A 55,293-nucleotide genomic window follows, 5' to 3' on the forward strand; every position below is an offset into this window, starting at 1 on the left:
CGGGGCGTTGACCTCCGCGGCAGGGATGTTGTCGGGGTCCGGGCCGGCCGGCAGACCGCACTTCGGGCAGTCCCAGACCTCCGGAACCACGGCCTCGATCGCGAAGCTGGGCTGGCTGTGGTGGCCGTTGCCGCACCAGAACGACGTCGTGACGCGCGGGGCGAGGTCTCCGCGCTCCGGCTCCCCCAGCGGCCCCGAGCCGATACGCGCGCCCCTGATGCCGGTCCGTCCCTGTGCCATGTTCGTTCTCCTCGGCCTGCCTCGATGTCCACGCCTCGGATGTGCATGGGAAGGGCAAGCCTACGGTCATCACCCGGCGAAGGAACATCCGGCCCCCACCGAAGGCGCGGTCGGCCGACGAGTTCGGCTGCCTGAGGCTCTCGCAGCGCACCGCTGATTCGCCGCAGCGCTTCCGGGTAGACGCGGCCTGCGGGTTCCCGACCTTGCGGCTCGGAACCCCGCCCCGCAGGGCCCAGGACCCCCCGCCTGGGCTCTGCGGCCCTGCCCGAAACACCCCAACACCAGGAGCATCAGCATGTCGGACGACGCGGCCCGGACCAACCCCGAGACCAACCCCGATGCGCAGGTGACCGTCAGCCCGGTGCACGACGACGGTTCGGGCGAGCCGACCCGTCGGGTGGACGTGGACGGAGTGCCGGTGGGCAACGCCTACAGCACAGGCGACGTCGCCGAGTTCATGCGCCGAGCCGGCCTCGGCACCGCCTCGCTCGGCGACCCGGCCGTCGTGGAGTGGCGTCACGGCGGGCCCGACGTCTGGGAGTGAGCGCCCAGGTAGTGGTCCCGCGCGCCCGTCAGCGTCCGAGGGCGCTGGCCAGCTGGCGCTTGTTCATCTTCGAGCGCCCGTCGATGTTGCGCCTCTTGGCCTCCTCGTAGAGCTGGTCGTACGTCGGGCCCTGGGCGCCGCTGTGGGAGCGCAGGCCGCCTCGACGCGAGGACGACATGTCCTTGAGCGAGGTGGGGCTGGCGGTCTTGGACTCGCCATGGCGTGCGCGTTCCTTGTTGACGGTCCGGGCCGCGATCTCCTTGGCCCGCTCGGTGCTCTCACCCCTGTCCTCCGCGCTCTGCTTGATGTGCTCGTACTGGCGCTCGCGCTTGGGGGACGATCCTGCGGGCATGACGACCTCCTGACTCCTTGCGGCGGCACCTCCGCCGGCCGGGGTGCGCCTACCCGGATTTCCCGATGTCATCGCGCCGCCGGTTTCGTCCCGAGACAACAGGTCAGACCCGGCGAAGCTCCGCGCGCGACAAGGGGCCCGCCAAGGCTCACCAGGACCGGACCCACGGCGCCGGGCACCGGGCCCTGGGTGCGTGTCGCACGCCGGAACCCGGCGCCCGTGGCGCGCCTGGTCGGTTTCGCTCCCGCTCAGTCCGCCGGTCAGTCCACGCGACCGCGCAGGCCCAGCCAGGCCAGCCCCGCGAGGGCGACTGCCGCGCCGAGCCCGATCAACGCCTTGGTCCGCCCGGACACGTCGTGGCCGGCGGAGAGCGCAGCCCGGTCCGGCATCGCACGGCCGGCTCGGGCGGTGAGCGTGCCGACGGTGCCACGCGCGGTGCCCGTCTGATCGGCGGCCCGACGCGCCAGCCGGGCGGCGTGTTCGCGGACCGCGGCCGCGCCGTCGGTGACCGTGTGGGCCGCGGTGGCGGTCTTCTCCTTCGCCTGCGTGAATGTGCTGCCCATGAGGAAGCCCTCCCTGACGGTGACGATGCACTTGCACAGTGCGCCTACCCGGGAACCCGCGAGTTATCGGATCCCGTGCGCGGGCTCGCCGGTGCGTACTCCGAGGACGTCAGGCAGGCGGCGGTCAGGCACGCGTCACTCGGGCGGGCGTGAGCGCGGGCACGAGGGCCGGGACAGCCGGGACGGCCGGGAGCGGGTCCTCGGCGTCGAGACGCCAGGCGCGGGACGCCGCGGCGGCGGCTGCGGCGTTGCGCTGGGCCTGCCGGTTCCATCCTCGCGGTTCGAGCGCGGCCAGGCCGCGGACCGCGTGTGCGCCGACCGCCCGTAGCACCTCCCATGCACCGGGCAGCGCGAACATGCGGGCATTCCTCTCGAGGTCCCGAAGTGGAGACGAGCGGTCCCGACGCTACCCGCCCTGAGCCGCCCCGCAGCCCGACCCGCCTCACGCTTGCTCCGAACGAGTCAGGTCAGGGCCCCGGCGGCGGCGTTTGCCGGGTGCGTGACCGGGCAGGGGTCTGGACCGGGAGAGGGAGGTGGGTCATGCCTGCCGTCACTGTCCGGGAGGTCGTGGTCGCCGTCGGCGCGGGCGCCGAGGCCCTGCGCGGCGATCTCGCGCTGCCGTCCTCGCCTGCGTCGGTCGTGCTGTTCGCGCACGGCAGCGGAAGCTCCCGGTTCAGCCCGCGCAACCGCGCCGTCGCGGCGACCCTGCGACAGGCCGGGCTCGGCACCCTGCTGCTGGACCTGCTGACCGTGACCGAGGAGCGCATCGACGACGCCACCGGCCGTCTGCGCTTCGACATCCCGCTGCTGGCCCGGCGACTCGTCGCGGCGATCGACTGGCTCGGCGCAGAGCCCGACACGGCGGGCGCGCCCGTCGGGCTGTTCGGGGCGAGCACGGGTGCGGCCGCGGCGCTGCGGGCGGCGGCCGAGCGTCCGGCCCGGGTCCACGCGGTGGTCTCCCGAGGGGGAAGGCCCGATCTCGCGGGCGACGCGCTGCCGCAGGTGCGGGCGCCGGTGCTGCTGCTCGTCGGGGGCCGCGACGAGCAGGTCCTGGACCTCAACCGGGACGCCGCCCGGCGGATGGTCGCTCCCTGCCGGTTGGCGGTGGTCCCGGGAGCGACGCACCTCTTCACCGAGCCGGGCACGCTGGAGCAGGTGGCCGCGGCGGCCCGTGACTGGTTCCTCGGCCCCGGCGACCTGCCGCGGTGACCTGCCGCCCCCCGGTCGGGGTTCGCCTCGGGGCGGCTGAACCTGAGCCGAACTCGGCGGCCAGTGCGGCCCGTTGACTTCCGTCGATCAGGCCGAGGATGGTGCCGCCTGGGCCCGCTTTGTCCCGATCGACACAGATCCCGAACGCGCCCGTGCGGATTTCCGGATAATTGCCCCGTCGACGCGGCGATACAGAAGGGGCAGATGGTGACTGACGACACCTCACGGACGGGCCGAAGCGCCGCCGCGCCCGTGCCGAGCCTGCTGTGCGACGTCCAGGCCCTCGCGGCAGCAGCCCCTGACGCGGGCGCGGCCTCCGGAGCGGTGTGGCGGCTGGCCGAGTCCGGCCGCCAGTTGGACGCCAACCTCGTCCATCTGCCGGCCGCTCGCCGGATCGGCACGCACACCGAGCCCGACCTGGACGTGCTGCTCCTGGTCGTCTCCGGAACCGGCACCCTCGCCTCGTCCGAAGGTGCGCAGTCGCTGACGGCCGGTTCGCTCTGCTGGCTGCCGCACGGCTCCACCCGCGCGCTGACCGCGGGCGACGGCGGGCTCTCCTACCTGACGGTCCACCGACGACGTCCGGGCCTGCAGATCCGGTCCGGCCCGCCGCGGGGAACAGCCTGAAGCCCACACCCGACGCGTCAGCGGCCGGCTTCGCCGTCGCCGCGCTCAGGCGTGGTCGATCTCGAACCAGACGACCTTGCCGCCGTTCCGCGCGTCGCTCCCCCAACGGCGGGCAAGCCGTTGGACCACCCGTAGCCCGTGACCGCCCGGGTAGGCGGGCGCGGTCAGCGGACGCAGCCGGGGGCGGTCCGGGTTGTCGTCGGCCACCTCGACCCGCAGCCGGTCACCCGCCGACGACACGGCGACCTCCTGGGGGCCGCCGGCGTGCAGGCAGGCGTTGGTGACCAGCTCGGACGTCATCAGCAGCACGTCCTCGACGACGGCGCGCTGCTCCTCCGCCGGGTCGTCGAGCCAGCCGCGCGACGCGAGGCTGGCGCTGACGAAGTCACGGCACCGGCCGACCACGCCCCTCGCTCCCCCGAGGCGCAGTCGGTCCACCCCGTCCGCACCCGTCGCACCGCCCGTGCCGTCCACCGTGCGCCTCCGCTCCTCTGCTCCGACTGCTCCGCTCCGGCTGCTCCGCTCCGTCCCGACGTCGGTCAGTTCCCCGGGGCCGCCCCACCGGCCGAGCGCGCCTCGGCGACGGTCGCGTAGCGGGGGAACAGCGTCGCCGCGCCGGTGAGGTCGAAGACCCGGGAGACTCCGCGCCCGAGCCCGACCAGCTCGACGGCCGCGTCGCGCGCCTGGGCGCGGGCGCGGGCCTGCAGCAGCACGTTGAGGCCGGTGGAGTCGCAGAACTGGAGGTCGGAGAAGTCCACCAGGATGCGCGCCGCGCCGGCGGCCTCGCAGCGGTCGAGAGCCGTGCGCAGCGCGGGGGCCGTGTCGTGGTCGAGCTCTCCGGAGAGCCGGAGCACGGCCTCGGACGCGCTGACGTCCTCGGCCACGGAGAAGCGCTTCGCGGCGGTGTCGCCGGTTCCGTCCGTGCTGGACGTCATATACACGCTCCCCGGACTCGAGCCGTCCCCTTCCGGCCATCATCTCCCAGCGGCCGGAAACGGGCAGCTCCTGCGGGGTTTGCCCGCGAGCGGGGAGGTTATCCGGACTCACAGACGCGTCTTTCCGTGGAGGTGGCCGCCATGAGCGAACCGGAGCCGCGCACCGGCGGTCCCGAGCACAGAAGCGTCGGCGTCCGCAGCGTCACCGAGACGGTGAGGTACGCCCGCGAGGAGATGGGCCCGGTCCGCGGACTGCGGACGCTGCTCGCGCTCAACCAGGTCGACGGGTTCGACTGCCCGAGCTGCGCCTGGGCCGACCCGCCGCCAGGTGAGCGCAAGCGCGCGGAGTTCTGCGAGAACGGCGCCAAGGCCGTCGCCTGGGAGGCCACCCGCAGGCGCGTCGACCGTGCCTTCTTCGCCGCCCACTCGGTCGCCGAGCTGCGCGGGCACGACGGCCACTGGCTGGAGTCCCAGGGGCGTCTGGCCGAGCCGATGCACCTGGCCCCGGGAGCGACGCACTACGCCCCGATCCCCTGGGACGAGGCCTTCGCGCTCGCGGCCTCGCGGCTGCGCGCGATGGACGACCCGGACCGGGCCGTCTTCTACACCAGTGGCCGCACCAGCAACGAGGCCGCCTTCGTCTACCAGCTGCTGGCCCGCCGCCTGGGCACCAACAACCTGCCGGACTGCTCGAACATGTGCCACGAGTCCAGCGGCGCCGCACTCGGCGAGACCCTCGGCGTCGGCAAGGGCGAGGTCACGCTGGAGGACATCACCGACCACGCCGCGCTGATCATGGTCGTCGGCCAGAATCCGGGCACCCGCCACCCGCGCATGCTCACCGCGCTGGAACAGGCCAAGCACCGCGGCGCCAAGGTCGTCGCCGTCAATCCGCTGCCCGAGGCCGGTTTCGGGCGCTTCCGCAACCCGCAGAGTCTGCGCGGCCTGGCCGGTCCGGGCACCCCGCTGACCGACCGCCACCTGCCGATCCGCGTCAACGGCGACCTCGCCCTCTTCGCGGGCCTCAACCGCGTCCTGCTGGAGGCCGAGGACGCCGCCCCCGGCAGCGTGCTCGACCACGACTTCATCGACCGGTACTGCGAGGGGTTCGAGGAGGCCGCCGCGGGCTGGCGGGCGCTGGACTGGGCGCGGATCCAGGAGCTGAGCGGTCTGTCCCGGCGCACGATCGAGTACACCGCCGCCGACGTCATGAACGCCGACAGCGTCATCGTCTGCTGGGCGATGGGCCTGACCCAGCACCGCAACGCCGTGCCGACCATCCGGGAGATCGTCAACTTCCTGCTGCTGCGGGGCAACATCGGCCGTCCGGGCGCGGGGCCCGCGCCGATCCGCGGGCACAGCAACGTCCAGGGCGACCGGACCGTGGGCATCTGGGAGAAGATGCCGGACGCCTTCCTGGACCGGCTCCGCGACGAGTTCGGCTTCGAGCCGCCGCGCGCCCACGGTCTCGACACCGTCGACTCCATCCGGGCCATGCGCGACGGCAAGGTCGACGTCTTCTTCGCACTCGGCGGCAACTTCGCCGCGGCGACCCCGGACACCGCCGTCACCGAGGCGGCGCTCGCCTCGTGCGCGCTGACCGTCCATGTGGCCACCAAGCTCAACCGCTCCCACCTGTGCCACGGCGCGGAGGCGCTGCTGCTGCCCTGTCTGGGCCGCACCGAGCGGGACGTCAGGGACGGCGTCGACCAGTTCGTCACCGTCGAGGACTCGATGGCGACGGTCCAGGCCTCACGCGGCAGGCTGCTGCCGGGCTCGCCCGAGCTGCGCAGCGAGGTCGCGATCGTCACCGGCCTCGGCCAGCAGCTGTTCGGCGACGCGCTGGGCTGGAGCGAGATGGGCCGGGACTACTCCGTGATCCGCCGTCACATCGAGCACGTCGTGCCGGGCTTCCACGCCTTCGAGGCGCGGGCGGCGCAGCCGGGCGGCTTCATGCTGCCGCGCGGGCCGCACGACTCGCGCACCTTCCCCACGGCGTCGGGCAGGGCCCGCTTCACGGTCAACCCGGTCTCGGCGGCGGAGGCGCCGGAGGGTCGTCTGCTGCTGACCACGGTGCGCTCGCACGACCAGTTCAACACGACCGTCTACGGTCTCGACGACCGCTACCGGGGTGTGCGCGGCGGCCGTCGCGTGGTCTTCGTCAGCGGCGAGGACCTGCGCGAGCTGGGCCTGCACGACGGCCAGCTGGTCGACCTGGTGAGCGAGTACCCCGACGGCGAGCGCCGGGCTCCGGGGTTCCGCGCCACCCGCTACCCCACGCCGCGCGGGTGCGCCGCTGCGTACTTCCCGGAGGCCAACGTGCTGGTCCCGCTGGACTCGACGGCGGAGACCAGCAACACGCCGAACACGAAGTCCGTGGTCATCCGCCTCGAACCCGCGACCGGACCCGCCACCGCCGGCTGACGGCGGTCGGCCGGGGTTCACGCGCGACCAGTTCACGCCCGACCATGGGTGGTGAGCCGGGCGATCACCAGCACGATCACCGCGCCGAGGATCGACCACAGGATGCCGCTGGCGTGGAAGGTGTGCGACCAGTGGTGCAGCTGGAACTCGTCGCCGAGGAAGCCGCCGAGGAACGATCCCACGACGCCGAGCACGATCGTCCCGAGCACGCCGATGGGATCCCGGCCCGGAACGACCAGACGCGCGACGGCGCCGGCGACGAGACCGATGACGATGAGGTAGATCACATACGCAGCCATACCGAGCGCCTGCCCCGTTTCCGCCGTCTCATGTGAACCGGCGTAAGCTGCCGGGGAACGCCGGGAAGCGAAGACGGGCCAGGGGGCGGGGTTGGACGGGGGTTTCGGCGTCGCGGGCGCGACGCTCGCCGGTCGCCTCGGCCGGCTGCGGCGCTACCGGTGGTGGCTCGCACGGCTCGTGGCGGCGCTGCCCGCCGTGGCGCTGCTGGCCTACGGTATGAGCGCCCCTCCCACGGCGGAGGGGGCGAGCTCCCCCGAATCCGTCTTCTGGCAGGACGACGCGCTCCCGTTCCTGCTGCTCGCCGCCACTCTGACGCTGTGGCGGGCTCCGGAGGAGGGCCTGCCGGACGCGCTGCGCCTGCGGGACCTGCACCGGCGCGTGTGTCGACGCGCCGCGGTGGTGCTGCTGTTCGGGGCCTGCCTCGCGCTCGGCGTCGACCACTGGTACTCCTGGCATCCCGACCCCGCAGCGGCCAGCGCGGCGGCGGGAACCGGTCTGGCCCTCTTCTGGCTCGCGCTCGTCCCCGTGCTGCTGGAACCGGCGCTGTGGCCGCTGTGGCCAGCACCGATCCGCCGCGCGGTGCGGGCCGCGCGGACCGCCGAGGCCCTGTACCGGCCCGCACCGCGCCAACGGCTGGGCGGCGGCCAGTCCGTCTCCTATCCGGCGCCCGGCGCGATCACCGACTTCGACGCGGATCCGGGCGCGTCCGGGCGTCCGCGGCCGTTCCTCCACCAGGCCGCCGGGCCGCGCTCCTCCGGTAGGGCCACCGCCCCGTCCCGCGCCCGGCAGCGCCGGCAGGGGTCCTACCTGCACTGGGACGGCACGAAGCTGATCTTCGACGACGGCAAGGGCGGGCCGCGAGCCGTCGCGCTCGCCGACGCGCGGCACGCCGAGGGCGTCGCCGAGCTGGTCTGGGTCACGCCCCGCGACCTCCTGTTCTTCGTCGACCGGGACGGTTACCGCGTCGGCCGACCCGTCTCCGGTCTCCAGGTCCTGCCCGGATCCGTCGGCCAGGTCGCCGCGGCAGCCGGACTTGCCTTCAACGCCTACGAGTTGAGCTCCCACGCCGGGACGCGCGGGGAGCAGGCAGGTCTGCTCTTCCCGAGGCGTCCGCGCCTCGTCCGCGCGTTCCGCCGCCGCCTCGCGCGGCGCTGACTGCTCGCCCCTCGGGCACCCTGCGAGTCCGCCCGGCCGGGGCCGTTAGGCTCGCCCCGCCGTCGCCGCGCACGCCTCTGTCGCGCCCGCGTCCTGACGTTCGCCGCGCGTTCACATTCGGTTGGCCGGACGCGCCACTTCCGTTTGACCCGTTGCTCCACGGTTCTAACCACTGTTACTTTTCACTTGTGCTGGAGCGAACATGTCTCTTCGAACCGCTGTGGGCGCGCGTAGACGGTCGGTCGGCGTCGTCGCCGCCGCAGGACTGGTGATGGCCGTGCTCTCCGCGTGTGGATCGAGCCAGAGCGCCGGGTCCGGCGGCAACGTCGTCGCCACCGGGGCCCCGGTGCCGCTGGTGGTGTACTCCGCCCAGGGCTACGACCAGGCCATGGTCACCGCGTTCCAGAAGGCCACCGGCATCCCCACCAAGCTCGTCGACGACAGCACCGGCCCGCTGCTGGCCCGCGTCCAGGCCGAGCGCGGAAACCCGCAGTGGGGCGTGCTGTGGGTCGACGGCGACGAGGCCTTCGCCGCGCTCGACCAGGCCGGGATGCTGGTGAAGAACTTCGAGCCGAACGTGCAGCTGAACACGGCCGGCCAGGCCGTCGTGCCCAAGGACAAGAGCTACGTGCCGACGGGCCTGACCGTCACCGCGGCGCTGGTCTACGACGCGAGCAAGACCGCGAACCCGCCGACCAGCTGGCAGGACCTGCTCTCCCCGGCCTGGAAGGGCGCGGTGGGCATGAACGACCCGGCCGTCTCCGGCCCGACCTACCCGTTCGTGGCGGGCATGTTCAACCAGCTCGGCGGCGACAGCCAGGGCGAGGCCTTCTACAGCTCGCTCAAGTCCAACGGGCTGCACGTCTTCCAGACCAACGGGGACACCCTGCACGCGCTGCAGACCGGCCAGATCAAGGTCGCGCTGATCCAGAGCTCCGCGGGCATCGCCGCAGGGATCAAGGACAAGAACATCAAGACCACCTACCTGCCCAAGGTGACCTCGCTGCCCAGCGTCATCGGCATCGACGGCAAGGTCTCCGCGCAGGAGCAGGCCGAGGCCGAGAAGTTCGCCTCCTTCGTGCTCAGCCCGAAGGGCCAGGAGGTCATGCTGACCGGCGACCGCAACGGCGACTCGCTGTACTGGCCCATCGTCCAGGGCGTCACGCCCGACCCGGAGCTGCCCGCACTGGCCTCGGTGCCCACCCAGGCGATCGACCCCTACGTCTGGGGCCCCAAGGAAGGCACCGTCAACACCTGGTTCACCAACACGATCGTCCACTGACCCATGACCGACACCACGCTCACCCCTGGTCCGCGCGCCGACGCGCGCGCGGACCAGGCGTCCGCGGCCGGGCCGCCGCGTCCCGGGCGGCACCTTCGTCCGCGGGCCACCGCGGCCCTGCGGCTGCTGCCCTGGGGGCTGTTCGCCGCGGTGCTGCTGCTCCCCGTCGCCGGGTTCCTGCTGGTCGCCGTCTCGCCGCGGCTGTTCGACCAGGGCGACGCCTGGTTCACCTGGGCCCCGTTCCAGCAGGTGCTCTCCGGGTGGACCGCGCACGCGCTGCTCGACTCCCTCGCCGTGGGCGCGGGCGCGGCGCTGCTGGCCACCGCCGTGGCGCTGGGGCTCGCCTGGCTCACCGAGCGCACCACGCTCGCCGGGCAGGGCCTGTGGCGGCTGCTGCTGTGGGCGCTGCTCCTGGCCCCCTCCTATCTGGAGTCGCTCGGCTGGACCTGGCTGGTGGAGCAACAGGGCGTCCTCGCCCGGCTGCTCGGGCACGACCCGGCCGCGCTGCGCTCGGTGGTCTTCGGGCCGGCCGGGGTGATCTGGGTGCTGGCCTCGCGCGGGGTCCCCTTCGCCTACCTGGCCGTCACCGCGCTGCTGCGGGGCCTGGGCCGGGAGTTCGAGGACGCCGCGCGCACGCACGGCGGCGGACGCCTCGCCACCGCCCGCGTCGTCCTGCCGATGCTGGCGCCCGCGCTGTGGGCCGCGTTCGCGATCGTCTTCGCCGAGTCGATCTCCGACTACGGCGTGGCCGCGACGCTCGCCTCGCAGGGGAACTTCCCGCTGCTGACCGGCGCGATGGAGCAGTCGATCTCCACCTTCCCCGCCGACTTCCCGCTCGCCTCGGCGATGGGCTGGCTGCTGCTGGCCCTGGTGGGCCTCGCCCTGCTGGCCCAGCGCCGCTCGCTGCGCGGGCGCAGCTACCAGGTGCTGTCCGGGCGCACCCGCCCCGCCCGCCGGGCCCGCCTCGGCGCCCTGCGTCAGGCGACGGCGCTCACGGCCGTCGGCGGCTTCTTCCTCGCCGCCGCCGGCGTGCCCGCCTTCGGCGCGGCGACGGCCTCGCTGCTGCCGTCCGGCGGCAAGGTGACCACGGCCTCGCTCAGCCTCGCCAACTTCCGGCACGTGCTGCGCTCGGGCGAGATGATGTCGGCGCTGGGCTACTCGGCGCGCCTCGCGGCGATCACCGCGTGCGCGGCCGTGGTCCTCGGCGCGGTCGCCGGACGGGCGCTGGCCCGTCAGGGCGGCGGCCGGGCCGGACGCCTGCTGGACCTGCTGCTGCTCGCCGCGATCGCGCTGCCGAGCGTGCTGCTGGCCAGCGGCTACATCTTCACCTACAACCTGCCGTTCGCCTCCGGCCTGGGCATCGACCTGTACGGGACGACGACGCTGCTGGTCCTCGGCTATCTGGCGGGCGCGCTGCCGTCGGCGGCCCGGCTGCTGTCCGGACCGCTCGGGCAGGTCAGCGACTCGCTGCTGTGGGCGGCCCGGATCCACGGCCGCCGTGCGCCGGCCGCCTGGGCGGGGGCCGTGCTGCCGCTGGTGGCCGGCTCGCTGGTGTGGACCTGGCTGATCGCCTTCTGCGGCACGCTGCTGGAACTGCCGGTGTCGCAACTGCTCGCCCCGCCCGGCCAGGAGCCGCTGTCGGTGGCGATCACCCGGCAGTTGCAGGGGTACGACCTCGGTGCGGGCGCGGCGATGACCGTCGTGGTCGTGGCCGGAGCACTGGTCCTGATCGGCCTCGTGCTGGGCGCGCTGCGCCTGTTCCTTCCCGCGGCCCGACGTCTGGAGGCCCTCGCATGACCGGCACGCAGCTGACCGCCACGACCCCTCCCGGCACGGGCAACGCCCTGGTGGTGGAGCGGCTCGGCAAGTCCTTCGGCGCGACCCGCGTCCTCGACGAGGTCTCCTTCTCGATCGAGCCCGGCCGGTTCCTGGTCCTGCTGGGCCCGTCCGGCTCCGGCAAGACCACGCTGCTGCGCTGCCTGGCCGGCATCGAGCGGGCCGACGGCGGCTCCATCCGCCTCGGCGACCGGACGCTCGCCGAGGGACGCACCCATCTGCCGCCCGAACGGCGGGAGTTGGCGATGGTCTTCCAGGACTACGCGCTGTGGCCGCACATGACCGCCGCCGAGAACGTCGCCTACGCGCTCAAGCGCAGGCGGCCGACGAAGGAGCGGTCCGCCGCCGAGGTGGCGGCGACGCTCGCGCGCGTCGGCCTCGACGAGCACGCCGAGCGCTACCCGCACCAGCTCTCCGGCGGCCAGCAGCAGCGCGTCGCCCTCGCGCGGGCCCTGGTCGCCCGGCCCGGCCTGCTGCTCTTCGACGAGCCGCTGTCCAACCTCGACGCGGACCTGCGCGAACGGCTGCGCGTGGAGATCGCGGCGCTGACCCGCGAGAGCGGAGCGACGGTCGTCTACATCACCCACGACCAGGCCGAGGCGTTCGCGCTCGCCGACACCGTCGGCGTGCTGGAGCAGGGCCGACTGGTCCAGCTCGCCGCGCCCGAGGAGGTCTACCAGCGTCCGGCCAGCCCGTTCGTCGCCCGCTTCACCGGCCTCGCGGGCGAGCTCACCGGACGCGCCGACGGCACCCCGCATCTCGGCCGGGTCCTGTGTGCCACGCCCGCCGGCCCCCTGGTCGCCACCGGCATGGGCGCGCTCGACGACGGCGCGCCGGTCCACGTCCTGGTCCGCCCGGCCGCGGTCACGATCGCGGAGAACCCGGGCGAGGCGGCCGACGGCTCGCACAACCTGTCGGGCACCGTCGCCGACACCGCCTACCGCGGGCGCGGCTACGACCACGTCGTGGAACTCGCCGACGGCTCCCGCCTGACCGGCGTCTTCGACCGGCGGGCCTGCCCGCGCGGCACGCCCGTCCGGGTCACCCTCGACCCCGACGGCTGCTTCGCCTACCCCTCGTCCTCGTCCTCGCCCTCGTCCTTTTCCCGGTCCGCCGGGTCCGGGCAGGACGCCGCCCCACTGTCCGAGCGCACCCCCGTGGAGGTCCCATGACCGTCCGTCGCCACTCCTGCCCGCGCCCTGGAGGTGACCGATGACGACCTTCGTGCTCTTCCTCACCGTCCTGCTCGCCTGCGCGGTGGAGGCCGTCGAGGCGCTCACGATCGTGCTGGCGGCCGGAACCAGCCGCCACTGGGGCTCCGCCTGGCAGGGGACCGTCGCCGCGCTGCTGTCGCTGGCGGTGACCGTCGCCGTGCTCGGCCCCGCGGTCGGTCAGATCCCCCTCGGGGCGCTGCGCCTGCTCGTCGGCGCGCTGCTGCTGGTCTTCGGCCTCCAGTGGCTGCGCAAGGCCGTCATGCGCGGCTCGGGCTACAAGGCCCTGCACGACGAGACGCAGGCCTACGCCGACGAGGTCGCCGCCGCGTCCGGCGCCGCGCAGGGCGGCCGGGGCCGCGTCAAGGACTGGTACGCCTTCACGCTGTCCTTCAAGGGCGTCTTCCTCGAGGGCCTGGAGGTCGCGTTCATCGTCGTCACCTTCGGCGACAACCAGCACGACATCCCCGTCGCGGTGCTGGGCGCCGTCGTCGCCGTCGCGATCGTGACCGTCGCCGGGTTCGCGGTCCGGGCCCCGCTCGCGCGGGTGCCGGAGAACACCATGAAGTTCGTCGTCGGCACCATGCTCACCGCCTTCGGCGTCTTCTGGGCCACCGAGGGCGCGGGCGCGAACTGGCCCGGCTCCGACGCCGCGCTGCTGGTCATCGTCCCGGCCGTGGCCCTGCTGGCCCTCGGCTACACCTCCGTGCTGCGCCGCGCCCGCACCGCGGGCACGCTCGGCACGGCCCACTCCACCGAGGGGAGCCTCACATGAGCGTCGTCGCGCGCGCCGTCTCGGCGCTGCGGTCCTTCGGCCGCTTCTGGTACGACTTCGTCGTCGGCGACGACTGGCGGGTCGCCGTCGGCGTGGCCGTCGCACTCGCCGCCACCTGGGGGCTGACGCGTTCCGGCGTCAACGCCTGGTGGCTGGTGCCGATCGCGGTCGCGCTGCTGCTCGGTCTGTCGCTGCTCCGCGTGGCCAGGGCCGCCCGGCCCAAGACCTGAGCCCACCCGCCTGAACCTCGCGGCCCACGGCGTCCGGCGCGGCCGGGCTGCACCTCCCCGGCCTTCGGCCGGGAGGAGAAGGCAGTGCCCGCAGAACCCCCGGCCGAAGGGCCGGGGGAAGCGTCGCAGACCGGAGGGCCCTAGCGGCCCTCCCCTTCCCGGCGTAGACGTGACCCGCGCCTGCGTCCGGCGGGAGCCGGACGGCACCTCAGGCAGCCCTCGGCCAGAGGCCGGGCCATGCCCCGGGGAACCCCCCGGCCGCAGCCTGGGGGAAGAGTCGCGGGCCGGCGGAAGCATGCGGCCGTAGAGGCCCGCCCGAGGGCTATAGCGGGTCTCCCCCTCCTCGGCGTAGACGTCCGGCGTAGACGTCCGGCGCAGCCGGGCAGCACGTCACTCAACCCTCGGCCGGAGGCAAGGCCGTGCCTCGGGAACCCCGGCCGAAGGGCCGGGGGAAGGGTCGGGGGCCGGAGGGCCCTAGCAGCCCTCTCCCTCCTCGGCGTAGACGCGACCCGCGTATGCGTCCGGCGCGGCCGGGCTGCAACTCCCCCAGCCCTCGGCGGCAGGGAAGGCCGTGCCCCGGGCACCCCGGCCGAAGGCCGGAGGAAGGGTCGGGGGCCGGAGGGCCCTAGCGGCCCTCGCCCTCCTCGGCGTAGACGCGGCCGGCGTACTCGTCCAGGACCTTCGCGCAGCGTTCCAGCGCCGCCGCCGCGGCGGCCTTGCCCGAGGCGCCCAGCACGTCGCGTGCCTCGACCTTGGCGAACCAGTTCCGCAGCTTCACCAGGTCCTCGTCGTTCTCCTCGAGCTCCGCGTAGGTGAAGTGCTCGGCGCGGTACTCCTTCTCGATCTGCCCGAGGAAGTCCTCGCAGCGGTCGACGATCTCCTCGTACTCGTCGTTGCGCGCCGCGTTGAACTGCTGCTCCATCTCGGCTCCGCCGCCGAGGACGCCCGCGTCGAGGAGCGACGCGGTGCCGCCCATCTCGACGATCTCCTTGCGCAGCAGCCGCAGCGCCCGCTCCGCGGACGTGCTCGCCGGCAGGGCGGCCACCGAGTTCTGCAGGTAGATGGCGCCCATCCCCTTGATCTTCCGCCACACGCCGGCACGCAGCCGCGTCGGCTCGGCCGGGATCTTGTAGACCAGCACCAGCCAACGCAGGCCCTGGGCCTGCCCCTCCGAGGCCATCTGCCCCACGTCCGTCCTCCCGCACACGCTTACTGCCACCAGCAACGTTACTGGGTGGAAGAGTCCTGTTGCGGACGCCTCACCCCGCGCTCGGCACCGCCTGGGCCGGCGGCCGCAGCAGGTCCCAGCGGCGGTCCGCCTCCAACTGCGCTGCCAGGGAGACGAGTCGCGCCTCGCTCGCCGCCGGGCCGAGCAGTTGGCAGCCGATCGGCAGGCCCGTGGAAGTGAATCCGGCGGGCACGTTCACTCCGGGCCAGCCGAGGACGTTCCAGGGCCAGGCGTAGGGGCAGGTCGTGATCATCGTCCGGTCCATGGCGGCCGGTCCCAGCCCGTCGGTCGCGCCGACGCGCGGCGGCGGGGCGGCGGTGGTCGGCGTCAGCAGCACGTCGACCTGCTCGAAGACCGCGCCGATGCGCCGCTGCAGGGGGCGCTCGGCCGCGCGGGCGGCGCGCAGGACGGGGCCGTCGAGCAGTGCGCCCCGGCGGATGTTGCTGCGGGTGCGCGGGTCGAGCAGCGCGGCGTCGGGCACGCGCCGGGCCCACGCCCGGATGCCCGCGAGGGCGCGCGGCAGCTGCGCCGGCCCGACCAGCCCGTAGCGGGGGTCCGCCTCGACCACGTCGTGGCCCAACCGGGCAAGGGTCTCGGCGAGTTCGAGGGTGGCGGCGCGGATCTGGGGGTCCAGCCGCAGCGGGTGGACCGCCCAGGCGGTGTGGAAGGACAACCCGATGCGCAGGCGGCCCGGGTCGCGTCCGGCTGCGGGCAGCATCTCCTGCGGCGCGGGCCGGTGCGGGTCGCCCGGGGCGTTGCCGGAGGCGACGTCCAGCAGTAGGGCGGCGTCGGCGACGGTCCGCGCCAGCGGCCCGAGGACGGTCAGGCCGTGGAACGGCTCCGGCTCCGGCCAGGCGGAGATGCGGCCGCGCTGCGGCTTGATGCCGACCAGATGCGTCCAGGCGGCCGGGATCCGGATCGATCCCGCTCCGTCGGACCCGATCGCGGCGGGCACGACCCCGGCCGCGACTGCGGCGGCGGCCCCGCCGGAGGAGCCCCCGGGGCTGCGGTCCAGGTCCCACGGGTTGCGGGTGGCTCCGAAGCCCCGGCCCTCGGTGAAGGCCCACTGGCCGATCTCGGGGGTGTTGGTCTTCCCCACGACGACGGCGCCGGCCGCCCGCAGCCGCCGCACCACCTCGGCGTCCGCCGCGGCGGACGGGAACGCCCCGGCGCACCCGAAGGCCGTGGGCTCGCCCGCCAGGTCGGTGTCGTCCTTGATCGCCACCGGCACGCCGAGCAGCGGCAGCCGCTCCCCGGCGGCGAGCCGCCGGTCCGCCTCCTCCGCCTCCGCGAGCGCGGCCTCGGCCCGCACCCGCCGGAACGCGTTCAGCGTCGGCTGCGTCGCCTTAACCCGCGCGAGCGCCTCCTCGACGGCCGCGCGGGAGCTGAGCTGACCCTCTCTCAGAAGTGCGGCGAGCTCGGCGAGTCCGGGGTGCGGGCGGTGCGCGGGGGTCATCGTGGGGCGTCCGCTTCTGTCGCAGGGCGAGTCCTACCGAACAGTAACGGATCCGGCCGTCAGGGTCCCGCGACCTGTGCGACGGCGGCCTCGGCGATGTGCTCGACCAGGGAGATCCCGTCATCCATGGTCGGGTTGCCGTCCGAGAGCACGGCGACGAGGTAGGTGTGCCCGTCGCGGTCGACCTCGCCGATGCTGTTGATCACCCACAGGCCGGTGGCCGACCGGGACAGCCAGCCGTTCTTCAGCGCGTAGCCGTCGCCGGAGCCCGCCGCGGCGCTGACGCCCCAGTTCTGGTCCGCCTCCACCTCGCCCATCAGGGAACGCACGTAGTTCCTTGAGGCGGTGCTCAGTTTGGACGGCCGGGTGCCGAAGATCTGCTGAAGCAGCGTCAACTGGTCGACCGCTGTCGTGGTGGTCAGCCCCCAGTAGCCGCCGGTGCCCACGGTGGTGTGGTGCAGGCCGAACCGGGCGTTGATCTCGTCCAGCTCCTCCGGCCCGCCGACCTCGGCCAGCAGGCTGGTGGCTGCGTCGTTGTCGCTCTGCTCGATCATCCTGGTGGCGAGCTCGCGCTGGTCGGCGGTGAGCGTGGTGCCGGCGTCCTGGTGCTCGACCAGGAGCGCGGCCAGGATGTCCGCCTTGACGATGCTGGCGGTGTCGAACAGGTGCCCCGTGTCGCCCCGGCTGAGCGTCGCGCCGGTCGACAGATCGGCGACGGCCACGGCGGCGCTCCCCGCCGCGTCGGCGAGCGCGGAGTCCAGTTGCCGCGCCGAGGCGGCGTCCTGCGAGCCGGGGGCGTCGGCGGAAGCGGAAGGCGAGGGCGAAGGCGAGGGCGTGGTCGTGGACGGGCGCGAGCCGGCCGGGGAGGGCGTCGGCGAGCCGGCGGATCTGCTGGGAACGGGCGAGGGCGAACCGGTGCCGCCCGGGGAGATCCGGGCCGTCGCGGCGACGGCGGAACCGTGCGCGAGCGGGGAGTGCGCCACGAAGGCGCCGCCGACGAGGACGGCCGACACCGCCGCCAGGGTGAGGAATGCGCGCCGCGCGCCGGTCTGGGACATGGCGAGCGACGGTACGCACCGTGCATAAGACGGAGCTGGGAGTCACCTGGCCTTCGCCTTGAAGTCGTTCGACCACGCTCCGCCCGCCTGGCCCCGCGCCTGTCAGGCCTGCGGCACGAGAGCGACCGGGCACTCCGCCTGATGCAGCACGCGCTGGACCACCCGGCCCAGCGGCGGCGCGAAGCGCGCATGCGCGCGTTGGGCTCCGAGCACCAGCAGGTCCGCCGGGTCCACGGCGCCGATCAGGCCGGGCAAGGGCGCGTCGTCCAGCAGGCTCGTCGTGACCACCAGTACGCCGTGCCCCTCGCGGGCCCGCCGCTCCGCGCCCTCGAGCAGGGTGCGGGCGGCACGCTCGGCGTCCTCCCAGGCGTGGTGGGTCGAGATCTCGGCGAGCCGCGACGCGCCGGCGCCGCGCGCGTGCACGATCCGCAGCGGCCACCCGCGCAGCACCGCCTCGTCCGCAGCCCAGTCGAGCGCGGTGGTGGCGTGCTCCGACGGGTCGACGCCCACCACGACCCGCGGTCCTTCCTCCGGCGTCATCCGCACGCCTCCTTCGGAGCAGCGTCAGGGCCCGCAGGGCGCCGGCCATCGCCGACGTCCCGGCTTCTCGATGCTATGGCCGCGGCGTCGGCGCCGCCTTCCGTCAGGCGCGGGTCACGGCGGGCCCACCGGCAGCCACCAGCCGTCGTCGGGGCGGCCCTGCGCCGGTTGCGGATCGTGCGAGAGGCCGATCAGGTCGTCCCGGTGGAGGCCCGGCCGGACCGCGTAGCGGATCGAGCCGCGGACGCTCACCAGCCCCAGCACCCGCCACAGGCAGCGCGCGTAGTGCTCGGCACGCTCCGCGCCGTCCCACTCGTAGACGCCCCGGTAGCGTCCGTGCTCGTCGGCGGTGAGCCACAGCTTGGACCGGAAACCCGGAAAGCCGACGAAGAGGGGCGTGTTGAGCATGCTCTCCCAGCGGAAGAGGGTGTGCCCACGCCCGCGGACCAGGCGCAGCCGGAACGCGACGACGAGCGCGCACGCGTCCAGGGCGGTGCCGCCGCCGAGGCGGGTCTCGCGGTACACGAGCGCGGAGGTGCCGTCGGCGAAGCGCATCCGGCCGCCGACCCGTCCGTGCGTCAGCCGGACCTCTCGGCGGGCCAGCAGGCCCGCACTGGCGACCACGCAACGCGCCACCGCCGGCCACGCCTGCCTCCGGGGCAAGGGCCGCTGCGGCGGCGTGCCGCCGAACGGCGGGTGGCGGGTGGCACCCGCGCGGTCCGTGGCCGCGGTGTGCCCGCCTCGCTGAAGGCCCATGGTCCTCTCCTCACGCAGATCGACGGTCAGCTCGGCGGCCGCCGCCCGGTGTTGGCCGCCGCGGACACCGACCGCTCTCGGGCGAGAGCTCGTCGACGGCCGACAGCCCGACAGCCCGACCGCGCCTTCGCGCGGCGACCGCCGGCCTCCGGGCTCCGCTGCGCCGGAAGGCGGCTCGATGGGCGTCGGCACGTTCCGCGTCGGCGTCCCGGGTGGCGACCGGCCCGGACCTGGTCGCCAGGGCCCGGAGCCGGTCGTCCTCGGGACGGGGAAACGGTTCTGCACTTCCAGCGTCGGCGGCGCGCGGGCGCGGCGCAGCGGCCGGGCGGGCCAGAGGGCATGGGCCGATGGTCCCGGCGGTCAAGGGCGCGGCGGGCGCGGCGAGCGATCCGGAATGCGGTGCCGCCACACGCCGTTGTGGAAGGCGTGGCCCGAAGGGCCGTCGAGGAGGTGGGCATCATGGGCACGAAGGCGGACGACCCTCGGCGCGAGGGGTTCCTCACGGCCTGCGGGCGACGGATCCGCATCGGCGAGTTCCGCGTGGGCGGGGAGGCGGGCGTCGCCGGCCGTTCGCGCGTGACCCTGGACGTCGGTCCGGAGCCGGGCGGGCAGTCGCGCGCCTGGGCGGGCCTGACGCCGGGCGAGGCTCGGGCGCTGGCCGCGCTGCTGCTGCGGCAGGCCACCCGGGCGGAGGCCGAGGCGGCGGCTCCCGGCCGCTGACGCCCTCCAAGAGGGGGTTGCCCGGGTCGTGCGGACGCGCGCCCTACTCGGGCCGGTGGCAGACGGCCTCGATGTTGTTGCCGTCCGGGTCGCGTACGAAGACGGCGTAGTAGGTGTCGTGGTACTCGGGCCAGAGCCGCGGCCCGTGCAGCACCTCGACGCCGGCCGCGACGGCGGCGCGGTGGAAGGCGTCGACGGAGGCGCGGTCCGGGGCGGCGAACGCCAGATGGCTCTCCCGGAAGCCCTGACCGGTGGTACGTGGACCGATCCAGAAGGTCGGCCTGCCGCCCACTCCGTAACCGACGACCTCACCGAAGTCCATCACCCGCGTCCCGCCGATGGTCAGCAGCACCGCGTCGTAGAAGGCCGCACTGTCCGGTTGGTCCGCGCACTGGATCGACACGTGATCGAGCATGTGACCATCCTCGCTCACCTCGCCCGCGGCGGCGTCGGATCCAGCCGCGGCGCGCCGCGTGCAGGGCGAAAGGGATGCCGGGCGCCCGCTCAGCCGTAGGTGTTCTCGACCGCGGCCGCGGCGACCGTCGTCACGGTCTTGAACGTGCGGATCATCGCGTAGGCGCTGTCCGCCGTGAACGCGACGCGACGCACGTCGGTACGCCGGACCGTCGGCACGGCGGCCGTGGCCGCCGCCAGGTGGGTGGCGTCGAACTCCACCTCGACCTCGAAGGTGCGGTCGGTGACGGGCTCGGCGCGGACGCAGAGCGCGGCCGCCCGCTCGGCCGCGGCGCGGATCAGTTCGAAGGTGACGGCGGGCGGACGGCAGACGGCCGCGTAGCGGCTCACGCAGTCCTTCACGGCCGCCGTGACAGCGTCGGGCGCGTACGTCGCGGCGTCGCGGCAGGTCAGGTCGTCACCGGTGACCAGGGTGACGGGCACTCCGAACTCGGCGGCGACCAGCGAGTTGAGGTATCCCTCGGAGGCCGGGACGCCGTCCACCCGGACGCCGGTGATCGAGTTGCCGAGGTAGGTGTGGGCGAGCACGCCCTCGGCCCCGGCGCCGGTGTGGTAGCCGACGAAGGCCACGCCGGACACGTCCGGGTGCTGGACGCCCTCGACCATCGTGAGGTCCTTGTGCCGGCCGGTGAGCATCTCCGCGCGCGGGTCCAGGTCCTCCAGCAGCAGGTTGCGCATGGTGGAGTGGGCCTCGTTGACGAGCACGGAGCTCGCGCCGCCGTCGAAGAAGCCCGCGACGGCGGCGTTCACGTCGGAGGTGAACAGCGCGCGGCAGCGCTGCCAGGCCGGGTTCCCCGGCTCGCAGTCGTCGGGCCAGGTCACGCCGGTGGCGCCCTCCATGTCCGCGGAGATCACGACGCGCATGTCCACCACCTTCGGCACGAGGTACGGGGTACGGAGTACGAGGTACGGGCCAGAGTCTCCCAGCCGTCACCCCGCGACGCGGGCGGGCGCGACGGAAACGTGCCTGAGCATCCACTTCCTCGACGCTCCCCCGGTCCCGGCCCCGTCGTTGCCTAGCTTCGGCGGCATGGACAGCAAGAGCGTGATGGACCAGGTGTGGCCGCTGCGGACGGACTGGGCCGACGGCGAACTGCGGCTCGGCGGCCTGGGCGTCGGGGATCTCGCGAGCACGTTCGGCACGCCGCTCTACGTGCTCGACGAGGACGACTTCCGCCGGCGCTGCGCCGCGTGGACGGACGCCTTCCCCGAGGCCGACGTCCACTACGGCGGCAAGGCGTTCCTGGCCCCGGCCCTGGTGGGCTGGCTGCGGGAGCTCGGCCTTTCGCTGGACGTGTGCAGCGGCGGCGAGTTGGCGGTGGCGCAGCGCGGGGGCATGCCGCCGGGGCGGGTCGTGTTCCACGGCAACAACAAGTCCGTCGCCGAGATCCGGCGCGCCGTCGAGTGGGGGGTCGGCTGCCTCGTGCTCGACTCCTTCGAGGAGTTGGCGCGCGTGGCAGGCGCGGCGCGGCGGCTCGGGGTACGGCAGTCGGTCATGGTGCGGGTGAAGCCGGGCGTGGACGCGGACACCCACGCCTCCTGGGCCACCGGGGGCGAACGCACGAAGTTCGGCCTGTCGCTCGCCTCGGGCGAGGCGGCGGAGGCGGTGCGCAGGGTGCTGGCGGAGCCGGCTCTGGAGCTGGTCGGGCTGCACTCGCACATCGGTTCGCAGATCTTCGACCTGGACTCGTTCGCCACCGCCGCTGAGCGGATGGTCGCCTTCCTGCGCGAGGTGGAGCGCGAGCACGGCGTCGCCGTCGGCAGGCTCGACCTCGGCGGCGGCCTGGGCGTCCCCTACCTCATGGGCGAGCGCCCGGCCCCCTCCCCCGCCGACCTGGCCCGGGTCCTGCGCGCGGCGGTGCCGCAGGACGTGCGCATCGCCCTGGAACCGGGCCGCTCGATCGTCGCGCCGACGACCGTCGCGCTGTACGAGGTGGGCACGGTGAAGGGCCGTTACGTCAGCGTCGACGGCGGCATGAGCGACAACCCCAGGCCCGCCACGTACGGGGCCGCCTACACGGCGGTCCTGGCCTCACGCGCGAGCGACGCGCCCCTCGCGGACTTCACGGTCGTGGGCAAGCACTGCGAGACGGGCGACATCCTCGTCGACGGAGTCGACCTCCCCGGCGACATCCGCCCGGGCGACCTGCTGGCCATCCCCTGCTCCGGCGCGTACCAGCGCTCCGCCGCGAGCAACTACAACCACGTCCCCCGCCCGCCCGTGGTCTCCGTCCGCGCCGGCCACGCCCGCGTCCTCGTCCGCCGTGAGACGGAGGAGGACCTCCTGCGTCTCTACACCTGAGCTTCATGGGCGACCGCCCGCCGGACGGCCACCGGCGGGCGCCGGACGGGGGCGAACGGCAAGCGCCGGGTCCGCTGACGACCGGGGCGTCGCGTTGGGTCCGCCGACATCCGCCGACCGAGGGTCAGAGGGTGTGCATTCCAGAACCCGGTGGACAGCGGGACGGCAACGGCCCAGGGTGGTCGCCATGCTGTCCCTTCGGAGCTTCCCTTCCACGTCCATCGCCGAAGCGCGCTCATCGGGGCGGAGCGCGTGAGCGTCCTCGACCGGTTCAACGCTGCCGTGCGTCGCCCCGACACGCACGGCGGGCTGGCGCGCCTGCCGCTGCTCCTCGATGCCCTCGCCGAGGGACAGGAACAGCCCGACGGGGCGCGGTGGATCGTGGACGACCACGCACGGGGGAACATGGCGGCGTTGCTGCGCTCCTGCTTCCCCCAGCCGGAGATCCACGTGGTGGCCGCGGAGTACGGCGCCGCGGCCCACGAGCGTGGCTGGCTCCATCTCGATCGGACTCTGCGGGCTCACGAGTAAGCCCACCTCGTCGAGACGGCCGAGGGCTGGGCGGAGAGCGACCGCACGCTGGACGATGTTCTGCGGTGTACGGGCGACCCTCCCCGGTCTTCGGCGCCCAGGATCCACGCTCGCCCAAGACACTCGGCTACGCGTCCGACGATCACGCCGCACCGCTCGCGGTCTTCCACTTCGGCGCGGCGGAGGGAGCCCCCTCCGCACGCCTGCTGGCCTTCCGGAGCGGTGACGCCCTGTTCGAAGCGAGCCTGGGCTTCACGCCGCTCGGGGACGCCGTCGCCGACGCACACCTGCGGCGGCCCCGCTGACCCGTACGCCGGTTGGAGATCCGACTGCGCGCCCCGAGGGGCGCGCTGTGCGGGTGTGTGACGGGTCGCGGATCGCGGGTCAGTCGCGGTCGGTCAGGACCTGGTCCAGGAAGGTGAGGGTGCCGTTGTCCGCGTCGAGGCGGGCGTGGACGCCGATGGGGAAGGTCTGCATCGCGGTGTTGTGGCCGATGTTGACGCCCGCGAGGACCGGGACGCCGAGGTCGGCGAAGCGGTCGGTGAGGAGGCGGTCGACGTGGGCCGGGTCGCCGCACTCGGTGAAGGTGCCCAGGACGATGCCGGCCACGCCGTCGAGGTAGGAGCGGGCGCGGCGCAGTTGGGTGAAGACGCGGTCGAGGCGGAAGGGGAGCTCGTCGACGTCCTCCAGGAAGAGGATGGCGTCGCGGGCCGGGTAGGAGGTGTCCGTGCCGAGGCCAGCGGTGAGCAGGGTGGCCGTGCCGCCCAGGGTCAGGCCCTCGGCGACGCCGGGGACGAGGGTCCGCGCCTTCGGGAAGGTCAGTTCGCGCACGCTCGCGGGCGTCAGCAGCAGCCGCATCAGCTGCTGGAAGTCGTACTCCTCCGGGCCCTCCCAGAAGCCGCCGCAGGCGACCATCGGGCCGAACAGCGAGACCCAGCCGAGCTTCGCCGCGAGGGCCTCCAGCAGCGCGGTGACGTCGGAGTAGCCGACGACGACCTTGGGCGCGCCCGCGTCGATGCGGCTCCAGTCCATCGCCTCCAGCGTCCGCTGCATGCCGTAGCCGCCCTGGGCGAGCAGGACGCCCGCGTAGCGGGGGTCGGTCAGGGCGCGGGTGAGCTCCTCGGCGCGCTGGGCGTCGTCGCCCGCGAGGTAGTCGTACATGCTCCCGGTGTCGCGAGCGGTGGCGAACACGTCGGCCTTGAGGCCGACGGAGCTGAGGGCCCGCAGTCCGGACTCCAGGTGGTCCTGGTCGCCGACGGGCGAACTGCCGCACAGCACGGCGACGGTGTCGCCGGGGCGGAGGGCGGGAGGGCGCAGCAGGGTCATACCGTCTCCGTGAGGGGGTGGTTCGCGGGGTTCGTGTCGAGCAGGTGGCAGGCGGCGCCCGCGCTGTCGGACGCGAGGACGGGCAGCTCGCGGCGGTCGCAGGCGGCGTCGGCGCGCTCGGCCTCGGGCACCGCGGCCCAGCGGCCGCAGCGCGGGTGGAAGCGGCAGCCGGACGGGATCGCGGTCGGGTCCGGCGGTTCGCCGGTCAGCAGGGTGGGCCGCCAGTCCTCGGCGCCGCTGGGGACGACCGAGAGCAGGGCCCGGGTGTAGGGGTGCTTGGGGCGAAGCAGCACCTCCTCGACGGTGCCCTGCTCGACCACGCGGCCGAGGTACATGACGGCGACGCGGTCGGCGATGTTCCAGGCGAGGCCGAGGTCGTGGCTGACGACCAGCGCGGAGAGCCCGAGCTCGTCGCGCAGGCGCAGGATCAGCTTGAGGATCTCGCCGCGCACGGAGGCGTCGAGCGAGGCGACCGGCTCGTCGGCGATCATCACCTGCGGGTCGAGGGCCAGTACGCCGCCGATGACGACGCGTTGCTGCTGGCCGCCGGAGAGCTCGTGCGGGTAGCGGCTGACGAAGTCCTCCGGCGGGCGCAGTCCGGCGCGGGCGAGGGCGTGGTGCACGCGGTCGGGCAGCCCGTCGTGGAGCTTGTGCAGGCGCGGGCCGAGCGCGACCGCGTCGTAGACGTTCTGCTTGGGGTTGAGCGCGCCGCCCGGGTCCTGGAGCACCAGCTGGACGTGGCGGCGGTAGGCCTTGAGGGCCTTCGCCGAGTAGTCCAGCGGAGTCCCCTGGTACCGCACCTGACCGTGGGTCGGCTTGGTGAGGCCGACCAGGGCGCGGGCCAGGGTCGACTTGCCGCAGCCGGACTCGCCGATCAGGGCCACGATCTCGCCCCGCCCGATGCTCAGGTTGACGCCGTCGACGGCGCGGGCCGGGCCGCGTCCCCGGGACGCCGGATGGACGACGGACAGGTCGCGGGCCTCCAGCACGGGTGTGTTCCGCGTGTCGTCAGGGCTGGCGGTGGCGGTCACGAGGCACCTCCGTGCGGGGCGTGCGGGGCGAGCTGGGTGTGCGGGACGAGTTGGGTGTGCTGGGCGCGGGCGTGCAGGCAGGCGGCGGAGCGGCCGGGGGTGGTGGGCCACAGCAGCAGTTCGCCGGTGCGGCAGGCGTCGTCGGCCTCCGGGCAGCGGGGCGCGAACGCGCAGCCGGCGTCGGTCTCCGAGGGCCGGGGCGGGTCGCCGGGCAGGCCGGCCGGCGCGCGACGGGAGGCCGGGTCGCCGATGGTCGGGAAGGCGCGGGACAGTGCCCGCGTGTAGGGATGCTGCGGGTTCTGCAGCACCTCGCGGGAGGGGCCGAGTTCGACGATCCGTCCCGCGTACATGACGGCCAGCCGGTCGCAGGTGTGCGCGAGCAGCGACAGGTCGTGGGTGATCATGATGACGGCGATCCGCGACTCGCGCACCAACTGGCCGAGCAGTTCCAGGATCTGGGCCTGCACCATGACGTCCAGCGCGGTGGTGGGCTCGTCGGCGATGATCAGGTCGGGGCGGCAGGCCAGCGCCATGGCGATCATCACGCGCTGCCGCTGCCCGCCGGAGAACTCGTGCGGGTAGCTGCGCATCCGCCGCGCCGGGATGCCGACGCTGTCCAGGAGTTCGGCCGCACGCCGCTCGGCCTGCTTCGGGCCGAGCCTGTCGTGCAGCACCATCGGCTCGACGAGCTGGTCGAGCACCGTGCGGACGGGGTTGAGCGCGCTCATCGCACCCTGGAACACCACCGACGCCCCGGCCCAGCGGACCGCGCGCAGCTTGGACCAACTGGTGGTGAGCAGGTTCTCGCCGTCGTAGAGCACCTCACCGGTGACCTTCGCGGCGTCGCCGTGCAGGCGCAGCAGGCTGAGCGCCATGGTCGACTTGCCGCAGCCGGACTCCCCGGCCACGCCGAGGGTGTCGCCGGGCGCGAGGGTGAAGTCCACGCCCCGCACGGCCGGGACGGACCGGCCGCCCTGGCGGTAGGTGACGTGCAGGTCGCGGACGTCCAGCAGCGGGCCGTCCGACGGCGGGACCTCCAGCGGCCGGCACTCCACAGGGGTCGCTTCGGATGTCATCGCTTGTTCTCCATCCGCGGGTCGAGCACGTGCTCCACGGCGCGCCCGGTGAGGGTGAAGCCGAGGACGACGGCCAGGATCGCCAGGCCGGGCGGCAGCAGGTACCACCACGCGTTGGCGGTGAACGCGCCGCCGAAGAAGGCGTCGTGGATCATCTCGCCCCAGGTGACGTCGGTGGGGCTGCCGAGGCCGAGGAAGGTGAGCGTGGCCTCGGACAGCAGCGCGCCGGCGACGGTGAGCGTGCTGGACACCAGGATCAGCGGCATCACGTTCGGCAGCACCTGGCGCAGCATGATCTGCCGGTTGCCCGCGCCGAGCGCGCGGGCGCGCTCGACGAACGGGCGGGCCTCGACGGCGAGCGTCTGGGCGCGCACCAGCCGGGCGGTGGCGGTCCAGGAGGTGGCCGCGATCGCGATGGTGATCGACGCCTGGCCCTGCCCGAGCACGGCGGCCAGCGAGATCGCCAGCGGCAGGCTGGGCAGCGCGATGAACCAGTCGGTGACGTGCATCAGAGCCCGTCCGACGAAGCCGCCGAAGTGCCCGGCGACGATCCCGACGGCGCTGCCGAAGACGACGGTCAGCACGGTCGCGATGACGCCGATCTGGAGCGACTCGCGGGCTCCCCAGATCAGCAGCATCAGCACGCTGCGCCCTGCCTGGTCGGTGCCGAGCGGGTAGGAGGCGCTGGGCCCGGCCAGCAGCGGGCCGTTGACCTTGGTCACGTCGAGTTGGTCGGGGCCGATGAAGGCGGGGGCGGCCAGCGCCAGCACCGTGAACAGCAGCAGGATGCCGAGCCCGGCCAGGCCCGCCCGGCGGCTGCGGAAGGAGCGCGCGAACCGGCGCGCGCCGGCGAAGCGCGGCGGCGCGGCGGCGGCTGCGCCCGCAGGGGCGTCCGTCGCGGCGGCGGGGGTGACGGTCGGTGTGGTGCTCATGAGGCACGCACCCTCGGGTCGAGGAACCGGTAGGCCAGGTCGGCCAGCAGATTCATGACGATCACACTCGCACTGAAGACGATGAAGGTGCCCTGGAGCACCGGCAGGTCGGGGATGGTCAGGGCCTGGTAGGTGAGGTCGCCGAGACCGGGCCAGGAGAAGATGGCCTCCACCGTGACCGCGCCGCTGATCAGGCCGCCCAGGTGCATGAAGATCATGGTGACCGAGGGCAGCAGCGCGTTGGGCAGGGCGTGGCGGCGGCGCACCGCGTCGTCGGTCAGGCCCTTGGCGCGCGCGGTGAGCAGGTAGGGGCTGCCCTTCTCCTCGATGATGGAGGACCGCATGATGGTGACGTACTGGGCGTACACGACCAGCACCATGGTCAGCGCGGGGAGCACCAGGTGCCGGGCGACGTCCAGATAGTGCGTCATACCGGTCTGCGGCAGCGACGAGTCGCTCATCCCGGCCGTCGGCAGGAACCCGTGGATCGGGCCCACGCCGACGCTGAAGACGATCAGCAGGATCATGCCCAGCCAGAACGTCGGCACCGACCACAGCGTCAGCGCCGTGGCGGAGGTGACCTTGTCGAACAGGCTGCCCGCGCGCCAGCCGCTGCGCATGCCGAGCCAGAGCCCGAGCAGGACCGAGATGACGAACGCGGTGCCCATCAGCAGCAGCGTCGGCCCGAGGCGCTGCGCCACCAGGGAGGCGACCGACTGCTGGTACTCCCAGGAGTAGCCGAGGCGTCCGTGCAGGATGTCGTCGACGTAGGAGAGGAACCGCTGCCAGATCGGCTTGTCCAGGCCGAGCTGGATGCGCAGTTGGGCGAGCTGCGCCTCGCTGACGGGGCGGCCGCGGGTCATGGTGCGGACCGGGTCGGCCGGCATCAGGTTGAACAGGACGAAGCCGATGACGAGGGTGACGCCGAAGCTGACGACGGCGGCGGCGAGCTTGCCGGCCAGGTAGCCGGGCCGCGGCACCCGGAGCGCCCGACGGGGGCGCGCCGCGGGTGCCGCGGTGACCGGACCTGCCGCGGTGGCAGGGCTACTCACGGTCGTCCGCCCCCCGACGGCGGCGGACCACGACGGCGCCCGCTCCGACGACGACCACGGCGCCGGCGACTCCCGCCCACAGGCCGCCGCTGCCGCCGGAGGAGGCGGAGGCGCTCTGGGCGACCGGGGCGGCCTTGAGGTAGCTCCAGAAGCTGGTCTGGGCCGGGTAGAAGCCGTTCGTCTCCTGGCCGGTGATCAGCCCGGTGACCTTGCTGGACGCGGCGACCTTGGTGGTGGCGTAGTAGAACAACTGGTCCACGTCGGCCTTGTAGAGGATGTCCTGCATCTGGCCGACGACCTGGGCGCGCTGCGCCGGGTCGAAGACGGTGGCCTGCTGGTTGAAGAGCTTGTCGTAGGTCGGGTCGCAGAAGAAGGCGTCGGTGTTGCCGCCGGTGCCGTCGTCGTTGGGCAGCGTCGCGCAGCTCTGGATGCCGAGCAGGTAGGTCGGGTCGGGGCCGGTGGTCCAGGAGTCCATCAGCAGGTCGAAGTCGCCCTTGCCGAGGTCGCTGTTGAGGGCGGTCATGCTCATCGGCTGGATGGTGAGCTTGACGCCGATCGCCTGGAGCCAGCCCACCAGGTAGGTGGAGATGGCGGCGTCGTTGGCGCTGTCGGAGTGGATGCCCAGGCGCAGGTCGAGCGGCTTGCCCGTCTTCGGGTCGACGCGGACGCCGTCCGCGCCCTTCTTGTAGCCGGCGGCGTCGAGCATCTGGTTGGCGGCGGCCGGGTCGAAGGGCTGCTCCTCGCCGGCCGACGGGGTCCACTTCCACTGCGACCAGGCGGGCGGCAGGTAGCCGGTGGCGACCTGGCCCTGACCGTCGATCACCTTGGCCAGCAGCGTCTTCTTGTCGATGGCCTCGGCGATGGCGCGGCGCAGCACCGGGTCGGCGAGGGCCGGGTTGCCGGTGCCGATCGGCTTGCCGGAGCGGGTCCTGGCGCCCGGGTTGACCTCGACGCCGGTCCAGCCGTCGCCGGCGGCCTGCGCGGTGGTGATGCCGCTGCTGTGCTGGAGGGCGGAGAACTGGGTGGCGTTGACGCCGTTGATGTAGTCCAGCTGACCGGCCTTCAGGGCGGCGACGGCCGCGTCGGACTCCTTGTAGACCTGCTCGATCAGGTGGTCGTACTTCGGCGCGCCGAGGACGAAGGACTTGTTCGCGTCGAACTTGGCGTACTGGTCCGTCTGGTAGCCGGTGAGCACCCAGGGCCCGTAGCCGACGACCGGGAAGGAGTCGTTCTTGTCGTTCTTCAGGTCCGCGACGTGCGACTGCCAGATGTGCTGCGGCACGATCGGGATGCCCGAGAACGGGATGCTCACGTAGGTGACGTTGGCCTGCGGCTGCTTGGTCCTGATGACCAGCGTGGTGGCGTCGGGGGCCGTCACGGAGGCGAAGTTGGACACCAGCGTGCCGTTGGCCGTGCCCGCGACGGTGTTCGTCATGATCAGGTTGAGCGTCCAGGCGGCGTCGGCGGCCGTCAGCGGCTGGCCGTCGCTCCACTTCAGACCGCTGCGGAGCTTGAACGTCCAGGTGAGGTGGTCCGGCGACAGGGTCCAGGAGGTGGCCAGGTAGGGGCCGGGCTTGCCCTGCTCGTCGATCGAGGTCAGCGTCGGGTAGATGCCGGCGAAGATGTCGAGCGCGCCGTTGAAGTAGGCGGTGAACGGGTTGAGGGTGTCCACGCCGGAGTCGCTCATCGCCACGCGCAGCGTCGTGCCGGAGGCGGACGACGAGTCGGCCCGCGCGGCGGTCGCCACGCCGAGGGAGGCGGGACCGGCCATCAGGCCCGCCGCGCAGGCGGTGGCCAGGGCCAGGCGGAATCTGCGGGATCTGCTGCTCTCGCGCACAACCATCTCGATTCTCAGTGGGGGTGGGTGAGGTGGAAGGAGGGGTGCGGTGCCGCCTCAGGCGAACGCCCGGGGGTCGGTCATCAGGTAGCTGGTGAGCACGCTCGCGCCGAAGCCGAGGCTGTCGGTGAGCACGCGCTCGTCGACGCCGTGCACGTAGCGCCAGGCGTCGAAGTCGGCGGGGACGCGGCCGGGCACGAAGCCGAAGCCGGGGATGCCCAGGGCCGCGAACGCCTTGGCGTCGGTGCCGCCGGACATGCAGTACGGCAGGACCAGGGCGTCCGGGTCGTGCGCCCGCAGCGCGGCGGCCATCGCGGCGAAGTCGGGGGCGGCCGGGTCGGCGCTGACGGGCGCCTGGTAGTCGCCGGTGCGGGTGAGGTCCGGGCCGAGCAGGGCGTCGACGGTGGCGAAGAACTCCTGCTCGGTGCCGGGCAGGAGCCGGCCGTCCAGGGCGGCGCTCGCCTCGCTCGGGATCACGTTGTGCTTGTAACCGGCGCGCAGCATGGTCGGGTTGGCGGAGTTGGCCAGGGTCCCGGAGACCAGGTCGGCGGCGGCGCCCAGCGGGCCGAGGTCGGCCGGGTCGATGTCGACGCCCAGGTGCCGGGAGAGGCCGTCCAGCAGCGCGGCGACGACGGGGACGAGCCGCACGGGCCACTCGTGGTCGGCGAAGCGCCCGATCGCTGCGGCGAGCTTGACCAGCGCGTTGTCGTCGTTGCGGCGCGAGCCGTGGCCGGCGGTGCCGCGCGCGGTGACGGTCATCCAGGCGCTGCCGCGCTCCCCGGCCGCGATCGGGTAGAGCCGTCCGCCGCCGGGGAGGTGGACGGTGGCCCCGCCCGACTCGCTGATCGCGGCGTTGACGCCCTCGAACAGATCGGGGTGCTGCTCGACCAGGAACCGGGCGCCGTACTCGCCGGTGTCCTCCTCGTCGGCGACGAAGGCGAGGACCAGGTCGCGCGGCGGGCGGGCGCCGGTGCGGGCGAGATGGCGGACGAACGCGAGCATCATCGCGTCCATGTCCTTCATGTCCAGCGCGCCGCGGCCCCAGACCGCGCCGTCGCGGACCTCGCCGGAGAACGGGTAGCTCGCCCAGTCCGACGGTTCGGCGGGGACGACGTCGAGGTGGCCGTGGACCAGCAGCGCGGGCGCGGCCGGGTCCTCGCCCGCGATGCGCACCACGGTGTTGGCGCGCCCGGGGGCGGATTCCAGCACGACGGGCTTGAGGCCGGCGTCGGTGAGCTCCCCGGCCACCCACTCGGCGCAGGCGCGTTCGCCGCGGCTCTCGCCGCCGCCGAAGTTGCTGGTGTCGAAGCGGATCAGGCGGGAGCAGAGCTCGACGGTCTCGGCCGCGAGCAGGGCGGCCTCGTCGGCGGTGGGGACGGGCGTCGCCAGGGAGACGACGGGGTCGGACATGGCCAGCACCTCACGATCGCAAGGGGGGCGGACGGGTGGGGTTGCGCAGGGGGGTTGGCAGGAGGAGGTCAGGCGGGAGCGGACCGACGGGTCGTCACGGCGCGCCCATGACGTGGGCGTAGAGGTCGAGTTCGGCCCGCAGGGACGCGGCGACGCTGGCGGAGCGGCGGAAGCCGTGCCCCTCGCCGGGGAACTGGAGGAAGCGGAAGCACAGGCCCGGCCCGTGCGCGGCGTCGACCGCCTCGACGAGGCAGCGGGCCTGGTCGGGCCGGCAGATGGTGTCGTCGAGGCCCTGGAGCATGACGAAAGGGACGTCGATCGCGGCGGCGTTCGCGAGCGGCGACACCGCACGCAGGCGCTCCTCGTCGTCGGGCAGCGCGCCCACCAGCGTCTCGATGTAGCGGCTCTCGAAGTCGTGGGTCTGGCCGCCGGACCAGGTCAGCGGGTCGCTGATCGGGTAGTAGACGGCGCCGCAGCAGAAGACGTCGGTGTGGGCGAGCGCGGCGAGGGCGGTCCAGCCCCCGGCCGAGCCGCCGCGGATCGCGGTGCGGGCGGGGTCGGCGAGCCCGGCCTCGGCCAGCGTCCGGGCCACGGCGACGCAGTCGTCCACGTCGACCGTGCCCCACTGGTGCCGCAGCCGGTCCCGGTAGGCGCGCCCGTAGCCGGTCGAGCCGCCGTAGTCGACCGAGGCGACGGCGAAGCCGCGGCTGGTGAACAAGGAGAGCTCCACGCTGCGGGTGCCGCCGGTCCGGGACGTCGGACCGCCGTGCACGTCGATCAGCAGCGGCGGGGCCTGGACGGCGTGCGCACCCCGGGATGCGTCGGTCGGGTACGGGGCGGCCGGGGATGCGTCGGTCGGGTACGGGGCGGTGGGCGGGTAGTAGGCGAAGGGCACCAGCCAGCCGCCGGGGACGGCGGCGGCGCGGTGCTGGGGCACGGACAGCCGTCCGTCGGACCGGTCGGCGCTCGTGACGGCGCAGCGGGCGACGGCCGGAGTCGGCGCGTCACCGGGGTGACGGGGCGCCAGATCGATACGGAGCGGCGTCGCGGTCTCGGCCGGGCCGGCCGCGACCACGGCCACCGCTTTGGCGTCGCCGGACAGCCCGACGGCGAAGTCGGTCCACTCCCCCGCCAGGGCGGTCAGGGCGGGCGCGTCGCGCAGTTCGCCGGTGGCGGGGTCCCACAGGTGGAGGGTCTGGGCTCCCCGGCTGCGCCGCAGCACCACCCCGGCGTCGGTGACGGCGAAGGAGGTCGCGCCGACCCGCCACAGAGCGTGGGAGTCTTCGGCGTCGGCGCGCAGCACGCAGGCGGTCTTGGCCCCGTCGCCGACCAGGTCGACGCGGTGGAGGTTCCACCAGCCGTCGGGGTCCGCCATGGCGTAGAGCGTGTCCGCGTCCGCCCACTCGGCCTGCGGCACCGAGACCCCGTCGCCGCCGAGCACGCGCGCCGGCTCCACGGCGACGCCGTCGCGGATCCGGGCCACCATCAGCTCGCTGCTGTCCCAGGGCATGTCGGGGTGGTCCCAGCCGGTCCAGGCCAGGCGGGCCCCGTCCGGGCTCAGCCGGATCCCGGACAGGAAGTGGTGCGAGCGGGCCACGACGCGGACGGCCCGCGGGTCGTCGGCTCCCGCGCCGGACAGCGGCACGGCGACGACGTCGCGACGGGTGCGCGGCGCGGGATCGGCCGCCTCGTCGCCGGGGGCGGTGCGGGTCGTCTCGCGGACGCACCAGATCTCGGTCGCGTCCGGGCCGGGGATCGGGTCGGCGTAGGCGGTGCGGACGCCGTCCGGATCGGCCGGCGTCAGCGGAACGGGGGCGAGGGCGGGGGCGGGGGCCGACGCATCGGTGGCGGGGTGCAGCGGTGCGACGTCGGCCGCGTAGAGCCGCTGGTCGGCGGCGTGGGTGAAGACCAGCCGGTGCCGCCCGGTTCCGGGCAGGACGGCGTAGGGACGTCCGCCGTAGCCGATCGACCGGTTGCCGACGGACCAGGCGGGGTCCAGCACCTCCAGCACCGGCGCGCCCGGCGTCGCGCAGCGCAGCAGCCGGACGGAGGCTGACGCCGGGTCGGGAGCGCACCACCAGGTCTCCGGACCCACGATCGCCGGCCAGGACGGCGCGCCCGGCTGGTCGCCGACCGCCTCGGGGGTGATCGGCGAGGCCGCGCCGCCGTCGTGGCGGGCGCTCGTCCCCTTGTCGGGGCCGACCGTTCCGGTCATGGCCGCACTCCTCACTCGAAGCCGCGCGGGTCCTCATGGGCACCGCCGACGGACGCAGATGAACGCAGATGAACGCAGACAAGCGCGGGGATCCACGCAGGTCACCGTGGGCCGTGCCGTGGTGACGCCGCGGTGAGCCGTTATGTTGGCCTCGGGAAGCCGCCTGACCAGCAGCTGGGAAGGAAGTGGTGACTGAGCACCGAGCTTTTCGATGCTTCCGGGGAACGCCCTTGCGCCGGTGCAAGCTGGGGCCTCGTCCAGGGCGCCCCGGCGGGCCCCGCAGGGGGGCACCCCCGAACTTCGCCCCTCCTCCGGGCTCCCGCTCCGGGGCCCCTGGACCGGCGTCGGCGTTCTGACCGTCGCCCGAGACTCCCCGAGGAAGCCATGCCCCCGATCTCCCCCTCGGTCCCCGCGCGTGCCTCCCGGCGGGACCGGGCCCTGCGCGCGGCCGCCGCACAAGGGCTGCTGGACCCCGCGCAGTCGCCCGTCGCCGCCTTCGTCGACCTCGCCGGGATCGGCGAGACCGCGCGGGCGCTGCGCGCGGCGTGGCCGCCCGAGCTGGACGTGCTGCACGCCTTCGCCGCGAAGGCGAACCCGCTGGTGCCCGTGTTGGCCGCGCTGCGCGGTCACGGTCTGGGCTGCGAGGTCAGCAGCCCCGGCGAGCTCGCCCAGGCCCGCGCGGCGGGGTTCACCCCCGAGCGGCTGGTGCTCGACTCCCCCGTCAAGACGCGCGCCGAGCTGGCGGCGGCGCTCGCCGACGGCATCGCCGTCAACATCGACAACTTCGAGGAGCTGGCGCGGGTGGACGCCCTCGTCGCGGGCGGTTCGGCCGCCGCGCGGGTCGGCGTCCGACTCAACCCGCAGGTCGGACTCGGGTCGATCGAGGCGATGTCGACGGCGGGCCGCACCACCAAGTTCGGGGTCGCGCTGGACGACCCCGGCAACCGCGAGCGCCTGCTCGCCGCGTACCTGGACCGTCCGTGGCTGCGCTGGGTGCACGTCCATGTGGGCTCCCAGGGCGTTCCGTTGGAGCTCAACGCGGCCGGCGTCGGCGCCGCGGTGGCGTTCGCGCGGGAGGTCAACCGGCACCGGCCGGGCCAGGTCGTCGGCATCGACGTCGGCGGCGGGCTGCCGGTCGATGTCGCGCACGGCCCGGACACCGCCGACGCCGCCGAGTCCCCGACCTTCGCGGACCACGTCGCCGTGCTGCGCGCCTGCGTCCCCGACCTGTTCGACGGCTCGTTCCGGATCGTCACCGAGTACGGCCGGTCGGTGATGGCCCGCAACGGGTTCCTCGCCGCGCGCGTGGAGTACACCAAGACCTCGGGCGGACGCCGGATCGCCCTCACCCACGCGGGCGCGCAGGTCGCCGCGCGCACCGCCTACGCGCCGGAGTCCTGGCCGCTGCGCGTCCTCGCGTACGACGCCGACGGCAGGCCGAGCGCCGCCCGGCCGGAGCCCCAGGACGTCGCGGGGCCCTGCTGCTTCTCCGGTGACCTGCTCGCCAAGGAGCGCCTGCTGCCGCGCCTGGCCGAGGGCGACCTCGTCGTCGTGCCGGACACCGGCGCGTACTACTTCTCCGCTCCCTACCACTACAACAGCCTGCCCATGCCGCCCGTCTACGGCTTCGAGACGGCCGACGACGCGGCGGACGAGGGCACGGTCCGCTTCACGCTGCTGCGCGCCGCCGAGACGGTCGACGAGGTCGTCGCCCGCAGCGGCGGGGCCCTCCTGGAGTCGTCATGACCGATCGTCACTTCGAGCTGCTGCTGCGCGGCGGCGACGTGGCGGACGGCACCGGCGCGCCGCTGCGCCGCGCCGACGTCGGCGTCGCCGACGGGCGGACCACGCTGCTGCCCGGCGACGCGCCCGCCACGGCCGCGCGGACCTACGACGCGTCAGGCCTGGTCGTCACCCCCGGGTTCGTCGACGCGCACACCCACTCCGACCTCACCACGCTCGGCGGAGCGGGCGACGCGCTGGCCCACGCCGCGGTCCTGCAGGGCGTCACGGTCGAGGTGTGCGGCAACTGCGGCGACAGCGCCTTCCCGGGGCTGTTCGCCGACTTCGACGCCTTCGCGCTCGCCCATGCCGCGGCGGGCCGGGCCAACCACCTGGCCTCGCTGGTCGGGCACGGCTCCCTGCGCGCCGCCGTCGTCGGCCACGAGGACCGGGCGGCGACGCACCCGGAGCTGAAGGAGATGTGCGCCGTTCTGGACGCGGCGCTCGCCGCGGGCGCGGTCGGACTGTCCTCCGGCCTCATCTACACGCCCGGCAGTTACGCCGACACCGCCGAGGTCACCGCGCTGGCGGCGGTCGCGGCCCGGCACGGCAAGCCCTACGTGACGCATCTGCGCGACGAGATGTCGCAGGTGGAGGCGGCCCTGGAGGAGGCGGTGCGGATCGCCCGCGACAGCGGAGCGCCGCTGCACGTCTCGCACCACAAGACCGCGGGCAAGTACGCCTGGGGCCGCACCGAGCGGACGCTGCCGTACCTGGAGCGGCTGCGCGCGGACGGCATGGACGTCACCTGCGACGTCTACCCCTACACGGCGGGCAGCACGGCCCTGGCCGCGATGCTGCCGCCGTGGGCGCACGACGGCGGCGCCGCCGCGCTGCTGAAGCGGCTGGCCGATCCGGAGCAGCGGACACGGATGCGGGCCGCGATCGCCGAGGGCGTGCCCGGCTGGGAGAACACGGTGGGCAACGGCGGCTGGGACCGGATCTCGGTCGCGGGCGCGGCCCGTCACCCCGGCCTCCAGGGCCGCACGATCGCCGACATCGCGGCCGAGCAGGGCGCCGACCCGCTCGACGCGGTGGCGGAGCTGCTCCTGGCCGAGGACGGCGACGTCACGATCATCAGCCACTCCATGCGCGAGGACGACGTGCGGCGGGTGCTGGCCGCTCCGTTCACCATGATCGGCTCCGACGGCGTGCCCAAGCCCGGTCTCCCGCACCCGCGCTGGGCCGGGACGTTCGCCCGGGTGCTCGGCCGCTACGCCCGCGACGAGGGCCTGCTCCCGCTCCCCGAGGCGGTGCGCCGCATGACCGGGGCGACGGCGGCCAGGTTCGGCCTGACCGACCGCGGCGTCCTGCGCGACGGCGCGCACGCGGACCTCGTGGTCCTCGACCCCGGCGAGGTCGCCGACCACGCCACGTTCGCGCAGCCGCTGCTGCCGCCGAGCGGGATCCGGCTCGTCGTCGTGGACGGGGCCGTGGTGGTCGAGGACGGCCTCGTCACCGACGCCCGTCCGGGCCGGGTGCTCGCGTGCTGACCCGGCCCGCGCCTCCGCGGGAGGCCCTGCCGGGGACGATCGCCGTCTGCGTCCCCGGACACCCGGAGCTCGAACGGAACGCCGACGAGCCGCTGCCGCTGGCCAGCGTGGGCAAGCTGCTGCTGCTCGCCGAGGTCGCCCACGCCCTCGACGACGGCTCGCTCGACGCCGACCACCGCGTCGACCTGCGCCCGGAGGACTACTGCGGCGGCTCCGGGCTGCTGACCGTGCTCTCGCACCGCCGCTGGACCGTCTCCGATCTGGCCCGGCTGACGGCGGCCGTCAGCGACAACACCGCCACCAACGCGCTGCTGCGCGTGATCGGTCTGGACCGCGTCAACGCGCGCGCCCAGCTGCTCGGCCTGGAGCGGACCCGGCTGCTGGACCGCCTGCGCGAGCCCCGGCTCGCGCACCACGCCCCGACCTTCGCCGTCGGCACGGCCCGGGAGCTCGCCGCGCTCGCGCGGCGGATCGCCGGGGACGAGCCGTGGGCCCGCCCGCTCCTCGGCTGGATGGCCGCCTGCTGCGACCGGAGCATGGTGCCGGCGCTGATCCCGCACGACCCGGAGGACAGCTCCGTGCGTCCGGTCGGTGACGGCGCCGGGCTGTGGGTCGCGAACAAGACCGGCACCGACAGCGGCACACGCTGCGACGTCGGCGTGGTGCGCGGACGCGGACAGGTCTGCTACGCGGTGCTCGCCTCCTGTCCGGCGGGAGGCGAGTTCGCGATGGTGCAGGCGATGCGCGCCCTCGGCCCCTCGATCGCGGAGGCGGCCCGCCAAAGCAGCTGAGCCGTCGTCGCCTCAGCCGCGCCCCTCGCCGGGCCGCAGCCGGTGCGCGACCGTCACCAGGTTCGAGGCGGAGCTGCCGAGGTAGGCGAGGAAGGTGCTCAGCAGCGGGTTGGGGTTGCCGGGCCGGGAGGCGACCGAGACCTTCCGGTACAGGCGCGGCCCCGACAGGCGCGTGGTCTGGAGGCCGGGTGTGTCGTTGATGCCCAGGCTCGGCACGAGGGCGATGCCCATGCCGGCGCGCACCAGACCGAGGATCACCTCGTAGTGGTCGCTGCGGCAGCGGATGTTGGGCACGAACCCCTCGAGCGCGCACGCCCGTTCGAGCACGGACAACACCGGCGAGCCGGTCCCGTAGGAGGTGATCCACTGCTCCCCGGCCAGCTCCTGGAGCCGGACCTGGGCGCGCCGCCCCGCCGGGTGCCCGGCCGGGACGACCAGGTGCAGCGGCTCGTTGAGCAGTTCCCGCACCTGGACCCCCTCCGGCGGCGTCCACGGGTCCAGCGGGTACTCGAAGACGATCAGCGCGTCGATGGCGCCCTGCTGCACGCTCGCCGCCAGCTCGTGCGGCTGGCCCTCGACCAGGTCCAGTTCCACGGTGGGGTAACGCCCGGCGAACCGCGACAGCGCCTGCGGCAGCAGGCGGTATCCGGCGGAGGCGAAGAAGCCGATCCGCAGATGCCCGGAGTCGGCGCGCGCCTGGGCCCGCAGGTCCTTCTCCGCGGCGTCGAGGAGGGCGAGCACCTCCTGCCCGCGCAGCGACAGCCGACGTCCGGCGGAGGTCAGCCGCAGGCTCTGCGCCCCGCGTTCGACCAGGCTGACGCCGACCTCCTTCTCCAGCTGGGACAGCTGGTGGGAGACCGCCGAGGGGGACAACCGCAACTCCCGCGCGGCACCGGCGATACTCCCGAATCGGTCGATTTCAGCCAGGACGTGCAGGCGGTGCGTGTTGAGCATGCCCGCAGACTAGCCACCCCTGATCACGAAACGGTCTCGTGGTGGGAGCGCTCCCGCCCCTTACGGCGCGAGCGGCCCGCCGCGGGCGGGCGGGCTACGATCGAGAACGCGGCACGCCGTTCGCGTCGCGGAGGATCCGCGGGCCGCAGGCGACTGCAGGAAGCCGACCGCCATGCACGTCGACGAAACGAAGGCCGCGGGACGCCCCGCATCCCCACTTCCGCTCCCGTCGCCCGGCTGAGCGGCCCCGGACGGGCGGCGAGGGACGGTGTCCGGGCATCCGGAGACGGCCGGGCCGGGCGCCCCCGACCCCGATCCGGCGCGCCGCGCCTGGCGACGCTACGCGTGGTGGCTGAGCGCGGCCGCCGTCGCGGTGGCCGGCGGGCTGTTCGCCCTGACGCACCGGCGCGAGCTCGACGCCGCGCTGCGGCTGCTCCACCGGGTCGACCTGGACCGGCTCGCGGTGGCGGGGGCACTGGAGGCGGTGTCGGTCGTGGCGCTGGCCGCCCTGGAGCGGTGGCTGCTGCGGGCGGCCGGCTCCCCCGTGCGGCTGGGCGTGATGACCGCCGTCACCGCGGGGGCGAACGCGATGTCCGGCGCCCTGCCGGGCGGGGGCGTGCTGTCGCTGGGGTGGACCGTGCGGCAGCTCCAGCGCCGCGCCGTCGCCTTCGCCACCGCCGCCGCGGCGCTGGCGGCGGCGGGCGCGGTGAGCATCGTCGTGCTGGTGCTGCTGCTGACCGTCGGCGCGCTGATCGCCGATCCGGCCGGACCCGCCCCGCAGCTGCGCGAAGGCGTGCTGCTCGGTGTCGCCTCGGCGGCGGCGCTGGTGCTGCTGCTGGCCGCGCTGTCGCTGTGGCCGGGGCTGCGCGCCGCGGGCGGCCGTGCCTGGCGCCGACTCGGCACGGGCCGACCCGGCGTCGCGCGGTTCCAGGCCTCCGTCGAGGGCATCGGAAGCGAACTGCGCCGCCTCGGTCCCGACCCGCGCGGATGGGGTGAACCCCTGCTGCTCTCGGCCCTCAACTGGGGCTGCGACGCGGGGTGCCTGCTGTGCTGCCTGTGGGCGCTCCGGCTGCCCGTGCCCTGGCGCGGCTTCCTGCTGGCCTACACGCTCACCCAGCTGCTCAGCAGCCTGCGGGTGACGCCGGGCAGCCTCGGGATCACCGAGGCGTCCCTCGCCGCCCTGCTGGTGCTGTACGGCCTGCCGGCCGAGCAGGCCATCGCGGCGACGCTGCTCTACCGGGGGCTCAGCTTCTGGGTGCTTCAGCCGATCGGGTGGTCCTGCTGGCTGGCCGTCACCCTGCACCGGCCGAAGCCGTCGACGGCGTGACGGCGCTGCGAGCCGGTGTCGCCGAACCGCTCTCAGCGCCGGAACCCGGCCGCGAGCAGCATCTCTCTGGCGAGCCGTGCGCTGCGCCTGACCTCGTCCGGGTCCGCGGGAGCCCCGGGCACGGCCTCCAGGCCCCAGGTCAGCCGGTCCAGGATCTCGGCCAGCGCCGCGATCTGGCCCTCCAGGACCTCCACACGCTCGCGCAGCGCCTCCTGGTCGTGCCCGGACGCGGCGGGCATGGCAGTCGCGGCAGACGTCGCGAACGTGGCGCCGGCCGGCTCGGGGGCGGCGACGGGCGCAGGGGCGCCGGAGGGAACGGCGCTGATCACGCCGTAGTGGCCGTCGTAGCGGGCGTACAGGACCGCGCCGCGTCCTGTCGCCGCGTCCTTGAAGAAGAGGAACGGGTAGTCCGTGGCCTCGAGCCGGTCCCTCGCCTCGTCCTCCGTCAGCACCGGCGCGGGGGTCTTCAGCACGCTCACCGGGAGCGAGAACGGCGCGATGCGCTCGGGGTGCGGCTCGACCTGCGCGAGCCGGAACGGCCCCGGCCCGAACCGGTAGACCACGCTGTCCTGCCCGCTGCCGGACTCGGTGAACAGGCTGAAGTCGTAGTCCATCATCTCCATGGCCAGCGCCGCCTGGTCCACCGTCTCCTCGGTCAGCGTGTAGTCCTTGCGCCGCACCACCGTCCGCTCGCCCTTGGGCACCTCCAGGCGCACCGGCCGCCTTACCGCCTCGGTGCCGTCGCGCCAGTCCAGCGGTCCCGATCCGTCGACCTCGTACCCGGGCTCCCAGCGGCGGGCCCATTCCAGGCGGGTCAGCTGCACGGTCAGACGCCCGCGCAGCAGCGCGATGGCGTCCGTCATGGTGTGCGCGGCGACCTGCGCCCGCACCGTCCGCCCGTCGACCTCGACGAGCGCCTGCGCCACGGCCGGACGTCCCTCCGTGCGCCGCATCCGGGCCAACCGGACCCGGGCGGAGCGCACCGGCAGCCGCGACTCCGCCAGCACCTCCTCCACGGTCGAACGCGCCAGGTCACTGGTCACCGGGGACAAGTCCCCGAGCACGGTCACCTGCAGCTCGGGCAGTCCCTGCGGACGGTCTTCGTGGTCCATGACGTGTACCCCCGTGTGAGGTCGGGTCCCTGATACCACTGTGCGGCGTCCGCCGTCGCGCGGCACTCGGACGGCCCCGCGCGGGCGGCGTATCCCTGGAACAAAAGGGCAGGAACCAGTCAGGAGTACGACCAGCTCGGAGCGATCACCGCCCACGACGACGCGGAGGCCGGACTCGCAGCGCGAAGGAGAAGACGATGCGATCACGGTTCGCTCCCGACCGGCAGCTGACGGCACGGATGGTGTTCGTCCTGCTGCTGCTCGCGCTGGTGTACGCGGCGTTCGTCGCCGCCCTCGTGCTGCTGCTCAAGTCCGTCGTGGTCATCGTGGTCGTCGCCGCCGGGGTGCTGGTGCTGCAGTTCTGGTTCTCCGACAAGATGGCCATGTTCGCGATGCGCGCCCACGAGGTGTCCCCCGAGGAGGAGCCGCGGCTGCACGGCACCGTCGACCGGCTGTGCGCCCTGGCCGACATGCCGAAACCCCGGGTGGCGGTGTCCGAGACGGACCTGCCGAACGCCTTCGCCACCGGCCGCAGCGCGGACCACGCGGTCCTGTGCGTCACCCGCGGCCTGACGCGGCGGATCGACGGCGACGAGCTCGACGGCGTCCTGGCCCACGAGCTGTCGCACGTCGCCCACCGCGACGTCACGGTCATCACCGTGGCCTCGTTCCTCGGGGTGCTCGCCGGCCTGATGGTGCGGATGGCCTTCTACTCCGAACTGCTCGGCGGACGCCGCCGTGACCAGAACACCGCCCTGCTGCTGGCCCTGGTGATGGCCGTCTCCGCGGCCGTCTACCTGCTGAGCCTGCTGCTGATCCGGGCCCTGTCCCGGTACCGGGAGCTGGCCGCCGACCGCTCGGCCGCGCAGCTGACCGGCCGCCCGTCGGCGCTGGCCTCCGCGCTGGTGAAGGTGAGCGGCGACATCGCCCGGATCCCCACCCAGGACCTGCGCACCGCCCAGGCGTTCAACGCCTTCCTGTTCGCCCCGGCCCTGTCCGGCGACTCCCCCGCGGCGTCGATCCTCTCCACCCACCCGAGCCTTCAGCGCCGCCTCGACGCCCTCGCCGAGCTGTCCAAGGAGCTGGGCGAGCCGTCCGAGTGAGGCGGCCGGCGCTCAGGGTCGCTCGCTCAGGGCCGCTCGGTGACCACGCCGCCGCCGGTGAGGGCCGCCGTGGTGGTCCGCAGGGACGTCTCCAGGACCGTCAGCCGGTGCTGCGGCGCCATCAGGTTGGCGCCCATCGCGGCCAGGTCCTCCGGGCCGGGGACGAGCACGTGCACCAGGGCGCCGGCATCGCGCACCGCCACGGCCTCCCGCAGCAGGCGGGCGGTGGAGCCGCGCCGCAGCCGCCGCTCCACCCTGGCCGGGATGCTGTGCGGATGGTCGGTCTCGCGGGCGCAGGTGGGCGCGAGCACGAACACCTCGTCCAGTTCCTCGCCCGCCAGCAGGTCCAGGTTGGTGTCCGACCAGGCGCAGCCGTCGACGTAGCGGCTGCCGTCGATGCGTACGGGCTCGAACCAGGAGGGCAGCGCGCAGGAGGCCGTCACCGCCGACGCGAGGTCGGTGGGCGGCGCGCCGGGCGTGCCGAAGAGCACCCGGGTGCCGGTGTCGAGGTCGACCGCGACGACCCGCAGCGCCGGGTTGTCCGGCCAGTGGTCGTCCATGCCGAGCTGGTGGAAGAGGTCGCGCACGCCGCCGAGACTGCCGCGGCCCGGAGGCGCGGCGGCCGCGAGCACGGTGGGCAGCGGCATCCGGTGCGGGTGCTCGGCCAGGTCCAGCAGGAGCTTCAGCGAGCCGACCCCGGGCCGGGGCAGCCGCGGCAGCGCCCCGCCCACCCAGGTGTCGTAGTGGAGCCGGACCCCGCCCAGCGGGCCGGGGACCTCGGCCTCGCCGCGCTGGTGGCCCAGCAGCTCCGTCGGGCTCGCCCCGAGCGCGAGCAGCGAGCCGACGATCGCGCCCGCGGAGGTCCCCAGGATGACGTCCGCGCTGCGTGGATCCCAGCCGCAGACGTCCTCCAGCGCGCACAGCGCGCCGACGGTCCAGGCCGCGCCGAGGCTGCCGCCTCCGCCCAGCACCAGTCCGCGGCGCGGCGCGGGGGCCCCGGAGGCCGCCTCGGATGCTTCCCTGTCCCCCGTATCCGCAGTCCGACCGGCCATGGCAGTCGCCGCCTTCCTCATGCTCCCGGTCTCCGCCGACGCCGAGCACGCGCCGGACGGACAGCCGGGCTCACTCCAGCGTCCATGATCCGGCGCGCCCGCGCGAGCCAGGCACGCCGGAGCGTCGGCCCGGGTCACATGGTGAGGACCATGCGGAACCGGGCGGATCCGGCCATCATCCTCTGGAACGCCTCGTCGGCCTGGGCGAGCGGCATGGTCTCGTTCATCGGGCGGATGCCGTGCAGGGCGCTGAAGGCCATGGTGTCCTCGACGTCCTGGGCGGTCCCGGACGGGTGGCCGTGGACGGTCCTGGCGGGCATGATCAGCTGCCCCGGGGTGATCCGCAGGGGCGCCGCGTCGATGCCGATCACGACCAGCTCACCGCGCGGCGTGAGTCCGTCCACGGTCGCGCTGACGGCTTCGGAGTCGGTGGCGGTGGCCAGCACCACGTGGGCCCCGCCCAGCGCCTGGAGGGCCTGCGCCACATCCGTCGACCCGGTGCTGTCGACGTAGTGATGGGCCCCGAGCTGCTTGGCGAAGTCGGCCTTCGCCGGGCCGCGCGCGATGGCGATCGTCTCGAAGCCCATCGCGACCGCGTAGCGGACCGCGAGGTGCCCGAGTCCGCCGACTCCGAGGACCGCCACCCGGTCGCCCGGCCGGGCGGCGCTGCGCCGCAGGCCGTTGAAGGTGGTCACGCCGGCGCAGCCCAGCGGCGCGGCGTCCTCGGCCGAGAGCGCGTCGGGGATCCGGGCGAGGGCGTCGACGGGGGCCGTCACCGACTCGGCGTAACCGCCCTCGTAGGCCCCGCCGGGGACCTTCAGATTGCGGCAGACGATGAAGTCCCCCTGCCGGCAGGGGGTGCAGACCCGGCAGCTGCCGCCGAACCAGCCCACCGCCACCCGGTCGCCCACCCGCCAGACCTCGGGTGTCCCCTCGCCCACCTCGGCGATCCGCCCGGCGATCTCGTGGCCGGGGACCACCGGGAACCTCAGCCCGGGGAGCACGCCGCCGACGAAGTACGCGTCGCTGTGGCACACGCCGCAGGCCTCCACCGCGATGCGCACGTGCCCGGGGCCGGGCGGCGTCTGCTCCCGCTCGGCGATCGTGAACCGCTCACCCGCGGCCGCGACCTGCGCGACTCGATACGTGCCCATGGGTTTCCTTCCGTCGGGTCGTCCCCCGCGCCAGTAGACGCCCGGCCGCCCGGCCGCGCACGCCGGTCCCCGGTCCCGGGCCGTCCGTTCAGCCGTGCGTCCAGCAGTCCGTTCCGGCGTGCGTTCAGTCGTCCGTTCCCACGGCTGGAACGGACTGTTCCGCCCAGATGGTCTTGCCGCGCGGGATGTAGCGGGTGCCCCAGTTGTCGGCGAGCTGGGCGACCAGGAAGAGGCCCCGGCCGCCCTCGTCGGTGTCGGCGGCGTCGCGCAGATGGGGCGAGGTGCTGGAGCTGTCGGAGACCTCGCAGATGAGCGAGCCGTCGCGGATCAGGCGCAGGCGGAACGGCTCCCGGCCGTGGCGGATCGCGTTGGTCACCAGCTCGCTGACGATGAGCTCGGTCGACGGCACCGCCTCCTCCAGCCCCCAGGAGGACAGCTGGCGCGCGGTCTCGGCGCGGGCGTGGGAGACCTCGGCCGGGTCGGCGGACAGGTCCCAGGTGGCGACGCGGTCGGGTGGCAGGACCCGGGTGCGCACCAGGACGAGGACGGCGTCGTCACCCGGATCGCGGGACTTCAGGGTGGCGTCGACGACGGTCCGGCACAGCTCGTCGAGCGTCCCGGCCCGCGAGGCGAGCCCGGCGAGGAGTCCCGGCACGTCGAGGCCGCGCTCCGGCTCCCGCACCTTGACCAGCCCGTCGGTCCACAGGGCGATCACGCTTCCGTCGGGCAGGTCGAGGTCCGTCGCCTCGAACGGGAGCATGGCCAGCCCCAGCGGCGGGCCGGGCGTGAGGTCGACGGGGCGGGCGCTGCCGTCCGGGCGGACGACGACGGGCGGCGGGTGTCCGGCGCTCGCGACGGTGGCGCGGCCGGTCACCCGGTCGTAGACCAGGCACAGGCAGGTGCCGCTGATCCCCGGCGTCTCCGGCTCGTCGGGGGTGCGGATGGCCGTCGGGGTGTCGATCTGACGGTGCACCAGCGCGTCGAGACGCCACAGCAGCTCGTCGGGCGGCAGGTCCTGGGTGGCCAGGGTGCGGATGGCGGTGCGCAACCGGCCGGCGCGGGCCACGGCGTGGATGCCCCGGCCGGTGACGTCGCCGACGACCAGGGCGACCCGCGCGCCGGAGAGCTGGATCACGTCGAACCAGTCGCCGCCCACGCCCGCGTGGGCCTCGGCGGGCAGGTACCGGTGCGCGGTCTCCAGCGGGCTCGGATCGGGCACGTTGCCGCGCAGCAGCAGGCTCCGCTGGAGGGTCAGGGCGGCGCGGTGCTCCTCGGTGTAGCGGCGGGCGTTGTCGATGCTGACCGCGGCGCGGCCGACGAGGTCCTGCGCCAGCGCCAGGTCCTCCTGGTCGAACGGGCCCGGCAGCCGCCAGCGGTAGAAGTGGGCGAGGCCGAGCGTGACCGTCCGTGCCTTCAGCGGCACGGAGATCAGCGAGTGGGTGCCGGCCTCCAGCATCTTCGCGGCCCGCAGCGGGTCCTGCGCGACCCAGTCCGCCGCCAGGTCCAGCACCGGGACCAGCAGCGACTGCCCGGACGCCAGGCAGCGGGCGTAGGGCGTGGAGGGGTGGTAGGTCATCACGGTGCCGGGCCGGACGGTCGCCTCGGGCGCCTCGGGGGTGACCGAGCGCAGCGCGGCCCGGCGCAGCACGGCCGTGCCGGAGACGGGTCCGAGCGGGGCGGGCGCTCCGCTGGCGACGCCGTCCAGGAGGTCGACGGCGACGAAATCGGCCAGCCGCGGCACGGCGACCTCCGTCAGCTCCTCGGCCGTGCGGGTGACGTCGAGGGTGGAGCCGATCCGGTCGGCGGCCTCCTTCAGCGCGAGCAGCCGTTCCCGGGCGTGGTCGCGCTCGGTGACGTCCACGACCGCGGAGGCCACCCCGAGGACGCGGCCGTCGGCGGCGGTGAGCCGGAACGAGGTGATCGCCCAGACGTGGTCGTGGTCGGGGTCCGCCGCCGTCCGCCCCCGGTGCTCGGTGGTGATCACGCGTGCGCCGGTGTGCAGGACGGCGCTGAGCCGCGCCGCCATCCGCTCGCCCTCGGCGTTGGCGAACAGCTCCTCCACCCGCCGCCCGAGCACCTCCGCGGCGGGCGCGTCGAGGATGCGCTCCAGTGCGGCGTTGACCCGGACGAGGCGCAGCTCGGTGTCGTAGACGGCCAGGCCGTTGGGCGTCCCCTGGAAGACGCTGTCGAGCACCTCCGCGGTGGTGGCGCCGTGCAGGCCCGCCGCCCCCGGACGCCCGTGCTCGTGCATGGTTCCCGTGTCCAATCGCCACCCAGCCGGCCGGCTGCGAGCCGCAGCGTCGGCCCGGGGTCGTGGGGCCCCTCCTCCATCGTGCACGCGGGTGAGGGGGCGCGCCCTTCCGGAGCCTCCGGGCGGGCCCGTTGGCCTCCCGCAGGCGGGGAGTGTTTCATAGGCGTATGGCCCGGTTCTGGGGTCGATCGCGGGCCCCTGCGGGGTCCGGTTCCGTCGGCGGCAAGACCCCGAGGGACCGTGGCCGTCCTCGCCCGGGACGGGATCAGGAGAACGACGGGCGCCCGGACCCGCCACTTTCCCCCGAGCGACGCCGCCGGGCGATCCTCGGCATGCGCAGCGTGGCCGGGCAGGTGTTCATCCTCCAGGTGGTGATCATCCTGATCCTGGTGGTGGCGGCCGGGATCGACATCTTCGTCCAGGCCCAGCAGGACACCACCACCGAGGCCCGCAACCGCTCGCTCGCGGTGGCCCAGACCTTCGCCAACTCGCCCGGGATCGTCGCCGCGATCGAGTCGCCGCACCCGACCGCGCTGCTCCAGCCGCGCGCCGAGGCCACCCGCAAGGCGACCGGAGTCGACTTCGTCGTGGTCACCGACGACCACGGGATCCGCTACACCCACCCGATCCCCAACCGGATCGGCAAGAAGTTCGTCGGCGACATCGGCCCGGCGCTGGCGGGCCAGGTGGTCACCGAGACCATCAAGGGCACCATCGGCCCGCTGGTGCAGGCGATCGTGCCGGTCTTCGACGCCCGTCACAAGGTGGTCGGCGCGGTCTCCGCGGGCATCACCCTCCAGAAGATCAGCAGCGCCTCCCAGCACCGGCTGCCGGTCGTCCTCGGCGCGGGCGCGCTCGCGCTCGGGCTCTCCACCGCGGGGACCTGGCTGGTCGTGCGGCGGCTGCGACGGCAGACCCACGGCCTCGGCCCGGCCGAGATGACCCGGATGTACGAGCACCACGACGCGGTGCTGCACGCGGTCCGCGAGGGGGTGCTCATCATCGGGGACGACGGCCGGGTGCTGCTCGCCAACGACGAGGCCTGCCGCCTGCTCGACCTGCCGATCGGCGCGCACGAGACCCCGCTCGTCACCTCCCTCGGCCTGGACCACCGCCTGACCGACCTGCTCGCCTCCGGACGCCCCGTCACCGACGAGGTGGTGGGCGCCGGCGACCGGCTGATCGTGGTGAACGTCCGCACCACCGACCGCAACGGCGGCCCGCCCGGCGTCGTCGCGACCCTGCGCGACTCCACCGAGCTGCGCGCCCTGACCGGCAAGGCCGACCAGGCCCGCAAGCGTCTCAAGCTGCTCTACGAGGCCAGCGGCGCGATCGGCACCACCCTGGACGTCACCCGCACCGCCGAGGAGCTGACCGAGGCGGCCGTCCCGCGGTTCGCCGACTTCGCCAGCGTCGACCTGGCGGAGCCGCTGCTGCGCGGCGACGAGCCCGAGGGGGGCCGGGTGCTGCACCTGCGCCGCGCCGCGCTCCACGGCGTACGGCCGGGCATGCCGTTCTTCCAGGTCGGCGCATCCATCCCGCTGACGTCCGGCACGCCGCACGCGCGAGCGCTCGACGGGCGCTCGGTCCTGGAGGCGGACGTGTCCGATCCGGCGTCCGACTGGCGCCGGACCGACCCCGCACGGACCGAGCGGCTCGTCGCCCAGGGCATCCACTCCCTGATCACGGTTCCGCTGCTGGCCCGGGGCGTGCTGCTCGGTGTGGCGCACTTCTACCGCGCGGAGAAGCCGGAGCCTTTCGACACGGACGACCTGTGGGTCGCCGAGGAACTCGGGGCGCGCACGGCGGTGTCCATCGACAACGCCCGCCGGTTCGCCCGCGAGCACCGCATGGCGGTCACCCTGCAGCACAGCCTGCTGCCCGGCGGCCTGCCCGAGCAGAGCGCGCTGGACGTGGCCTACCGCTACCTGCCCGCGCAGGCCGGGGTGGGCGGCGACTGGTTCGACGTCATCCCGCTGCCCGGCGCCCGGGTCGCGCTGGTCGTCGGCGACGTCGTCGGCCACGGCCTGCACGCGGCGGCCACCATGGGCCGGCTCCGCACGGCGGTGCACAACTTCTCGACCCTGGACCTGCCGCCGGACGAACTCCTCGGCCATCTCGACGTGCTGGTCAACCAGATCGACCAGGACAGCTCGGCCGCCGACGGCGAGACCGCCATCACCGGCGCGACCTGCCTGTACGCGATCTACGACCCCGTCTCGCGGCGCTGCAGCATGGCCAGGGCCGGACATCTGCCGCCCGCGCTGGTGCGCCCCGACGGCGCGGTGGAGTTCCCCGACGTGCCCGCCGGGCCCCCGCTGGGCCTGGTCGGCGTGCCGTACGAGACGGTGGAGCTGGACCTGCCCGAGGGGAGCCTGCTGGTGCTCTACACCGACGGCCTGGTCGAGGACCGCTCCTGGGACATCGACGTCGGTCTCGACCGGCTGCGCGCCGCGCTGTCCCAGCAGCCCGTCCGCACCCGGACACCGGAGGCCACCTGCCAGGCGGTGCTCGACGCGCTGCTCCCGGACCACCCCACCGACGACGTGGCCCTGCTGGTGGCCCGGACCCGGGCCCTGCCCTCCGACCAGGTCGCGACCTGGGACGTGCCGGCCGACCCGGCGGCGGTCGGGCGGGTCCGGGCGGACGTGGCCGAGCGGCTCGCCGACTGGGGACTGGACGTGCTGGCCTTCACCACCGAGCTGATCATCAGTGAGCTGATCACCAACGCGATCCGCTACGCCACCGGTCCGATCCGGGTGCGCCTGCTGCGTGACCGCGCCCTGGTGTGCGAGGTGGCCGACGGCAGCAGCACCTCCCCGCATCTGCGTTACGCGGCCGCCACCGACGAGGGCGGTCGCGGGCTGTTCCTGGTGGCGCAGCTGTCCGAGCGGTGGGGGACCCGGTACACGGCCGACGGCAAGGTGATCTGGGCCGAGCAGCTCCTGCCGTGAGGTCCGGGTCCGCGCGGCCCGACAGCGGCAGGGACCGGCAGGGACACGCGGGGACGGACAGGGACAGGTGCCCCTGACGGGCCGCTCAGCGCGAAAGGGGCACCCTCACGCCCCGGGCCGCCGCCCGCGGCGTGCCCACGGGAACCGGCGTCCGGCGCGGCGGGACCGCGCGCCGCGTGGCCCGGCACCGCTCGGACGCCGATCCGGGCGCCGGCCGATCCCGACGCCCCTGCAGGGCCGGGGGAACCCTGCGCTCACGATCCTTCCCGCCGTTCCGGACCGGCGTATGGGCCTCCCGGTCCTCCCCGGCCGCCGGACGGCCCCAATCCGCTCCGCCGGCCCCGAAAGCGCCGCGGAGGCCGGAGGCATGCGGATGCGGGCCGGGTGCACCGGGTCGAAGCTGGAGACGCCGGACCGGAACCGGAGCCCACCCGTGACGGGAGCCAAGGATGAGCACTGCGCCGACGAAATCCGTCCTCGTCGGACTCGACCAGTCCGACGGGGCGAGAGCGGCACTGGACTGGGCCGCCGCCGAGGCGGCGCTGCGGGGTGCGCGGCTGACGATCGCCACCGCCTGGAGCGGCCTGGAGCACGAGGGCCCCGAGGAGTACCAGCCGAACATCGCCGAGCCGGTCCACCGCGCCGCGACCGAGTTCCTCGAGGACGCCGCCGCCGACATGCGCAAACGCCATCCCGGCCTGGACGTCGACACCTCGCTCATGGGCGACGAGCCGGTCGAGGGGCTCATGCGGCTGGCTGAGGACGCGGGGCTCGTGGTGGTCGGACGTCGCGGCATGAACAGCGTGCTGCGGGTGCTGATGGGCTCGGTGAGCCAGCAGCTCGTGGCCCACTCCCCGGTGCCGGTCGTCGTGGTGCCCGAGTCGACCACGCCGGTCGTCGAGCGCGGACCGGTGGTCGTCGGCGTCGCGCGCGAGGTGTCGGAGCCGCTCGCGTTCGCCTTCGCCGAGGCGGAGTTCCGTGGTGCGCCGGTGCTCGCCGTGCGGGCGTGGACGCTCTCCAACCCGTACGTCGCCAGCAACCAGGAGGCCGTGAACGGGATCGAGGAGGAGCAGGACCGGGAACTGCGCTCGCTGGTGGACGGGATGCGCCCGGAGCACCCCGACGTCGAGGTCAGGACCCAGGTCGAGTTCGCCACCGCCGAGGCGGCGCTGATCAACGCCTCCGACGGGGCCTCGCTCGTGGTGGTGGGCCGCCACCGCCGGCACTCCCGCTACGGACTCCCCTTCGGCCGGGTCCCGCACCGGGTCCTGCACCTGTCGGATCTGCCGGTGGCGGTCGTGCCGAACTGAGCCGCGGGGCTCTGAGGTGCTGTACTGACCCTGTGATCGGGATCGAGAGCCTGGCCGGGGCCGTGTTCGACACCGACGGCGTGCTCACCGACACCGCGGCGCTGCACGCGATGGCGTGGAAGGCCGCCTTCGACGACCTGCTGCGCCGGTTGCCGCAGGGCGCCGCGGAGGAGTCCCGGGCGCCGTTCGACATCGCCACGGACTACCCGCGCCACGTCGACGGCCGCTCCCGCGAGGACGGAGTGCGGGCCTTCCTCGCCTCCCGGGCCCTGACCGGCCTCGATGCCGAGGCCATGGAGCGGCTCGCCTCCCGGAAGGACCGGATCTACCTCGCGCTGCTGCGGCACGAGGGCGCGCCGCCGCGTCCGGGCGTGGTGGACCTGCTGGTCGCGCTGCGGGAGCAGGGCGTCGCGACGGCGGTGGTGTCGGCCAGCAGGCACTGCGCGCTGGTGGTGGCCGCCGCCGGGCTGACGGATCTCTTCGACGCGCGGGTGGACGGGGTCGACGCCGAGCGGCTGCGTCTGGCGGGCAAGCCGGATCCGGCGCTCTTCCTGGAGGCGGCCCGTCGGCTCGGCGCCGCTCCCGACCGAACCATGGTGGTCGAGGACGCGCTGGTGGGCGTCGAGGCCGGTCGACGCGGCGGCTTCGCGCCGGTTGTCGGGGTGGACCGGGGCGCGGGCGCGGACGGTCTGCGGGAGCACGGCGCCGACGTCGTCGTGAAGGACCTCACCGAGCTGAAGCCGCTGCTGGGCCTGTGAGCAGCGGTCCGGTCACGCACAGGGCGGACGCCGGAGGTCACTGGCCGGGCAGTCGGGCTGTCGGGCTGAGCTGTCGGGTCGGGCTGTCGGGCCGGGCTCTCGTGCCTCGCGGCGAGGGCGCAGGCCAAGGTCGCAGGCCGACGTCACGCGCCGGGTCACTGCCGGAGGTCCAGCACGGCCACGCCCGTCACCCGGTCGCCGGCCAGGTCGGCGAGCGCGCGGTCCGCGTCGGCGAAGGCGTAGCGGACGGTGTGCACCCGCAGCGGAAGGCCGGACACCTCCGCGAGGTAGGCCCGCCCGTCCTCGCGGGTGTTGGCGGTGACGCTGCGCAGGGTCCGTTCCTGGAACAGGTGGTCGGCATAGTTCAGGCTCGGGATGTCGCTCAGGTGGATGCCGGCCACCGCCAGTGTGCCGCCGCGATCGAGGGCGGCGAGGGCGACCGGGACCAGGTCGCCGACGGGCGCGAAGAGGATGGCCGCGTCCAGGGGTTCGGGCGGGGCGTCGTAGGCGTGGCCCGCCGAGGCCGCGCCGAGCTCCAGCGCGAGGCGCCGCGCCTCCTCGGCGCGGGTGAGCACATGGACGGTCGCGCCGCGCGCCAGCGCCAGCTGGGCGGTCAGGTGGGCCGAGGCGCCGAACCCGTAGAGGCCGAGCCGTCCGCCCGGCGGCAGGTCGGCGCGTTCCAGGGCGCGGTAGCCGATGATGCCGGCGCACAGCAGCGGCGCCAGCTCGGCGTCGTCGCGCGCGTCCGGCGGCAACGGGTAGACGTAGCGGGCGTCGGCGAGCAGGTACCGGGCGAAGCCGCCGTCGCGGTCCCAGCCGGTGTATCGGGACTCGGGGCACAGGTTCTCGCGGCCCGCCCGGCAGTAGCGGCAGACTCCGCAGGTCCCCGCGAGCCAGGCCACGCCGACCCGGTCACCGATCCCTGGGCGCGGCGCGCCCCAGGCGTCGGACGGGTCGAGGGCGTCGGGCATGTCGGACGGGTCGGGCCCGGCGGCGACCACCCGCCCGACGGCTTCGTGCCCGGGGGTGCGGCCGTGGGCGCGCGGTGCGAGGTCGCCTTCCGCCAGGTGCAGGTCCGTGCGGCACACGCCGCACACGTCCACCTCGACCAGCAGCTCGCCCGGGCCGGGATCCGGCACGCCCTTGTGGACCAAGCGGAGCGGGTGCGTGGCCATGGGGCCCGGCCGTTCGACGACCCAGGCGTCGGTCTCCCGTCCCGTAGCGACCATCCGCCCACCTGCTCCCGCTCACAGTCGGCCTCCTTCGACGGTCCCCCGGTCGGAGGAACGCCGCAAGCGCGCGGGAGCGGCCTTCGGCGCCGAGGTGCGACCGGTCGCGTCGGCGGGGACGATGAGGTCGGCGGGGAGGATGAGGGCATCCCCGGGCAGCACCCGGAGCCGGCAGCACCTGGAGCCACCGTGAACGGCGACGCCTGGACCCTGCGGTACGAGGGCCTCGACCCGGACGACGTGGGTCTGCGCGAGGCGCTGTGCGCGGTCGGCAACGGCTACTTCGTGACCCGCGCCGCCGCCCCCGAGGCGTCCGCCGACGGCGTGCACTACCCCGGCACCTACCTCGCGGGCTGCTACCACCGCGCGAGCTCCACGGTCGCAGGCCGGACGGTCGTCAACGAGGACCTGGTCAACGGGCCGAACTGGCTGCCGCTGACCTTCCGGGCCGCCGACGGGGAAGGTGACCACGCCGAGGGGCCCTGGTTCGGCGAGCCGGGCTTCACCGTCCTCGGGCAGCGCCTGGAGTTCGACCTGCGGCACGCGGTGCTCACCCGTCGCCGCCGGTGCCGCGACGGCGCCGGGCGGACCACGGACCTCGTCCAGCGGGTCTTCGCCCACATGGGGCGGGCGCACCTCGGGGTGCTGGTCACCCAGCTGACCCCGGTGGACTGGTCGGGAACGGTCAAGGTCCGCTCCGGCCTGGAGGGCCGCGTCGTGAACGACGGCGTCGCCCGCTACCGGGGCCTGACCGCCCGTCATCTCGTGCCCGCCGGGCAGGGGGCCGAGGGTGACGTCCTCCGGCTCGAGGTGGCCACGCGGGACTCGGGCCTGCGGATCGGGCTGGCCGCGCGCACCCGCCTCCGGGCGGGCGACACCACGCCGCACGCCGAGGTCCAGGACCTGCTCGACGTGGCGGGGCGCGTCGACCGGACCTTCACCGTGGCGGTCCGTCAGGGCCGCACGCTGACCGTGGAGAAGACCGTCGCGTTGTTCACCTCCCGTGACGGGCTGGCCGCCGATCCCGCCGTGAGCGCCTCCGGCCTGGCGGCCGACGTCGAGGACGCCGCCGAGCTGGAGCGCCAGCACCGGCTGCGCTGGCAGGAGCTGTGGCGTCGCTGCCGCGTGGGCGCGGACTTCGAGGGCGCCGGGACGGTCCACCTCTACGCCCTGCACCTGCTGCAGACCTTCTCGCCGAACTCGGTCGACCTCGACGTCGGACTGCCCGCCCGGGGTCTGCACGGCGAGGCGTACCGGGGCCACGTGTTCTGGGACGAGCTGTTCGTCCTGCCGTACTTCAACCGCCACCTGCCGGAGCTCAGCCGCGCGGTGCTGCGCTACCGCCACCGACGCCTGGACCGGGCCCGGCACGACGCGGCCGCCGCCGGCCGACGCGGTGCCATGTTCCCCTGGCAGAGCGGCAGCGACGGCGGCGAGGAGACCCAGGAGCTGCACCTGAACCCCGGCTCGGGCCGGTGGCTGCCGGACCACAGCCGGCTCCAGCGCCACGTCGGCTCGGCCATCGCCTACAACGTGTGGCAGTACCACCGGACCACCGGCGACCAGGAGTTCCTCTCCCACACGGGGGCGGAGCTGGTCCTGGAGGTCGCCCGGTTCTGGGCGGACGTGGCCGAGTACGACGAGAGCCTCGGCCGCTACCGGATCCGCGGCGTCGTGGGCCCGGACGAGTACCACGACGGCTACCCGTGGAGCACGCGTCCCGGCCTTGACGACAACGCCTACACCAACGTCATGGCGTCGTGGACCCTGCACATCGCCCGCGAGCTGCTGCGGGAGCTCCCGGCGTACCGGCGCGCCGAGCTGCTCGAGCGTCTCGGGGTCGACGCGGCGGAGCTGGCCGGCTGGGACCGGATCGCGCACCGGCTCCACGTCCCCTTCCACGACGGAGTGATCAGCCAGTTCGACGGCTACGAGCGGCTGGAGGAACTGGACTGGGACGCGTTGCGCGCCCGCCACGGCGACATCCGCCGACTGGACCGGATCCTGGAGGCCGAGGGCGACTCGGTCAACCGCTACCGGGCCTCCAAGCAGGCCGACGTGCTGATGCTCTGGTACCTGTTCCCGCCGGCCGAGGTGCGGCGGCTGCTCACCGGCCTCGGCTACCGGGTCGAGGGCGACCTGATGGAGCGCACGGTCGACTACTATCTCGCCCGCACCTCCCACGGGTCGACCCTCAGTGCCATCGTCCACGCCTGGGTGCTGGCCCGCCGCGACCGGCGCGCCTCGTGGCGGTTCTTCCAGGAGGCCGTCGCCGGCGACGTCCACGACATCCAGGGCGGCACGACGGCGGAGGGCGTGCACCTGGGCGCCATGGCGGGCGTGGTCGACCTGCTGGAGCGCTGCTACTCGGGTCTGTCGCTGCGGCGGGAGGCGCT

General features: G+C 74.4%; 51 protein-coding genes (1 of these 51 only partly in view). 23 read left to right on the forward strand and 28 right to left on the reverse strand.

The genetic code is table 11. The features are described from left to right. The coding region (locus tag TR50_RS21580; RefSeq protein ID WP_042424283.1) for an RNA polymerase-binding protein RbpA at nt 1-240 on the reverse strand (240 nt) is incomplete at its 3' end. A 295-nt stretch (nt 241-535) separates the two neighbouring features. Between TR50_RS21580 and TR50_RS21585 the strand changes: the two genes are divergently transcribed. Continuing rightward, nucleotides 536-784: a hypothetical protein gene (locus TR50_RS21585; RefSeq protein WP_369405763.1), complete on the forward strand. Its 249-nt coding sequence runs from the start codon at nt 536-538 to the stop codon at nt 782-784. Nucleotides 785-812: 28 nt separating this feature from the next. Here the strand turns inward: TR50_RS21585 and TR50_RS21590 are convergent, their stop codons facing one another. The 3 genes from TR50_RS21590 to TR50_RS21600 form a co-directional block, all read right to left on the reverse strand. Continuing rightward, complete coding sequence (locus tag TR50_RS21590) at nt 813-1,136, reverse strand: hypothetical protein (protein ID WP_042424097.1); 324 nt, start codon at nt 1,134-1,136, stop codon at nt 813-815. A gap of 260 nt (nt 1,137-1,396) precedes the next feature. Next, a complete protein-coding gene (locus TR50_RS21595; RefSeq protein WP_042424101.1) occupies nt 1,397-1,699 on the reverse strand; it encodes a hypothetical protein in 303 nt (100 codons plus the stop codon). Between the two features lie 124 nt (nt 1,700-1,823). Beyond that, entirely contained in the window at nt 1,824-2,057 is a 234-nt protein-coding gene (locus TR50_RS21600) for a hypothetical protein (RefSeq protein WP_042424104.1), read from the reverse strand. Nucleotides 2,058-2,239: 182 nt separating this feature from the next. Between TR50_RS21600 and TR50_RS21605 the strand changes: the two genes are divergently transcribed. Both TR50_RS21605 and TR50_RS21610 read left to right on the forward strand, forming a co-directional pair. Then, nucleotides 2,240-2,908 (forward strand): dienelactone hydrolase family protein, encoded by a 669-nt coding sequence (locus TR50_RS21605; protein ID WP_042424108.1) that lies wholly within the window; start codon nt 2,240-2,242, stop codon nt 2,906-2,908. Nucleotides 2,909-3,112: 204 nt separating this feature from the next. Then, nucleotides 3,113-3,535 (forward strand): cupin domain-containing protein, encoded by a 423-nt coding sequence (locus tag TR50_RS21610; RefSeq protein ID WP_042424112.1) that lies wholly within the window; start codon nt 3,113-3,115, stop codon nt 3,533-3,535. 45 nt (nt 3,536-3,580) lie between these two features. Here TR50_RS21610 and TR50_RS21615 read toward each other — a convergent pair whose 3' ends face one another. Together TR50_RS21615 and TR50_RS21620 are read right to left on the reverse strand one after the other, a co-directional pair. Further along, complete coding sequence (locus TR50_RS21615) at nt 3,581-4,009, reverse strand: ATP-binding protein (RefSeq protein ID WP_174514846.1); 429 nt, start codon at nt 4,007-4,009, stop codon at nt 3,581-3,583. A 65-nt stretch (nt 4,010-4,074) separates the two neighbouring features. Next, complete coding sequence (locus TR50_RS21620) at nt 4,075-4,470, reverse strand: STAS domain-containing protein (protein WP_052441176.1); 396 nt, start codon at nt 4,468-4,470, stop codon at nt 4,075-4,077. A gap of 141 nt (nt 4,471-4,611) precedes the next feature. Here TR50_RS21620 and TR50_RS21625 point away from each other — a divergent pair, with 141 nt between their 5' ends. Further along, nucleotides 4,612-6,894 carry an FdhF/YdeP family oxidoreductase gene (locus tag TR50_RS21625; RefSeq protein WP_042424116.1) on the forward strand — a complete coding sequence of 761 codons (2,283 nt, stop codon included), beginning with the start codon at nt 4,612-4,614 and terminating at the stop codon, nt 6,892-6,894. 32 nt (nt 6,895-6,926) lie between these two features. Here TR50_RS21625 and TR50_RS21630 read toward each other — a convergent pair whose 3' ends face one another. Continuing rightward, entirely contained in the window at nt 6,927-7,193 is a 267-nt protein-coding gene (locus tag TR50_RS21630; RefSeq protein WP_042424119.1) for a GlsB/YeaQ/YmgE family stress response membrane protein, read from the reverse strand. A gap of 91 nt (nt 7,194-7,284) precedes the next feature. Between TR50_RS21630 and TR50_RS21635 the strand changes: the two genes are divergently transcribed. From TR50_RS21635 to TR50_RS21660, 6 genes are all read left to right on the forward strand, one after another. Then, nucleotides 7,285-8,349, forward strand: a complete 1,065-nt coding sequence (locus TR50_RS21635; RefSeq protein ID WP_042424123.1) for a hypothetical protein — start codon at nt 7,285-7,287, stop codon at nt 8,347-8,349. A gap of 202 nt (nt 8,350-8,551) precedes the next feature. Continuing rightward, nucleotides 8,552-9,631 (forward strand): ABC transporter substrate-binding protein, encoded by a 1,080-nt coding sequence (locus TR50_RS21640; protein ID WP_084700695.1) that lies wholly within the window; start codon nt 8,552-8,554, stop codon nt 9,629-9,631. Between the two features lie 3 nt (nt 9,632-9,634). After that, nucleotides 9,635-11,428 (forward strand): ABC transporter permease, encoded by a 1,794-nt coding sequence (locus TR50_RS21645; protein WP_042424126.1) that lies wholly within the window; start codon nt 9,635-9,637, stop codon nt 11,426-11,428. Then, complete coding sequence (locus TR50_RS45690) at nt 11,425-12,639, forward strand: ABC transporter ATP-binding protein (RefSeq protein WP_052441178.1); 1,215 nt, start codon at nt 11,425-11,427, stop codon at nt 12,637-12,639. The genes TR50_RS21645 and TR50_RS45690 overlap by 4 nt, the downstream gene beginning before the upstream one ends. A gap of 40 nt (nt 12,640-12,679) precedes the next feature. Beyond that, nucleotides 12,680-13,453, forward strand: coding sequence for a COG4280 domain-containing protein (locus TR50_RS21655; protein WP_042424128.1), 774 nt, complete (start codon nt 12,680-12,682; stop codon nt 13,451-13,453). Next, on the forward strand, nt 13,450-13,683 hold the full coding sequence (locus TR50_RS21660) for a hypothetical protein (protein WP_042424130.1): 234 nt from the start codon (nt 13,450-13,452) through the stop codon (nt 13,681-13,683). Before TR50_RS21655 ends, TR50_RS21660 begins: the two co-directional genes overlap by 4 nt. Nucleotides 13,684-14,308: 625 nt before the next feature. Here TR50_RS21660 and TR50_RS21665 read toward each other — a convergent pair. From TR50_RS21665 to TR50_RS21685, 5 genes are all read right to left on the reverse strand, one after another. Then, on the reverse strand, nt 14,309-14,863 hold the full coding sequence (locus TR50_RS21665) for a Chromate resistance protein ChrB (RefSeq protein WP_042424133.1): 555 nt from the start codon (nt 14,861-14,863) through the stop codon (nt 14,309-14,311). A 79-nt stretch (nt 14,864-14,942) separates the two neighbouring features. Beyond that, nucleotides 14,943-16,367 carry an amidase gene (locus TR50_RS21670; protein WP_042424135.1) on the reverse strand — a complete coding sequence of 475 codons (1,425 nt, stop codon included), beginning with the start codon at nt 16,365-16,367 and terminating at the stop codon, nt 14,943-14,945. Between the two features lie 59 nt (nt 16,368-16,426). Next, nucleotides 16,427-17,425, reverse strand: coding sequence for a serine hydrolase (locus TR50_RS21675; protein WP_042424138.1), 999 nt, complete (start codon nt 17,423-17,425; stop codon nt 16,427-16,429). Nucleotides 17,426-17,527: 102 nt separating this feature from the next. Beyond that, nucleotides 17,528-17,965 (reverse strand): universal stress protein, encoded by a 438-nt coding sequence (locus tag TR50_RS21680; protein ID WP_052441179.1) that lies wholly within the window; start codon nt 17,963-17,965, stop codon nt 17,528-17,530. A 114-nt stretch (nt 17,966-18,079) separates the two neighbouring features. Further along, nucleotides 18,080-18,721 (reverse strand): hypothetical protein, encoded by a 642-nt coding sequence (locus TR50_RS21685; protein WP_236654523.1) that lies wholly within the window; start codon nt 18,719-18,721, stop codon nt 18,080-18,082. A 459-nt stretch (nt 18,722-19,180) separates the two neighbouring features. Between TR50_RS21685 and TR50_RS21690 the strand changes: the two genes are divergently transcribed. Beyond that, nucleotides 19,181-19,441, forward strand: coding sequence for a hypothetical protein (locus tag TR50_RS21690; protein WP_042424309.1), 261 nt, complete (start codon nt 19,181-19,183; stop codon nt 19,439-19,441). 43 nt (nt 19,442-19,484) lie between these two features. Here TR50_RS21690 and TR50_RS21695 read toward each other — a convergent pair whose 3' ends face one another. Both TR50_RS21695 and TR50_RS21700 read right to left on the reverse strand, forming a co-directional pair. Next, on the reverse strand, nt 19,485-19,856 hold the full coding sequence (locus tag TR50_RS21695; protein ID WP_042424142.1) for a VOC family protein: 372 nt from the start codon (nt 19,854-19,856) through the stop codon (nt 19,485-19,487). 89 nt (nt 19,857-19,945) lie between these two features. After that, a complete protein-coding gene (locus TR50_RS21700) occupies nt 19,946-20,779 on the reverse strand; it encodes a M55 family metallopeptidase (protein ID WP_042424157.1) in 834 nt (277 codons plus the stop codon). A 166-nt stretch (nt 20,780-20,945) separates the two neighbouring features. On the opposite strand from TR50_RS21700, the gene lysA reads away from it, so the two are divergent. From lysA to TR50_RS21715, 3 genes are all read left to right on the forward strand, one after another. Next, nucleotides 20,946-22,217: a diaminopimelate decarboxylase gene (lysA, locus tag TR50_RS21705; protein WP_052441181.1), complete on the forward strand. Its 1,272-nt coding sequence runs from the start codon at nt 20,946-20,948 to the stop codon at nt 22,215-22,217. A gap of 252 nt (nt 22,218-22,469) precedes the next feature. After that, entirely contained in the window at nt 22,470-22,748 is a 279-nt protein-coding gene (locus tag TR50_RS21710; RefSeq protein ID WP_042424162.1) for a hypothetical protein, read from the forward strand. Nucleotides 22,749-22,813: 65 nt separating this feature from the next. After that, nucleotides 22,814-23,053, forward strand: a complete 240-nt coding sequence (locus TR50_RS21715) for a hypothetical protein (RefSeq protein ID WP_052441182.1) — start codon at nt 22,814-22,816, stop codon at nt 23,051-23,053. A 79-nt stretch (nt 23,054-23,132) separates the two neighbouring features. Here TR50_RS21715 and TR50_RS21720 read toward each other — a convergent pair whose 3' ends face one another. From TR50_RS21720 to TR50_RS21755, 8 genes are all read right to left on the reverse strand, one after another. Further along, the gene (locus tag TR50_RS21720; RefSeq protein WP_042424165.1) at nt 23,133-24,074 is read right to left on the reverse strand and encodes a S66 peptidase family protein; all 942 of its coding nucleotides are present in this window, start codon (nt 24,072-24,074) and stop codon (nt 23,133-23,135) included. Continuing rightward, entirely contained in the window at nt 24,071-25,105 is a 1,035-nt protein-coding gene (locus TR50_RS21725) for an ABC transporter ATP-binding protein (protein WP_042424168.1), read from the reverse strand. Before TR50_RS21725 ends, TR50_RS21720 begins: the two co-directional genes overlap by 4 nt. Further along, complete coding sequence (locus TR50_RS21730) at nt 25,102-26,181, reverse strand: ABC transporter ATP-binding protein (protein WP_084700697.1); 1,080 nt, start codon at nt 26,179-26,181, stop codon at nt 25,102-25,104. The genes TR50_RS21725 and TR50_RS21730 overlap by 4 nt, the downstream gene beginning before the upstream one ends. Continuing rightward, complete coding sequence (locus TR50_RS21735; RefSeq protein WP_042424170.1) at nt 26,178-27,113, reverse strand: ABC transporter permease; 936 nt, start codon at nt 27,111-27,113, stop codon at nt 26,178-26,180. The genes TR50_RS21730 and TR50_RS21735 overlap by 4 nt, the downstream gene beginning before the upstream one ends. Next, a complete protein-coding gene (locus TR50_RS21740; protein ID WP_201776852.1) occupies nt 27,110-28,165 on the reverse strand; it encodes an ABC transporter permease in 1,056 nt (351 codons plus the stop codon). The genes TR50_RS21735 and TR50_RS21740 overlap by 4 nt, the downstream gene beginning before the upstream one ends. Next, nucleotides 28,158-30,008: an ABC transporter substrate-binding protein gene (locus TR50_RS21745; protein ID WP_052441183.1), complete on the reverse strand. Its 1,851-nt coding sequence runs from the start codon at nt 30,006-30,008 to the stop codon at nt 28,158-28,160. The genes TR50_RS21740 and TR50_RS21745 overlap by 8 nt, the downstream gene beginning before the upstream one ends. 51 nt (nt 30,009-30,059) lie before the next feature. Then, on the reverse strand, nt 30,060-31,412 hold the full coding sequence (locus TR50_RS21750) for a M20/M25/M40 family metallo-hydrolase (RefSeq protein ID WP_042424180.1): 1,353 nt from the start codon (nt 31,410-31,412) through the stop codon (nt 30,060-30,062). A gap of 94 nt (nt 31,413-31,506) precedes the next feature. Continuing rightward, nucleotides 31,507-33,627, reverse strand: a complete 2,121-nt coding sequence (locus TR50_RS21755; RefSeq protein ID WP_052441184.1) for a S9 family peptidase — start codon at nt 33,625-33,627, stop codon at nt 31,507-31,509. A gap of 384 nt (nt 33,628-34,011) precedes the next feature. Here TR50_RS21755 and TR50_RS21760 point away from each other — a divergent pair, with 384 nt between their 5' ends. From TR50_RS21760 to TR50_RS21770, 3 genes are read left to right on the forward strand one after another with little or no spacing between them, the layout of a single operon-like run. Then, nucleotides 34,012-35,373 (forward strand): type III PLP-dependent enzyme domain-containing protein, encoded by a 1,362-nt coding sequence (locus TR50_RS21760; protein WP_042424183.1) that lies wholly within the window; start codon nt 34,012-34,014, stop codon nt 35,371-35,373. Then, on the forward strand, nt 35,370-36,902 hold the full coding sequence (locus TR50_RS21765; protein WP_042424191.1) for an N-acyl-D-amino-acid deacylase family protein: 1,533 nt from the start codon (nt 35,370-35,372) through the stop codon (nt 36,900-36,902). Before TR50_RS21760 ends, TR50_RS21765 begins: the two co-directional genes overlap by 4 nt. After that, a complete protein-coding gene (locus TR50_RS21770) occupies nt 36,896-37,693 on the forward strand; it encodes a serine hydrolase (RefSeq protein ID WP_042424192.1) in 798 nt (265 codons plus the stop codon). The genes TR50_RS21765 and TR50_RS21770 overlap by 7 nt, the downstream gene beginning before the upstream one ends. Before the next feature lie 12 nt (nt 37,694-37,705). Here the strand turns inward: TR50_RS21770 and TR50_RS21775 are convergent, their stop codons facing one another. Then, nucleotides 37,706-38,647 (reverse strand): LysR family transcriptional regulator, encoded by a 942-nt coding sequence (locus tag TR50_RS21775; protein ID WP_042424193.1) that lies wholly within the window; start codon nt 38,645-38,647, stop codon nt 37,706-37,708. Between the two features lie 268 nt (nt 38,648-38,915). Here TR50_RS21775 and TR50_RS21780 point away from each other — a divergent pair, with 268 nt between their 5' ends. Further along, entirely contained in the window at nt 38,916-39,974 is a 1,059-nt protein-coding gene (locus TR50_RS21780) for a lysylphosphatidylglycerol synthase transmembrane domain-containing protein (protein ID WP_052441185.1), read from the forward strand. Between the two features lie 32 nt (nt 39,975-40,006). Here TR50_RS21780 and TR50_RS21785 read toward each other — a convergent pair whose 3' ends face one another. After that, nucleotides 40,007-41,086, reverse strand: a complete 1,080-nt coding sequence (locus TR50_RS21785) for a sigma 54 modulation/S30EA ribosomal C-terminal domain-containing protein (protein ID WP_052441186.1) — start codon at nt 41,084-41,086, stop codon at nt 40,007-40,009. 197 nt (nt 41,087-41,283) lie between these two features. Between TR50_RS21785 and htpX the strand changes: the two genes are divergently transcribed. Then, a complete protein-coding gene (gene htpX / locus TR50_RS21790; RefSeq protein WP_042424195.1) occupies nt 41,284-42,189 on the forward strand; it encodes a zinc metalloprotease HtpX in 906 nt (301 codons plus the stop codon). A gap of 26 nt (nt 42,190-42,215) precedes the next feature. Here htpX and TR50_RS21795 read toward each other — a convergent pair whose 3' ends face one another. The 3 genes from TR50_RS21795 to TR50_RS21805 form a co-directional block, all read right to left on the reverse strand. Beyond that, on the reverse strand, nt 42,216-43,241 hold the full coding sequence (locus TR50_RS21795) for a patatin-like phospholipase family protein (RefSeq protein ID WP_160311149.1): 1,026 nt from the start codon (nt 43,239-43,241) through the stop codon (nt 42,216-42,218). Nucleotides 43,242-43,375: 134 nt separating this feature from the next. Beyond that, entirely contained in the window at nt 43,376-44,395 is a 1,020-nt protein-coding gene (locus TR50_RS21800) for an alcohol dehydrogenase (protein WP_042424200.1), read from the reverse strand. 124 nt (nt 44,396-44,519) lie between these two features. Beyond that, entirely contained in the window at nt 44,520-46,646 is a 2,127-nt protein-coding gene (locus tag TR50_RS21805; protein WP_042424202.1) for a SpoIIE family protein phosphatase, read from the reverse strand. Between the two features lie 167 nt (nt 46,647-46,813). On the opposite strand from TR50_RS21805, the gene TR50_RS21810 reads away from it, so the two are divergent. From TR50_RS21810 to TR50_RS21820, 3 genes are all read left to right on the forward strand, one after another. After that, nucleotides 46,814-49,600, forward strand: coding sequence for a SpoIIE family protein phosphatase (locus tag TR50_RS21810; RefSeq protein WP_042424205.1), 2,787 nt, complete (start codon nt 46,814-46,816; stop codon nt 49,598-49,600). A gap of 449 nt (nt 49,601-50,049) precedes the next feature. After that, entirely contained in the window at nt 50,050-50,910 is an 861-nt protein-coding gene (locus TR50_RS21815) for a universal stress protein (protein WP_042424207.1), read from the forward strand. A gap of 32 nt (nt 50,911-50,942) precedes the next feature. Next, nucleotides 50,943-51,668: an HAD family hydrolase gene (locus tag TR50_RS21820; protein ID WP_084700701.1), complete on the forward strand. Its 726-nt coding sequence runs from the start codon at nt 50,943-50,945 to the stop codon at nt 51,666-51,668. A gap of 155 nt (nt 51,669-51,823) precedes the next feature. On the opposite strand, the gene TR50_RS21825 is transcribed toward TR50_RS21820, so the two are convergent. Continuing rightward, on the reverse strand, nt 51,824-52,897 hold the full coding sequence (locus TR50_RS21825; RefSeq protein ID WP_042424331.1) for a zinc-dependent alcohol dehydrogenase family protein: 1,074 nt from the start codon (nt 52,895-52,897) through the stop codon (nt 51,824-51,826). Nucleotides 52,898-53,086: 189 nt separating this feature from the next. On the opposite strand from TR50_RS21825, the gene TR50_RS21830 reads away from it, so the two are divergent. Further along, nucleotides 53,087-55,293, forward strand: the 5' portion of a protein-coding gene (locus TR50_RS21830) for a glycoside hydrolase family 65 protein (protein WP_042424334.1). 217 nt of this gene lie beyond the right edge of the window; 2,207 of the gene's 2,424 nt are visible here — the first part of the coding sequence; the start codon lies at nt 53,087-53,089; the stop codon falls past the right edge of the window.

This window comes from Streptacidiphilus anmyonensis, assembly GCF_000787855.1.
Lineage (GTDB): Bacteria > Actinomycetota > Actinomycetes > Streptomycetales > Streptomycetaceae > Streptacidiphilus > Streptacidiphilus anmyonensis.

What these genes read in the sequence shown, in the direction of transcription:
- TR50_RS21620 (WP_052441176.1), bottom strand. Translation starts at nt 4,470, where the DNA reads ATGACGTCCAGCACGGACGGAACCGGCGACACCGCCGCGAAGCGCTTC.
- TR50_RS21810 (WP_042424205.1), top strand. Translation starts at nt 46,814, where the DNA reads ATGGCCCGGTTCTGGGGTCGATCGCGGGCCCCTGCGGGGTCCGGTTCC.
- TR50_RS21825 (WP_042424331.1), bottom strand. Translation starts at nt 52,897, where the DNA reads ATGGTCGCTACGGGACGGGAGACCGACGCCTGGGTCGTCGAACGGCCG.
- TR50_RS21795 (WP_160311149.1), bottom strand. Translation starts at nt 43,241, where the DNA reads ATGGCCGGTCGGACTGCGGATACGGGGGACAGGGAAGCATCCGAGGCG.
- TR50_RS21815 (WP_042424207.1), top strand. Translation starts at nt 50,050, where the DNA reads ATGAGCACTGCGCCGACGAAATCCGTCCTCGTCGGACTCGACCAGTCC.
- TR50_RS21585 (WP_369405763.1), top strand. Translation starts at nt 536, where the DNA reads ATGTCGGACGACGCGGCCCGGACCAACCCCGAGACCAACCCCGATGCG.
- TR50_RS21595 (WP_042424101.1), bottom strand. Translation starts at nt 1,699, where the DNA reads ATGGGCAGCACATTCACGCAGGCGAAGGAGAAGACCGCCACCGCGGCC.
- TR50_RS21600 (WP_042424104.1), bottom strand. Translation starts at nt 2,057, where the DNA reads ATGTTCGCGCTGCCCGGTGCATGGGAGGTGCTACGGGCGGTCGGCGCA.
- TR50_RS21625 (WP_042424116.1), top strand. Translation starts at nt 4,612, where the DNA reads ATGAGCGAACCGGAGCCGCGCACCGGCGGTCCCGAGCACAGAAGCGTC.
- TR50_RS21630 (WP_042424119.1), bottom strand. Translation starts at nt 7,193, where the DNA reads ATGGCTGCGTATGTGATCTACCTCATCGTCATCGGTCTCGTCGCCGGC.
- TR50_RS21655 (WP_042424128.1), top strand. Translation starts at nt 12,680, where the DNA reads ATGACGACCTTCGTGCTCTTCCTCACCGTCCTGCTCGCCTGCGCGGTG.
- TR50_RS21640 (WP_084700695.1), top strand. Translation starts at nt 8,552, where the DNA reads ATGTCTCTTCGAACCGCTGTGGGCGCGCGTAGACGGTCGGTCGGCGTC.
- TR50_RS21670 (WP_042424135.1), bottom strand. Translation starts at nt 16,367, where the DNA reads ATGACCCCCGCGCACCGCCCGCACCCCGGACTCGCCGAGCTCGCCGCA.
- TR50_RS21590 (WP_042424097.1), bottom strand. Translation starts at nt 1,136, where the DNA reads ATGCCCGCAGGATCGTCCCCCAAGCGCGAGCGCCAGTACGAGCACATC.
- TR50_RS21730 (WP_084700697.1), bottom strand. Translation starts at nt 26,181, where the DNA reads ATGACATCCGAAGCGACCCCTGTGGAGTGCCGGCCGCTGGAGGTCCCG.
- TR50_RS21665 (WP_042424133.1), bottom strand. Translation starts at nt 14,863, where the DNA reads ATGGCCTCGGAGGGGCAGGCCCAGGGCCTGCGTTGGCTGGTGCTGGTC.
- TR50_RS21645 (WP_042424126.1), top strand. Translation starts at nt 9,635, where the DNA reads ATGACCGACACCACGCTCACCCCTGGTCCGCGCGCCGACGCGCGCGCG.
- TR50_RS21605 (WP_042424108.1), top strand. Translation starts at nt 2,240, where the DNA reads ATGCCTGCCGTCACTGTCCGGGAGGTCGTGGTCGCCGTCGGCGCGGGC.
- TR50_RS21745 (WP_052441183.1), bottom strand. Translation starts at nt 30,008, where the DNA reads ATGGTTGTGCGCGAGAGCAGCAGATCCCGCAGATTCCGCCTGGCCCTG.
- TR50_RS21675 (WP_042424138.1), bottom strand. Translation starts at nt 17,425, where the DNA reads ATGTCCCAGACCGGCGCGCGGCGCGCATTCCTCACCCTGGCGGCGGTG.
- TR50_RS21660 (WP_042424130.1), top strand. Translation starts at nt 13,450, where the DNA reads ATGAGCGTCGTCGCGCGCGCCGTCTCGGCGCTGCGGTCCTTCGGCCGC.
- TR50_RS21750 (WP_042424180.1), bottom strand. Translation starts at nt 31,412, where the DNA reads ATGTCCGACCCCGTCGTCTCCCTGGCGACGCCCGTCCCCACCGCCGAC.
- TR50_RS21610 (WP_042424112.1), top strand. Translation starts at nt 3,113, where the DNA reads ATGGTGACTGACGACACCTCACGGACGGGCCGAAGCGCCGCCGCGCCC.
- lysA (WP_052441181.1), top strand. Translation starts at nt 20,946, where the DNA reads ATGGACAGCAAGAGCGTGATGGACCAGGTGTGGCCGCTGCGGACGGAC.
- TR50_RS21685 (WP_236654523.1), bottom strand. Translation starts at nt 18,721, where the DNA reads ATGGGCCTTCAGCGAGGCGGGCACACCGCGGCCACGGACCGCGCGGGT.
- TR50_RS21785 (WP_052441186.1), bottom strand. Translation starts at nt 41,086, where the DNA reads ATGGACCACGAAGACCGTCCGCAGGGACTGCCCGAGCTGCAGGTGACC.
- TR50_RS21720 (WP_042424165.1), bottom strand. Translation starts at nt 24,074, where the DNA reads ATGACCCTGCTGCGCCCTCCCGCCCTCCGCCCCGGCGACACCGTCGCC.
- TR50_RS21735 (WP_042424170.1), bottom strand. Translation starts at nt 27,113, where the DNA reads ATGAGCACCACACCGACCGTCACCCCCGCCGCCGCGACGGACGCCCCT.
- TR50_RS21800 (WP_042424200.1), bottom strand. Translation starts at nt 44,395, where the DNA reads ATGGGCACGTATCGAGTCGCGCAGGTCGCGGCCGCGGGTGAGCGGTTC.
- TR50_RS21755 (WP_052441184.1), bottom strand. Translation starts at nt 33,627, where the DNA reads ATGACCGGAACGGTCGGCCCCGACAAGGGGACGAGCGCCCGCCACGAC.
- TR50_RS45690 (WP_052441178.1), top strand. Translation starts at nt 11,425, where the DNA reads ATGACCGGCACGCAGCTGACCGCCACGACCCCTCCCGGCACGGGCAAC.
- TR50_RS21765 (WP_042424191.1), top strand. Translation starts at nt 35,370, where the DNA reads ATGACCGATCGTCACTTCGAGCTGCTGCTGCGCGGCGGCGACGTGGCG.
- TR50_RS21775 (WP_042424193.1), bottom strand. Translation starts at nt 38,647, where the DNA reads ATGCTCAACACGCACCGCCTGCACGTCCTGGCTGAAATCGACCGATTC.
- htpX (WP_042424195.1), top strand. Translation starts at nt 41,284, where the DNA reads ATGCGATCACGGTTCGCTCCCGACCGGCAGCTGACGGCACGGATGGTG.
- TR50_RS21690 (WP_042424309.1), top strand. Translation starts at nt 19,181, where the DNA reads ATGGGCACGAAGGCGGACGACCCTCGGCGCGAGGGGTTCCTCACGGCC.
- TR50_RS21680 (WP_052441179.1), bottom strand. Translation starts at nt 17,965, where the DNA reads ATGACGCCGGAGGAAGGACCGCGGGTCGTGGTGGGCGTCGACCCGTCG.
- TR50_RS21695 (WP_042424142.1), bottom strand. Translation starts at nt 19,856, where the DNA reads ATGCTCGATCACGTGTCGATCCAGTGCGCGGACCAACCGGACAGTGCG.
- TR50_RS21700 (WP_042424157.1), bottom strand. Translation starts at nt 20,779, where the DNA reads ATGCGCGTCGTGATCTCCGCGGACATGGAGGGCGCCACCGGCGTGACC.
- TR50_RS21805 (WP_042424202.1), bottom strand. Translation starts at nt 46,646, where the DNA reads ATGCACGAGCACGGGCGTCCGGGGGCGGCGGGCCTGCACGGCGCCACC.
- TR50_RS21760 (WP_042424183.1), top strand. Translation starts at nt 34,012, where the DNA reads ATGCCCCCGATCTCCCCCTCGGTCCCCGCGCGTGCCTCCCGGCGGGAC.